The sequence below is a fragment of the Streptomyces sp. NPDC020490 genome, assembly GCF_044335305.1.
GTDB lineage: Bacteria > Actinomycetota > Actinomycetes > Streptomycetales > Streptomycetaceae > Streptomyces.
The window spans coordinates 1-55,257 of the sequence record NZ_JBIRUY010000004.1 but is presented as its reverse complement, the minus strand read 5'-3'; the positions used below and the strand labels follow the sequence as shown (position 1 = coordinate 55,257).

The 55,257-nt window shown below is 74.2% G+C and carries 52 protein-coding genes and 1 tRNA gene (1 of these 53 only partly in view); 16 read left to right on the top strand and 37 right to left on the bottom strand.

Annotation, left to right across the window (positions count from 1 at the left end; genetic code table 11):
- Both ACH4ZX_RS06690 and ACH4ZX_RS06685 read right to left on the bottom strand, forming a co-directional pair.
- Positions 1-150: the 5' portion of a Cof-type HAD-IIB family hydrolase gene (locus ACH4ZX_RS06690; RefSeq protein ID WP_398268549.1), read on the bottom strand. The gene continues 714 nt to the left of window position 1, outside the view; the window shows 150 of its 864 coding nt (coding positions 1-150); its start codon is at positions 148-150; the stop codon falls past the left edge of the window.
- A gap of 64 nt (positions 151-214) precedes the next feature.
- Positions 215-1,765, bottom strand: coding sequence for a cytochrome (locus ACH4ZX_RS06685; protein WP_398268546.1), 1,551 nt, complete (start codon positions 1,763-1,765; stop codon positions 215-217).
- A gap of 195 nt (positions 1,766-1,960) precedes the next feature.
- Between ACH4ZX_RS06685 and ACH4ZX_RS06680 the strand changes: the two genes are divergently transcribed.
- Positions 1,961-2,773 carry an SAM-dependent methyltransferase gene (locus ACH4ZX_RS06680; RefSeq protein ID WP_398268543.1) on the top strand — a complete coding sequence of 271 codons (813 nt, stop codon included), beginning with the start codon at positions 1,961-1,963 and terminating at the stop codon, positions 2,771-2,773.
- Positions 2,774-2,822: 49 nt separating this feature from the next.
- Here ACH4ZX_RS06680 and ACH4ZX_RS06675 read toward each other — a convergent pair whose 3' ends face one another.
- A complete protein-coding gene (locus tag ACH4ZX_RS06675; protein WP_398268540.1) occupies positions 2,823-4,052 on the bottom strand; it encodes an IS110 family transposase in 1,230 nt (409 codons plus the stop codon).
- Positions 4,053-4,237: 185 nt separating this feature from the next.
- Between ACH4ZX_RS06675 and ACH4ZX_RS06670 the strand changes: the two genes are divergently transcribed.
- From ACH4ZX_RS06670 to ACH4ZX_RS06660, 3 genes are read left to right on the top strand one after another with little or no spacing between them, the layout of a single operon-like run.
- Positions 4,238-5,641 carry a glutamine synthetase gene (locus ACH4ZX_RS06670; RefSeq protein ID WP_398268537.1) on the top strand — a complete coding sequence of 468 codons (1,404 nt, stop codon included), beginning with the start codon at positions 4,238-4,240 and terminating at the stop codon, positions 5,639-5,641.
- 1 nt (position 5,642) lies between these two features.
- On the top strand, positions 5,643-6,776 hold the full coding sequence (locus ACH4ZX_RS06665) for an amidohydrolase family protein (RefSeq protein ID WP_398268535.1): 1,134 nt from the start codon (positions 5,643-5,645) through the stop codon (positions 6,774-6,776).
- A 24-nt stretch (positions 6,777-6,800) separates the two neighbouring features.
- The gene (locus tag ACH4ZX_RS06660) at positions 6,801-7,328 is read left to right on the top strand and encodes an NUDIX hydrolase family protein (protein WP_398269102.1); all 528 of its coding nucleotides are present in this window, start codon (positions 6,801-6,803) and stop codon (positions 7,326-7,328) included.
- Between the two features lie 3 nt (positions 7,329-7,331).
- Here ACH4ZX_RS06660 and ACH4ZX_RS06655 read toward each other — a convergent pair whose 3' ends face one another.
- The 4 genes from ACH4ZX_RS06655 to ACH4ZX_RS06640 all read right to left on the bottom strand — a co-directional run bounded on the left by ACH4ZX_RS06655 (position 7,332) and on the right by ACH4ZX_RS06640 (position 10,317).
- Positions 7,332-7,664, bottom strand: coding sequence for a DUF2218 domain-containing protein (locus tag ACH4ZX_RS06655; protein WP_398268533.1), 333 nt, complete (start codon positions 7,662-7,664; stop codon positions 7,332-7,334).
- A 337-nt stretch (positions 7,665-8,001) separates the two neighbouring features.
- Positions 8,002-8,985: an aldo/keto reductase gene (locus tag ACH4ZX_RS06650; protein WP_398268531.1), complete on the bottom strand. Its 984-nt coding sequence runs from the start codon at positions 8,983-8,985 to the stop codon at positions 8,002-8,004.
- Between the two features lie 87 nt (positions 8,986-9,072).
- A complete protein-coding gene (locus tag ACH4ZX_RS06645; RefSeq protein ID WP_398268529.1) occupies positions 9,073-9,735 on the bottom strand; it encodes an NUDIX domain-containing protein in 663 nt (220 codons plus the stop codon).
- Positions 9,736-9,819: 84 nt separating this feature from the next.
- Positions 9,820-10,317: a PaaI family thioesterase gene (locus ACH4ZX_RS06640; protein ID WP_398268527.1), complete on the bottom strand. Its 498-nt coding sequence runs from the start codon at positions 10,315-10,317 to the stop codon at positions 9,820-9,822.
- A 101-nt stretch (positions 10,318-10,418) separates the two neighbouring features.
- Between ACH4ZX_RS06640 and ACH4ZX_RS06635 the strand changes: the two genes are divergently transcribed.
- Both ACH4ZX_RS06635 and ACH4ZX_RS06630 read left to right on the top strand, forming a co-directional pair.
- Complete coding sequence (locus ACH4ZX_RS06635) at positions 10,419-10,886, top strand: winged helix-turn-helix transcriptional regulator (protein ID WP_398268525.1); 468 nt, start codon at positions 10,419-10,421, stop codon at positions 10,884-10,886.
- A gap of 100 nt (positions 10,887-10,986) precedes the next feature.
- Positions 10,987-12,243, top strand: coding sequence for a hypothetical protein (locus tag ACH4ZX_RS06630; RefSeq protein WP_398268523.1), 1,257 nt, complete (start codon positions 10,987-10,989; stop codon positions 12,241-12,243).
- Between the two features lie 105 nt (positions 12,244-12,348).
- Here the strand turns inward: ACH4ZX_RS06630 and ACH4ZX_RS06625 are convergent, their stop codons facing one another.
- From ACH4ZX_RS06625 to ACH4ZX_RS06590, 8 genes are all read right to left on the bottom strand, one after another.
- Positions 12,349-12,810, bottom strand: coding sequence for a hypothetical protein (locus tag ACH4ZX_RS06625; RefSeq protein WP_398268520.1), 462 nt, complete (start codon positions 12,808-12,810; stop codon positions 12,349-12,351).
- Between the two features lies 1 nt (position 12,811).
- Positions 12,812-14,395 (bottom strand): long-chain fatty acid--CoA ligase, encoded by a 1,584-nt coding sequence (locus tag ACH4ZX_RS06620; protein WP_398268517.1) that lies wholly within the window; start codon positions 14,393-14,395, stop codon positions 12,812-12,814.
- A gap of 308 nt (positions 14,396-14,703) precedes the next feature.
- Complete coding sequence (hcaB, locus tag ACH4ZX_RS06615) at positions 14,704-15,540, bottom strand: 3-(cis-5,6-dihydroxycyclohexa-1,3-dien-1-yl)propanoate dehydrogenase (protein ID WP_398268514.1); 837 nt, start codon at positions 15,538-15,540, stop codon at positions 14,704-14,706.
- Positions 15,537-16,403, bottom strand: coding sequence for an alpha/beta fold hydrolase (locus ACH4ZX_RS06610; RefSeq protein ID WP_360747606.1), 867 nt, complete (start codon positions 16,401-16,403; stop codon positions 15,537-15,539). The genes hcaB and ACH4ZX_RS06610 overlap by 4 nt, the downstream gene beginning before the upstream one ends.
- 87 nt (positions 16,404-16,490) lie before the next feature.
- Positions 16,491-17,066, bottom strand: coding sequence for a 3-phenylpropionate/cinnamic acid dioxygenase subunit beta (locus ACH4ZX_RS06605; protein ID WP_398268510.1), 576 nt, complete (start codon positions 17,064-17,066; stop codon positions 16,491-16,493).
- 37 nt (positions 17,067-17,103) lie between these two features.
- Entirely contained in the window at positions 17,104-18,318 is a 1,215-nt protein-coding gene (locus ACH4ZX_RS06600) for an NAD(P)/FAD-dependent oxidoreductase (protein WP_398268507.1), read from the bottom strand.
- The gene (locus ACH4ZX_RS06595; protein WP_398268504.1) at positions 18,315-18,650 is read right to left on the bottom strand and encodes a non-heme iron oxygenase ferredoxin subunit; all 336 of its coding nucleotides are present in this window, start codon (positions 18,648-18,650) and stop codon (positions 18,315-18,317) included. The genes ACH4ZX_RS06600 and ACH4ZX_RS06595 overlap by 4 nt, the downstream gene beginning before the upstream one ends.
- On the bottom strand, positions 18,647-20,008 hold the full coding sequence (locus ACH4ZX_RS06590) for an SRPBCC family protein (RefSeq protein WP_398268501.1): 1,362 nt from the start codon (positions 20,006-20,008) through the stop codon (positions 18,647-18,649). The genes ACH4ZX_RS06595 and ACH4ZX_RS06590 overlap by 4 nt, the downstream gene beginning before the upstream one ends.
- Positions 20,009-20,110: 102 nt before the next feature.
- Here ACH4ZX_RS06590 and ACH4ZX_RS06585 point away from each other — a divergent pair, with 102 nt between their 5' ends.
- From ACH4ZX_RS06585 to ACH4ZX_RS06575, 3 genes are read left to right on the top strand one after another with little or no spacing between them, the layout of a single operon-like run.
- The gene (locus tag ACH4ZX_RS06585) at positions 20,111-21,094 is read left to right on the top strand and encodes a zinc-binding dehydrogenase (RefSeq protein WP_398268498.1); all 984 of its coding nucleotides are present in this window, start codon (positions 20,111-20,113) and stop codon (positions 21,092-21,094) included.
- Positions 21,095-21,105: 11 nt separating this feature from the next.
- A complete protein-coding gene (locus tag ACH4ZX_RS06580) occupies positions 21,106-22,056 on the top strand; it encodes a 3-carboxyethylcatechol 2,3-dioxygenase (protein WP_398268495.1) in 951 nt (316 codons plus the stop codon).
- On the top strand, positions 22,053-22,883 hold the full coding sequence (locus tag ACH4ZX_RS06575) for a 2-keto-4-pentenoate hydratase (RefSeq protein WP_398268492.1): 831 nt from the start codon (positions 22,053-22,055) through the stop codon (positions 22,881-22,883). Before ACH4ZX_RS06580 ends, ACH4ZX_RS06575 begins: the two co-directional genes overlap by 4 nt.
- Positions 22,884-23,709: 826 nt before the next feature.
- Here ACH4ZX_RS06575 and ACH4ZX_RS06570 read toward each other — a convergent pair.
- Complete coding sequence (locus tag ACH4ZX_RS06570; protein WP_398268489.1) at positions 23,710-24,540, bottom strand: IclR family transcriptional regulator; 831 nt, start codon at positions 24,538-24,540, stop codon at positions 23,710-23,712.
- A gap of 110 nt (positions 24,541-24,650) precedes the next feature.
- Between ACH4ZX_RS06570 and ACH4ZX_RS06565 the strand changes: the two genes are divergently transcribed.
- Positions 24,651-25,277, top strand: coding sequence for a helix-turn-helix domain-containing protein (locus tag ACH4ZX_RS06565; protein WP_398268486.1), 627 nt, complete (start codon positions 24,651-24,653; stop codon positions 25,275-25,277).
- Positions 25,278-25,292: 15 nt separating this feature from the next.
- Here the strand turns inward: ACH4ZX_RS06565 and ACH4ZX_RS06560 are convergent, their stop codons facing one another.
- Complete coding sequence (locus ACH4ZX_RS06560; protein WP_398268484.1) at positions 25,293-28,046, bottom strand: family 78 glycoside hydrolase catalytic domain; 2,754 nt, start codon at positions 28,044-28,046, stop codon at positions 25,293-25,295.
- Between the two features lie 25 nt (positions 28,047-28,071).
- Positions 28,072-29,616, bottom strand: coding sequence for an MFS transporter (locus ACH4ZX_RS06555; RefSeq protein WP_398268481.1), 1,545 nt, complete (start codon positions 29,614-29,616; stop codon positions 28,072-28,074).
- A gap of 170 nt (positions 29,617-29,786) precedes the next feature.
- Here ACH4ZX_RS06555 and ACH4ZX_RS06550 point away from each other — a divergent pair, with 170 nt between their 5' ends.
- The gene (locus ACH4ZX_RS06550; RefSeq protein ID WP_398268478.1) at positions 29,787-30,419 is read left to right on the top strand and encodes a TetR/AcrR family transcriptional regulator; all 633 of its coding nucleotides are present in this window, start codon (positions 29,787-29,789) and stop codon (positions 30,417-30,419) included.
- Between the two features lie 97 nt (positions 30,420-30,516).
- On the opposite strand, the gene ACH4ZX_RS06545 is transcribed toward ACH4ZX_RS06550, so the two are convergent.
- Positions 30,517-30,590, bottom strand: a tRNA-Pro gene (locus ACH4ZX_RS06545).
- Between the two features lie 251 nt (positions 30,591-30,841).
- On the opposite strand from ACH4ZX_RS06545, the gene ACH4ZX_RS06540 reads away from it, so the two are divergent.
- On the top strand, positions 30,842-31,549 hold the full coding sequence (locus ACH4ZX_RS06540; protein ID WP_398268475.1) for a transketolase: 708 nt from the start codon (positions 30,842-30,844) through the stop codon (positions 31,547-31,549).
- A gap of 20 nt (positions 31,550-31,569) precedes the next feature.
- Entirely contained in the window at positions 31,570-32,490 is a 921-nt protein-coding gene (locus tag ACH4ZX_RS06535) for a transketolase family protein (protein WP_398268472.1), read from the top strand.
- A 227-nt stretch (positions 32,491-32,717) separates the two neighbouring features.
- On the opposite strand, the gene ACH4ZX_RS06530 is transcribed toward ACH4ZX_RS06535, so the two are convergent.
- The 7 genes from ACH4ZX_RS06530 to tdh all read right to left on the bottom strand — a co-directional run bounded on the left by ACH4ZX_RS06530 (position 32,718) and on the right by tdh (position 38,966).
- On the bottom strand, positions 32,718-33,077 hold the full coding sequence (locus ACH4ZX_RS06530) for an MmcQ/YjbR family DNA-binding protein (RefSeq protein ID WP_398268469.1): 360 nt from the start codon (positions 33,075-33,077) through the stop codon (positions 32,718-32,720).
- A gap of 42 nt (positions 33,078-33,119) precedes the next feature.
- Positions 33,120-33,662 carry a GNAT family N-acetyltransferase gene (locus ACH4ZX_RS06525; protein ID WP_398268466.1) on the bottom strand — a complete coding sequence of 181 codons (543 nt, stop codon included), beginning with the start codon at positions 33,660-33,662 and terminating at the stop codon, positions 33,120-33,122.
- Positions 33,659-34,243 carry a helix-turn-helix domain-containing protein gene (locus tag ACH4ZX_RS06520; protein WP_398268463.1) on the bottom strand — a complete coding sequence of 195 codons (585 nt, stop codon included), beginning with the start codon at positions 34,241-34,243 and terminating at the stop codon, positions 33,659-33,661. Before ACH4ZX_RS06520 ends, ACH4ZX_RS06525 begins: the two co-directional genes overlap by 4 nt.
- A gap of 47 nt (positions 34,244-34,290) precedes the next feature.
- Entirely contained in the window at positions 34,291-35,664 is a 1,374-nt protein-coding gene (locus ACH4ZX_RS06515) for a B12-binding domain-containing radical SAM protein (RefSeq protein WP_398268460.1), read from the bottom strand.
- Positions 35,665-35,744: 80 nt separating this feature from the next.
- Entirely contained in the window at positions 35,745-36,647 is a 903-nt protein-coding gene (locus tag ACH4ZX_RS06510) for a LysR family transcriptional regulator (RefSeq protein WP_398268457.1), read from the bottom strand.
- Positions 36,648-36,690: 43 nt separating this feature from the next.
- Entirely contained in the window at positions 36,691-37,884 is a 1,194-nt protein-coding gene (locus tag ACH4ZX_RS06505) for a glycine C-acetyltransferase (RefSeq protein WP_398268454.1), read from the bottom strand.
- 53 nt (positions 37,885-37,937) lie between these two features.
- Positions 37,938-38,966, bottom strand: coding sequence for an L-threonine 3-dehydrogenase (gene tdh, locus ACH4ZX_RS06500; protein ID WP_398268451.1), 1,029 nt, complete (start codon positions 38,964-38,966; stop codon positions 37,938-37,940).
- A 720-nt stretch (positions 38,967-39,686) separates the two neighbouring features.
- Between tdh and ACH4ZX_RS06495 the strand changes: the two genes are divergently transcribed.
- Positions 39,687-40,391: a GPP34 family phosphoprotein gene (locus tag ACH4ZX_RS06495; RefSeq protein WP_398268448.1), complete on the top strand. Its 705-nt coding sequence runs from the start codon at positions 39,687-39,689 to the stop codon at positions 40,389-40,391.
- A 39-nt stretch (positions 40,392-40,430) separates the two neighbouring features.
- On the opposite strand, the gene ACH4ZX_RS06490 is transcribed toward ACH4ZX_RS06495, so the two are convergent.
- The 11 genes from ACH4ZX_RS06490 to ACH4ZX_RS06440 all read right to left on the bottom strand — a co-directional run bounded on the left by ACH4ZX_RS06490 (position 40,431) and on the right by ACH4ZX_RS06440 (position 53,718).
- Positions 40,431-41,009, bottom strand: coding sequence for a GAF domain-containing protein (locus ACH4ZX_RS06490; protein ID WP_398268445.1), 579 nt, complete (start codon positions 41,007-41,009; stop codon positions 40,431-40,433).
- Positions 41,006-41,620: a GTP-binding protein gene (locus tag ACH4ZX_RS06485; RefSeq protein WP_398268442.1), complete on the bottom strand. Its 615-nt coding sequence runs from the start codon at positions 41,618-41,620 to the stop codon at positions 41,006-41,008. Before ACH4ZX_RS06485 ends, ACH4ZX_RS06490 begins: the two co-directional genes overlap by 4 nt.
- On the bottom strand, positions 41,598-41,969 hold the full coding sequence (locus ACH4ZX_RS06480; RefSeq protein WP_398269099.1) for a DUF742 domain-containing protein: 372 nt from the start codon (positions 41,967-41,969) through the stop codon (positions 41,598-41,600). The genes ACH4ZX_RS06485 and ACH4ZX_RS06480 overlap by 23 nt, the downstream gene beginning before the upstream one ends.
- Positions 41,970-41,971: 2 nt before the next feature.
- Positions 41,972-42,406 (bottom strand): roadblock/LC7 domain-containing protein, encoded by a 435-nt coding sequence (locus ACH4ZX_RS06475; protein WP_398268439.1) that lies wholly within the window; start codon positions 42,404-42,406, stop codon positions 41,972-41,974.
- A gap of 83 nt (positions 42,407-42,489) precedes the next feature.
- Positions 42,490-44,604: an ATP-binding protein gene (locus ACH4ZX_RS06470; protein ID WP_398268436.1), complete on the bottom strand. Its 2,115-nt coding sequence runs from the start codon at positions 44,602-44,604 to the stop codon at positions 42,490-42,492.
- 478 nt (positions 44,605-45,082) lie between these two features.
- Complete coding sequence (locus ACH4ZX_RS06465; protein WP_398268433.1) at positions 45,083-45,907, bottom strand: DUF429 domain-containing protein; 825 nt, start codon at positions 45,905-45,907, stop codon at positions 45,083-45,085.
- Between the two features lie 104 nt (positions 45,908-46,011).
- On the bottom strand, positions 46,012-48,366 hold the full coding sequence (locus tag ACH4ZX_RS06460; RefSeq protein ID WP_398268430.1) for a lantibiotic dehydratase: 2,355 nt from the start codon (positions 48,364-48,366) through the stop codon (positions 46,012-46,014).
- 99 nt (positions 48,367-48,465) lie between these two features.
- Positions 48,466-48,726: an acyl carrier protein gene (locus ACH4ZX_RS06455; RefSeq protein ID WP_398268427.1), complete on the bottom strand. Its 261-nt coding sequence runs from the start codon at positions 48,724-48,726 to the stop codon at positions 48,466-48,468.
- Between the two features lie 32 nt (positions 48,727-48,758).
- Positions 48,759-49,910 carry a pyridoxal-phosphate dependent enzyme gene (locus ACH4ZX_RS06450; RefSeq protein WP_398268424.1) on the bottom strand — a complete coding sequence of 384 codons (1,152 nt, stop codon included), beginning with the start codon at positions 49,908-49,910 and terminating at the stop codon, positions 48,759-48,761.
- The gene (locus ACH4ZX_RS06445) at positions 49,907-51,394 is read right to left on the bottom strand and encodes an amino acid adenylation domain-containing protein (protein ID WP_398268421.1); all 1,488 of its coding nucleotides are present in this window, start codon (positions 51,392-51,394) and stop codon (positions 49,907-49,909) included. The genes ACH4ZX_RS06450 and ACH4ZX_RS06445 overlap by 4 nt, the downstream gene beginning before the upstream one ends.
- Positions 51,394-53,718, bottom strand: a complete 2,325-nt coding sequence (locus ACH4ZX_RS06440) for a lantibiotic dehydratase (protein WP_398268418.1) — start codon at positions 53,716-53,718, stop codon at positions 51,394-51,396. The genes ACH4ZX_RS06445 and ACH4ZX_RS06440 overlap by 1 nt, the downstream gene beginning before the upstream one ends.
- 331 nt (positions 53,719-54,049) lie before the next feature.
- Between ACH4ZX_RS06440 and ACH4ZX_RS06435 the strand changes: the two genes are divergently transcribed.
- Complete coding sequence (locus ACH4ZX_RS06435) at positions 54,050-54,301, top strand: MbtH family protein (RefSeq protein WP_398268415.1); 252 nt, start codon at positions 54,050-54,052, stop codon at positions 54,299-54,301.
- Positions 54,294-55,076, top strand: coding sequence for a 4'-phosphopantetheinyl transferase family protein (locus tag ACH4ZX_RS06430; protein WP_398268412.1), 783 nt, complete (start codon positions 54,294-54,296; stop codon positions 55,074-55,076). The genes ACH4ZX_RS06435 and ACH4ZX_RS06430 overlap by 8 nt, the downstream gene beginning before the upstream one ends.
- Positions 55,077-55,257: the final 181 nt, after the last annotated feature.

Genomic DNA, 55,257 nt, shown 5'->3' with positions numbered 1-55,257 from the left:
GCGCAGTTCGGTCAGGGTGTCCCACAGCCCGGGCGGGATCCGCTTGGCGTCGTCCAGGAGCGTGCCGTCCATGTCGGTGACGATCAGCCGGATGCCGGCGGCGGCGCACGGGCCGGGGGTGCCGAGGAGGGGCGCGGGGACGGAGGACATGACCTGCTTCCGGTAGGGAACGGCGTCGGTCTCCTCACCTTATGCGAGGGCTCCGGGGGCCAGGTCAGCCGCCCGAGCGGATCAGTCCGGCCAGGTACCGCCACAGCGACGAACGCCGTCCGGCCGCCTGACCGCCGGCCGCCGGCCCGGCGGGCCCGGAAGGCGCCGCGGGCCCGTCCGGCGCGGCCCCCTCCGCCACGCCCGACCCGGTCTCCCCGGTCCCGGCCGATACAGCACCGGCGCCCTCGTTCCCGGCCGGTACGACCCCGGCCCCCTCGGTTCCGGCCGGTACGCCCTCCTCGGGCTCCGGCGCACGGGCGGCGACGGCCGGCCCGGCGAGGACGTAGCGCACCGGCAGCGAGCGCAGTCCCCGCATGAACGGCGAGGAACGCCAGGGCAGTTGGTCCACGGGGAGAGCGAGCTCCAGGTGCGCGAACCGTTCGGTCAAGCGGCTCACGCCGACCGCCGCGACGGCCGACGCCAGCTCGCGGGCGGGGCACTGGCGCGGGCCCGCGCCCCAGGACAGGTGGGCCCGGCTGCTGATGCCGGCGCCCGGCGTCATCTGCGCGGCGAAGAGGGGGCCGGCGTGCGCGGCGGCGGAGACCCACACGGGGTCGCGCGCGCGGACGGTGTAGTCGCCGAGCCGGGTGTCCTCGGCGGCGAACCTCGGCACGAAGTTGACCAGCGGCGGCTTGCGCATGACCACGCGGTTCATGGTCTCCCGCACCATCCCGGCGGACAGCGTGGAGCGCACGCCGCCGTCGGCCTCGCCGGAGATCACCTCGACGACGGTGTTGGAGATCAGGATGCCGACGTGGTCGGAGGTCATGCCGAGCAGCATGAACAGCTCGCGGGCCAGCTCCTCGACGGTGAGGTCCGGGTGGGCGGCGAGGAGGTGGGAGGGGAAGTCGTCGCCCGGCTCGGCGGCCTTGGCGGCGGCCAGTTCGGTGAGGGTCACCAGCAGCCGCTCGAGTGCAGGTCCGGCGTCCGGGCCGGCGTCCAGCACCCGCCACATGTCGATCAGGGCGTCGTCGCCCTGCGGCCCGGGGAAGCCGAGCAGGTGGCTCGCCGCCATCAGCGGCAGCGGGCGGGAGAACTGGGCGGACAGGTCGGCCGTGCCCGTGCCGCCGCCCTGCGCGAGCAGGGTGATCAGCTCGTCGGCGTAACCGGTGACGGCCGCCTTCAGCCGCTTGGCCTGGGGCCGGCGCGGGTCCTGGAAGGGGCGCAGCGCGGCGTCCCGGGCGGTGCGCAGCGCGCGGTGGCCGCTGCCGCCCTGGATCAGCACGTGGTTGACCTCCAGGGAGGGGGCGAGCGGCCAGTCGGCCGGCACCCGGCCCTCGGTGCGGGCCCGCCAGTTCTCCAGGCCCTTCGGCCAGGCGGCGTCGTCCCGGAGCACCTGGAGCGACTCGCGGTAGCCCAGCACGAGCCAGGCGGGCACGCCCGGCAGGTCGACCGGGGCGACCGGGCCGTGGCGCCGCCGCAGCCGCTCGTGGACGAGCCCGGGCCGCGTCTCGTAGTCCCGGGTCAACAGGGGCTCGGCGGCCAGGTCCTCCAGCGGCGTGCCGTCCGGGCGCGCGGTCGTCTCGTCCCCGTCCTCGACCAGGTGGATGTCCATGTCCGTCCGCCGCCCCCTTCGACACCGACCCCGAATCGGGGGACCCTGTCCCAGCGCCCGGGCGGGCCGGACCGCGGGGTACTCACCGGTAGCAACGGGTGTGGGCGGGTGACCGTGGCGAATCCCGGGACAGGCTGATCATCGCCACGGCACAATGACGGCGACGGCCACAGCGTCGCGAGAAGGAGCGAGAACGTGACGGACAGCCACACCCCGTCGGGCAGGTCGGCCAGGCTGAACACCGGCGTGGCGCACAACGCGCGGGTGTGGAACTACTGGATCGGCGGCAAGGACAACTACGAGGTCGACCGGCAGGTGGGCGAGCAGGTCGCCGGGATGATCCCGGTCATCCGGGACATCGCCCGCGCGGACCGCTGGTTCCTGGGCCGGGCCGTGCGGTTCCTCGCCGAGGAGCGCGGGGTGCGGCAGTTCCTGGACATCGGCACCGGGCTGCCGACGGCCGACAACACCCACGAGATCGCCCAGCGGATCGCGCCGGAGTCCCGGATCGTCTACGTCGACAACGACCCCATCGTGCTCGCCCACGCCCGCACCCTGCTCACCGGCAGCCGGGAGGGCGGCACCGACTACATCGACGCCGACGTGCGCGACCCGGACGCCATCCTGGAACACGCCGCCGCCACCCTGGACTTCACCCGTCCCGTCGCGGTCATGATGCTCGGCATCCTCAACTTCGTGCTCGACGACGGCGCGGCGCGGGACATCGTGCGGCGGATCATGGCCGCCGTCCCCTCCGGCAGCTTCCTGGTCCTCACCCACCCCACCTCCGATCCCGAGGTCGGCGGCGAGGGCCAGGTCGCGGCCATGAACTTCTGGAACGAGAACGCCACTCCCCCGATCACCGCCCGCAGCGGCGCGGACATCGCCGCGTTCTTCGAGGGACTGCGGCTGCTCGACCCGGGGCTGGTGTCGTGCTCGCGGTGGCGCGCCGAGCCCGACTCTCCCGTGGTCGTACCGCAGTACGGAGCGGTGGCCGTGAAACCCTGACGCACGACGCCGGTCCGGCCGAGCCCGTCGAGGAGTCTCAATGACGAAGTCAAGCCGCCTGCGTGACCGGCGGGGCGGAGGTGAAGGCTCGGTTGTCACGCAGCAGCGCCCACAGCACCCCGGCTCGTCGGCGGGCCAGTGCGATGACTGCCTGGACGTGCTTGCACCCCTCGCTGCGCTTCTTGAGGGAGAAGTCCCGGTTCGGGCCCTCGCGGATGATGCTGGTCTGCGCGGACCTGTAGAACACCCTGCGCAGTCGGCGGCTGTAGCGCTTGGGCCGGTGCAGGCTGCCGGTGCGGCGGCCCGAGTCACGCGGGACCGGCACGAGTCCGGCCGCCGAGGCCAGGTGGCCGGCGTCCGCGTAGGCGGACAAGTCGCCGGCGGCGACGACGAACTCCGCCCCGAGTATCGGGCCCATGCCGGGCAGAGACTCGATGATCTCGGCCTGCGGGTGACTGCGGAACGTGTCGCGGATCTGCTTGCCGATCCGCTTCAACCGGTCGTCCAGGGCCAGGATCTGCGTGGCCAGGCCGGCGACGATCTGCGCGGCGACGTCCTCGCCGGGCAGTGCGGTCTGCTGGGCCTGAGCCGCCTCCAGGGCGGCCGCGGCGACCGCGTCGGCGCCGCGGACGCCGCGGTTGGTCAGCCAGGCCGTCAGCCGTGCCCGCCCGCGGCGGCGGATGGCGGCCGGGGTCTGGCAGCCCGTCGGCAGAACCAGCGCGCCCTTGCGGGAGGAGTAGTCGAAGGCCCGCTCCAAGACGGGAAAGATGCCGGTCAGCACATCGCGCAGACGGTTGATCATCCGCACCCGGTCGGCTACGAGGTCCGTGCGGTGGGCAGTCAGCAGGGCCAGATCGGCAACCAGCCGGGCGGGCACGCCGATGGCGGCGAAGTCCCGGCGGTGGCGGGCGGTCTCGGCGATCACGTAGGCGTCGCGGGCATCGGTCTTGGCCTCGCCCCGGTAGGCGCCGGACATGCGGTCGACCGTGCGGCCGGGCACGTAGACGGCTTGCCGGCCGTGCGCTGCAAGCAGGGCCGGCAGCAGCGCGGAGGACGTGCCGGAGATGTCCACCGCCCAGGACACCTCGTCGGCAAGGTCCAGGATCTCGCCGAGTGCGGTCAGGATCGCTGTCTCGTCATTTTCGATCTTCTTCGACCACAGGATCGCGCCGGTCTCGTCGACCACTGCCGCCCAGTGGTGCCCCTTGCCCGCGTCGATACCGGCCCAGCCCCGAGCTCGTCGCTCGCTCACTCGCCCCCTCCTCGCGTCCCACAGCATGCCGTCGGCCCGAGGAACACCCCGCTGTCATCTCCGTAATCAGCGACCGCACGAAGCGCGCACATCTCAATCAGCAGCCAGGGCGCCCCGGAGGACCGGGCGGCCACTCCTCGGAAGCCACTGAGGCAAGAACGCATGAGCCACACCCGGCCCTCCCGGGCCGCCTGACAACTTACGGAGGACGCATGACCACCCTTGCCGACCCCGTCCCCGGAGGGCGACCCGGTGACGTCGAGCGGGCCACCGCCCTGAGCGCCGAGCTGACCGGCCGGGGAGTGCACGGTGTGGTGCTGTCCTACGTCGACACCGCCGGGATCGGCCGGGTGAAGACGGTCCCCACGGCGAAGCTGGCCGCCGCCGCGGCCTGGGGCGTCGGCATGTCCCCGGTGTTCGACACCTTCCTGGCGGACGACTCCATCGTCACCACCGACGTCCTCGGCTCCCCGGACGGGGATCTGCGGCTGTACCCCGACCTCGACCGGCTCAGCGTCCTGGCGGGGCAGCCCGGCTGGGCGTGGGCGCCGGTCGACCGGATCACCCAGGAGGGCGAGCCGCATCCCGGGTGCGGCCGCACGGTGCTGCGCCGGATCGTCGCCGACGCCGCCGAGCGGCACGGCGTCACCTTCCGGGCCGCGATCGAGATCGAGTGGGCCGTCGGACGGGGAGCGCAGCCCGACGGCGCGTTCGTGCCGGCGGTCACGGGTCCGGCGTACGGCGCCGTGCGCCAGGTGGAGTCGAGCGACTACGCGGCCGACCTGCTGGCGGCGCTCGCGGCGCAGGGCGTGGACGTGGAGCAGTTGCACCCGGAGTACGCGCCCGGACAGTTCGAGGTCTCGGTGGGCGCGCTCGATCCGGTCGCGGCGGCCGACCGCAGCGTGCTGGTGCGGCAGACGATCCGGGCGGTGGCCCGCCGGCACGGTCTCGCCGTCTCCTTCTCCCCGGCCGTCCTCGGGCAGGGCGTCGGCAACGGCGGCCACATCCACCTCTCCGCCTGGCGCGACGGCGTCAACCTGCACAGCGGGGGCGGGCGCCGCTACGGCATGACGGCCGAGGCCGAGTCCTTCACGGCCGGAGTACTGGCCCGGCTGCCGGCCCTGCTCGCCGTCACCGCGCCCAGCCCCGCCGGCTATCTGCGGCTCAGGCCCTCGCAGTGGGCCGGGGTGTTCACCGTCTGGGGCCGCGAGACCCGCGAGGCGGCGGTGCGGATCGTCACCGGCACGACCGGGCAGCGCGAGCGGGCGGCGAACCTGGAGGTGAAGCCGGTCGACCTGGCCGCCAACCCCTACCTCGCGCTGGCCTGCGTGATCGCGGCCGGCCTGGACGGTCTGACGTCGTCCGCGGCCCTGCCCGACGAGGTCACCGGCGACCCGGTCCGGCTGGCCGCCGCGGAGGCGGCGGCCCGCGGTGTGCGCCGGCTGCCCGCCTCGCTCGCCGAGTCAGTCGCGGAGTTCCGCGCGGACGAAGTGGTGCGCGCCGCCCTGGGCCCGGTCCTCGCCGACGCCGTGATCGCCGTACGGGAGGGCGAGATCGCGGCGGCCGACGGGCTGGACGACGACGGGGTGGCGGCGGCCTACCGCTGGAAGTACTGACGTGGGCGCGGTACGGGAGGCGCTGGACGGGTGGCCGCTGACGGATCACCACTGCCACGGCGTGGTCGCCGCCGGCCTGCGCCGCGAGGAGTTCGAGCCGCTGCTCACCGAGGGCGGGGTGTGGCCCGGCGTCTCCCCGTTCGACAGCCCCGTGGGGGTGGCCGTCCGCCGCCACTGCGCCCCCCTGCTGGACCTGCCGCCGCACGCCCCGGCCGACGCGTACCTGGCCCGGCGCGGCGAACTGGGCGCGCACGAGGTCAACCGCCGTTTCCTGGCCGCCGCGCGGACGGACGTGTTCTGCGTGGACACCGGGTTCGCCCCGGACCGCAACCGCCTGACCACGCCCGGGCAGCTCGCGGCGGCCTGCGGCGGGAGGGCGTACGAGGTGGTGCGGCTGGAGAACGTCGCCGAGGCGGTGGCGGCGCGGGGCGTGGAGCCCGGCGCGTACGGCGCCGCGTTCGTCGCGGCCGCGTGGGAGGCGGTGCGGCGGCCGGGCGTGGTCGCGGTGAAGTCCGTGGCCGCCTACCGCACCGGGTTCGATCTGGACCCGGCCCGTCCGGCGGACGCGGAGGTCACGCGGGCGGCGGGGAGGTGGCTGGCGCGCGGCGGCCGGCTGGCCGATCCCGTCCTCATGCGGCACCTGCTGTGGACCGCGGTGGACCTCGGTCTGCCCCTGCAACTGCACACCGGCTTCGGCGACAACGACCTCCGCATGCACCGGGCCGACCCCACCCACCTCACCGACTGGCTGCACCTGACCGCCGGCACGGTCCCGGTGCTGCTGCTGCACTGCTGGCCCTACCAGCGCCAGGCCGCCTACCTCTCGGCGGTGTTCGAGCAGGTGTACCTGGACGTCGGCCTCACCCTGCACCACGTCGGCCCCGCCCGGGCCCGGGCCGTCCTGGAGGAGGCCCTGGAGATCACCCCGTTCCGCAAGCTGCTGTACAGCTCCGACGCCTGCGGTCTGGCCGAGTTCTACTGGCTGGGCGCGCTGGCCTTCCGCCAGGGCCTCGCCGGTCTGCTGCAGGACCGGGTGGACGCCGACGAGCTGAGCCTGCCCGACGCGCTGCGGATCGCCCGGTGGGCGGCAGCGGACAATGCCCGCCGGATCTACCGCCTGTCCGACCCGTCCTGAAAGTATGATCAAGCAATGTCTGATATGACCGACACCACGCCGGGCTGGCTGAGCCCCGACGAACTCGAGTCGGCGCGCGCCCGCATGCCGATCCTGTACGTCGAGGCCGTGCCCGTACGCGTCGACGACAGCGGCGAAGTCACCAGCGTCGGCCTCCTGCTGCGCATCGGACCGGACGGCACGGTCAGCCGGACCCTGGTCTCCGGCCGGGTACTGCACCACGAACGTGTCCGGGACGCCCTGCTGCGCCATCTGGAGAAGGACCTCGGTCCGGTGGCGCTGCCCCGCGTCCCGGCCTCGTTGCAGCCCTTCACGGTCGCGGAGTACTTCCCGACGCAGGGCGTCACGCCCTACCACGACCCGCGCCAGCACGCGGTGTCGCTGGCCTACGTCGTCCCGGTCACCGGCGACTGCCGCCCGCGCCAGGACGCTCTGGACCTGGTCTGGTTCAGCCCGCAGGAGGCCCTGTCGCCGGCGGTGCAGAGCGAGATGCCGGGCGGCCACGGGATGCTGCTGAAGCAGGCCCTGGCCCACGTGGGCTGCGCGCTCTGACGGTCAGGCGGTGTCCTCCGCCTTGCGCTGGGTGGTGCCGGGCTCGCCGGTGTCGCGGTGCCATTCGACGACCAGTTCGTCCTTGGCGCCGAAGCGGACGAGGTGACGGCCGACGACGTCCTCCAGCCGGGCCAGGTGCCCGGCGTCGGCCTCCACCGCCAGCAGCAGCGCCCCGTCGGCCGCGGTGAGGGAACCGGTCCCGTCCTGGAAGACCAGGCTGCCCACGCCCGTCTCCTCGTCCCAGCTCGTCGTGGAGCGCCGGCCCAGGTGGGAGGCGAGCTGTTTGGCGTAGCGGTGCGGGCGGTCGGTGCGGACGCGGGCTTCGGAACGGGCCATCGGGGACTCCCGGGTGAGGGTGGACGGTACGGGTCGATGGTGCCGGACGGCGGGGGCCGGGAGGCCCCGCCCCACCCGTCGCATGCCGCAACGTATGGATGCCCGCCGCGTCGCCGCCGGTGCGCCGCGCCGTGGTCCGCCTGCCGCGATGCGGTCGGTGCGCGTGGTGAGGTCGGGTCGGTGCGCGGTGGGGTCGGTGCGCGCGTCGCGGTCAGCATGCGTGGCGCGGTTCGTGCGCGCGGCGCGGTTCGTGCGCGCGGCGCGGTTCGTGCGCGCGGCGCGGTCGGTGCGCGCGGCGCGGTCGGTGCGCGCGGCGCGGTCGGTGCGCGCGGCGCGGTCAGTGGGCCGCGTCGAGCCTGGCTCGCTGGTCCGGGGTCAGCTCCAGGTCGACGGCGGCCAGGCTCTCCTCGATCTGGGCAACGGAGGACGCGCCGACCAGCGGGACGACCGGCAGGTCGCCGCCCAGCTGCCAGGCCAGTACGACCTGGTTGGGGGTCGCCCCGGTCTCCCGGGCCACCTCCCGCAGGGCCGCGAGGCGGGCCGGGGTGCCGGGGTGGTCGTACGGGGGCGGCAGCCGGTCCGGGCGGACGTAGCTGCCCTTGAGGAGGGGCGAGTAGGCGACCAGGGTCAGCGCGGGCTCGGCCCGCAGGTAGCTCAGCGTCTCCGGGCCCACCGCGCCGAGGCTGCCGTCGGGGAAGAGGTCGCCGGGCACGTCGGTGCGGGGCCGCAGGTAGCTGTGCTCGTACTGGAGCACCTCGTAGCCGGGCAGTGCGGCCGCGGCGGCGAGGGCGCGGGCCCGTTCCACGCGCCACACGGCGTGGTTGCTGACGCCGAGGAGGCCGACGGTGCCCTCGGCGACCAGTTCCGCGAAGCCCTCGACCGTCTCGCGCAGCGGGACGGTGGTGTCCTCGATGTGGGCGTAGAGGAGGTCCAGCCGGTCCACTCCGAGGCGTTCGCGGCTGCGCTCGGCGGCCTCGCGGATCACCTTGGCGGACAGGCCCTCCGGGTTGTCGACGTAGCCGGTGCCGGGGGCGAGGGGGCGGGCGCCGAGCTTGGTGGCGATGACGATCTCGTCGCCGGCGCCGCGGCTGCGCCGCCACCGGCCGAGGAGGTGCTCGCTGTGGCCGCCCTGGCTCCCGTCGGTCCAGAAGGCGTAGTTGTCGGACGTGTCGATGAAGTTCCCGCCGGCCTCGACGTACCGGTCGAGCACGGCGAAGGACGTCTCCTCGTCCGTCTGTGAGCCGAACAGCATGGCGCCGAGCGCGAGGACGCTCACCTCGCGGCGGGTGCGCGGGTCGGTTCCGATGGTGCGGTACCTCATGGTGTTCCCTCCCGTACGCGCCCGGGTCTCCGGGCACGCACGGGAGTCTTCAGCTTGAAGTGCACGCGAAGTCGAGCCGGTCGGCGGTCACTTGCTGAACGGGCCCTCCAGCGCGGCCCATTGGAGCAGCATGATGGTCTTGGCGTCGTTGATCTCGCCGGTGCGGATCATCTCCAGGGCCCGGCGGAAGGGCAGTTCGACGATCTCGATGTCCTCGCCCTCCTCGTCGAGGCCGCCGCCCCGGTGGGTGCGGGTGGCGGGGCCGTAGGCGGCGGCGTAGAAGCTGACGCGCTCGGTGACCGAGCCGGGGCTCATGTAGACGTCGAAGACGTGCCGGACCTCGCCGATGGTGTGCCCGGTCTCCTCCACCACCTCGCGGCGGACGGCGAGTTCGGGGTGCTCGTCCTCGTCGTCGAGGAGACCGCCCGGGGTCTCGATCAGCATGCCGTCGGGGTGTCCGTTGACGTACACCGGGAACCGGAACTGCCGGGTGAGCAGCACGGTTTCGCGTTCGGCGTCGTACAGCAGCATGGTGGCGCCGTTGCCGCGGTCGTGGGTCTCGCGTTCCTGGGTGATCCAGGTGCCGTCGGCGCGCCGGAGGTCGAAGGTGGTGGTGCGCTCCACGTACCAGTGGCTGGACAGCAGTTTCACGTCCCGCACCTTCACGCGCGGGTTGCCGGTCAGGTCGAGGCCGGTCCGGTGGAGGCCGGTGCGGCCGCGGCGGTCGGGGGTGTCGATGCCGGCGGTCATCGGACACCGGTCGTACGGGATGCGGGGCGGGAGTTGCTCATGCTCGCTTCTATCACGACCGGCCCGGCGGATCGCCGGACGACGTCAGGGCGTGGGCAGCGGGAAGATCATGCAGGTGCTGGTGGCGTGCGCGAGCAGGCGGTCCGATCCGTCGAGCAGGCGCGCCTCGGCGAGTGCCGTGCGCCGGCCGCCGCTGAGGACGCTGCCGACGGCGCGGACCTTGCCGGTGTCGACGGTGACCGGGCGCAGGAACTTCACGGCGATGTCGACCGAGGTGTACCCGGTGCCCGGCGGGAGGGTGGACTGGACGGCGCAGCCGGCCGCCGAGTCGAGCATGGTCGCGTACATCCCGCCGTGGACGCTGCCGATGGGGTTGTAGTGCTCCTCGCCCGGCACCAGGGAGAACACCGCGTGCCCGTGGTCGACCTCCTCCAGGTCCATGCCCAGGGTGGCGGCGACCGGCGGCGCGGGCAGCCGCCCGGCGAGGATGTCCCGCAGGAACTCCAGGCCCGAGGCCCGGCCCACGGCGGCCGCCGTGACCGCCGGGTCCTGCCAGTCGTACGTACGAGACCGACGTTCCATGTCTCCGCTCCATCCCTCATCTGGCTCTGTTCAATGAAGCTAGCTTCGGCGTGAGCTGACTGTCAATGACAAAGCCAGGGTGCCTGCCTACGATGGCTGCCATGGAGTGGCTGGAGATGAGCACGGAGAACTGCACGGTTCAGCGCACGCTCGACCTGATCGGCGAGAAGTGGACCCTGCTCCTCCTGCGTGACGCCTTCAACGGGGTCCGCCGCTTCGACGACTTCCGGCGCCATGTCGGGCTGTCCGACGCGGTCCTCGCCGCCCGGCTGCGCAAGCTGGTCGCGGCCGGGATCCTCAGGACGGCGCCGTACCAGGAGCAGGGCAGCCGGACCCGGCACGAGTACCGGCTGACCGCAAAGGGCCGCGACCTGTGGCCCGTCCTGGTGGCCCTGCGGCAGTGGGGCGAGACGCACGTGGCGAACCCGGAGGGGCCGGTGCTGGACATCAGGCACGACGGCTGCGGCGCCCCGGTGCGCGTGGTCGTGGAGTGCGCCGACGAGCGCACGGCGCTGTCCCCGGCCGATGTCACGGTCTCGCCGGGACCCGCCGCGCGGCCCCAACTCTGAGGCCCGCTACAACCGTTGGGGCCAAACGGAGGTCTCATGAACGGAACCGCCGTTCTCCCGCGGTTCCTCCGACCGCCGTCGACGCTTCACAGGGGACCTCATGTTCCGTTCCGCCCCCGGCCGCCGCACGCTCCGCCGGTGCACGGGAGCGATGGGGGCCGTCGCCCTCGTCGCGCTGGCCGCAGGACCCGCCGCCGCCGACGATCCCGAGCCCGGCCTGACGCTGGGCGGGATCGCCCCGATCGACGGGGTCCGGCCGGGCGGCAGCGTGCCGGTGCCCGCGAGTTTCACGAACACGGGCGCCGAGGCCCTGGAGAAGGTCTATCTGTCGTACTCCGTCACCCGCGGGCTGAGCCACACCGAGCTGCCCTCCAACTGCCTCCGCTACGAGGTCTCCTCCTTCGACGAGGAGCCGAGCAAGTCGGTCGCGGTCTGCGAGTTCGACCAGCGGGTGGAGCCCGGCACCGTCTACGCGCCGGAGAAGGCGCTGACCCTGAAGGCGCTCGACCACGCGCTGTACGACGACCTCCGCGTCGTCGTCGCCGACGACGACCCCGCTCCCGGGGACGGCGCCGCCGCGCCCGTGCGCGGGACCGGCCCCGCGCTGCGGCTGGCCGAGCTGCCCGACGCCACGCCCGCCCCGGGCGGCACCGCGGAACACCCCGGCTGGGACGCGGCCGACGTGCGGGTGACCTCGGTGAACACCGCCGACTTCCGGGTGACCGGGGCCGAACTGACGGGGCGGGTCGGGGACACGGTGGACTTGGAGGTGAAGTTCACCAACGACGGTCCGGGCTGGGTGCTGCGGGACCTGGGCACGCCCGCGACCGAGGTGCGCGTCACGATGCCCGCCGGCACGACGGTGACGAAGACCCCCGGCTTCTGCGACAAGGTGCGGACCGGCACGTACACCTGCGGCACCGCGCAGTCCTGGGTCGACGAGGGCGACGGCGAGACGTACGCCTTCAGGCTGCGGATCGACAAGGCGGTGCCGGGGGCCGCGGGCTCGGTGAAGCTCGCCGGTGCGGCCCGGCCGTTCGACGAGGACAAGGCCGACGACTCGGCCCGCATCGTGCTCGACGTCACCGGCGGCGGCACGGGCGGCTCCACGGGCGGTTCCACGGGCGGCTCGTCCGGCGGCTCCATCGGCGGCTCCACCGGCGGCGACAGCGGCTCGGGGTCCACCGGCTCCTCGGGCTCCTCGGGGTCCACCGGTGGCTCCGCCACGACCACGGACGGCAGTCTGGCGAGCACCGGTTCGGGTTCGGCGCTGCCCCTCGCGGGTGCGGCCGCGGGGGCCGTGGCGATCGGCGCGGGCGCCGTGTTCGCGGCGCGCCGACGCGCGAATCGACGGTGACGGCCGGTCAGCCAGACCGGCAGGGCGGGTGCGCGCGCTGCTGCCCCGTTGCACGGCGGAGGAGCCGGCCCGCGAGGCGGTGCCGGCTCCCCGCTCCGGCGCCGGTCAGGCGCCCGGTACCCGGTCCAGGTCGATGTCCGTGCCGGTGACCCAGTCCGGCTCGGTGACCAGGAGGCCGAGCTCCTGCCGTCCGAGGTCGACGTCGACGACGTACCGGAACCCCGCCGCCTCGGCCGCCGTGCGTGCGGCCGGGTCGCCCGCGGGCACGGCGTGCACGACGCGGCGGCACTCCGTGTCCGCACGCAACACGGCGTCCGCGAGGACGCGCAGCAGGCCGGGCAGCAGCGCGCGGGGGCAGTCGTCGCCGACCCGCACCTCCACGTCGTGCGCGCTGACGGGGTAGCTGTCGCGCAGCCGTCCCGCGGCGCAGCGCTCCAGCCGTACCTCGACGCGCACCCCGTCGCCGGCCACCAGCAGGTCGGCCGAGTGGCGTCTGCGGGACTCCCGCTCCACCTCCCAGCCCGCCCCGAGCGCCGGTCCTGCGGGAAGCGCGGGCACCGTGATCATGTCAGTTCTCCTCGGTCGCCAGACGTCGGATGACGGTCTTGTCGAGCTTGCCGGAGGCGTTCCTCGGCACCGCCGGAACGAGCTTGAGACGCCTGGGCAGCTTGTAGCGGGCCAGCTGGTCACCCGCGTAGGCGCGGATGTCCTCCAGGGTGATCACGGTGTCCCCGGTGACGGTGACCACGGCGGCGACCGCCTCGCCCCACTGCTCGTCGGCGACCCCGACCACGGCGACGTCCACGACGCCCGGCATGGACGACACGACGCGCTCCACCTCCGCCGGGTAGACGTTCTCGCCGCCGCTGATGATCATGTCCTTCAGCCGGTCGACGATGAAGAGGTAGCCGTCCTCGTCGAGGTAGCCGATGTCGCCGGAGTGGAACCAGCCCTCGTCGTCGAAGGCGGCGCGGGTGGCCTCGGGGTCGTTCCAGTAGCCGGCGGTGACGTTGGGGCCGCGGACCACGACCTCGCCGGGTTCGAAGGGCTTGACCGGCTCGTTGGTGACGCTGTCGACGACCCGCACCTCGGTGTAGGGCATGGGGATGCCCGCGGAGCCCAGCTTGTCCAGGGTGTGCTCGGCCGGCAGGTGGGTGGCGAAGGGCGCGGTCTCCGTCAGGCCCCAGGCCTGCTGGAGCAGGACGCCGTGATCGGCGTACCGCTGGACCAGCGAGGGGGGAACCGGCGCGCCCGCGACGACCACGGCCCGCAGCTCGCTGAGGTCCCGGTCGAACGCCCCGGGGACGCGGGCCAGCGCGGTGAACATCTGCGGCACGCCGAACATGGAGTTGACGCGGTGGGTGACCAGGTCGTCCAGGCACTGCTCCGGGTCGAAGGCGCGCCGCACGACGACGGTGCCGCCGCGCACCAGGGTGCGCAGCACGAAGCTGTTGAGGGCGCCGATGTGGAACAGCGGGGCGGCGGCGTAGGTGACGTCGCCGCGCCGGGTGTCCAACCGCATCTCGACGTTGACGGAGTTCCACCAGGCGTTGCCGTGGGTGAGGACGACGCCCTTGGGGGTTCCCGTGGTGCCGGAGGTGAACATCAGGATCGCCGGGTCGTCGGCGCCCTTCGGCACGAGGACCGGGCTCGGCGGCGCGGCCTCGATCAGCGGGGACCAGGGCTCCCAGCCCTCCGCCTGGCCGGCCGGGACCTCGGGGTCGTCGTCGATCAGCAGGAAACGCGTCAGCTCCGTCGCCGCGCGCACCGCTTCGACGCCGGCCCGGTGGCCCTCCTCGCAGACCACGACGCGGGCCCCGCTCTTGGCCAGGACGCGCTCCAGCTCCGGCTCGGCGAGCCGGAAGTTCACCGGGACGTACACGGCGCCGATCCGGAAGACGGCCAGCATCGTGACGAGGAACGCCGTGCTGTTGAGACCGAGGTAGGCGACGCGGTCGCCCTCCCCCACACCGTCGGAGGCCAGCACGCTCGCCAGGCGCGCCGACCGGTCGTCGAGTTCGGCGTAGGTGAGGTCTCCCCCCGCGTAGCGCACGACCACGCTGTCGCCCTGGTGGCGTGCGTTGCGGGCGACCGCGGCGGCCGGGTTGAGGTCGACCCGCAGGCCGGAGTTGCGGGGGTGGGGTCTTGTCACGGTCGGCTCCTCGTTGAGCATCGTCGAGTCGGAGGATCGTCGGGACCTCGACGGCATCGGGTCATCAGGGGATCGAGGGGTCAAGCTGGTCTGAGATCAGCAGATCAGCAGGTCAGCAGGTCAGCAGGTGAGGGATCGGCAGGTCAGCAGGTGAGGGATCGGCAGGTCTGGAGTCGGCGGGTCCGGGGTCGGCAGGTCTCGGGTCGGCAGGTCGTGTCGACGGGGATCTCGTCGACGGCGGGACACGTCGTGCGGGGACGCGTCCCCCGGGGTGGGCCGTCAGCCGCTCGTCCGCGCGGCCGCGGTCGTCACAGGTGGTCGCCGCCGGCCGCACTGCCGAATCCGCGGACGCCGATACCGCCGTCGACGGAGATCGCGTGGCCGGTGATGGGTCCGCTCTGGTCGCGTGCCGCGAGCAGCACGTACGGGCCGGTGAAGTCCCGCGGTTCCGTGCTGGAGTCGTGCAGCGGAATGGGCGGGGGCGGGGTGTCGGGGCCGCGCTTGGCGAAGGACGCGCCGATCGAACGCCCGTCCAGGGACAAGGACTCCGGGCCGCGCAGGTCGGTGTTCATGCCCCCGCAGGCGACGCCGTTGACGCGCACCTTGGGGGCCAGCTCGTAGGCGAGTTCCCGCATCAGGCCCAGGCACGCGTGCTTGCTGGCGGTGTACAGGGGCCCGCCGCCGTTGACGTAGAAGGAGGCGTTGGACAGCGTCATGACGATGCTGCCGCGGGTCTTGACCAGCTCCGGCCAGGCCGCCTCGGCGGCCAGCAGGTAGCCCTTGACGTTGATGGAGAAGATCTCGTCGAACGCCGTGTCGAGCTCCTTGGCGCCGAGCCGGGTCAGCTGGCGCTGGTAGTCCCACACGCCGGCGTTGGCGACGAGCGTGTCCAGCTTGCCGAACCGGTCGACCGTCTCGGCCACGGCCGCGTGCAGCGCGTCGGAGTCGCGCACGTCGGCGGTGACCGGGTGGACGCGGGAGGGGTCGGCGGCGCCGCGCACGACGTCGTCGAGCTGGTCGGCGTCCCGGCCGAGGACCGTGACGGACGCGCCCTCGGCGAGGAAGCGCTCGGCGACGGCGCGGCCGATACCGGAACCGCCGCCGGTGATCAGGACGGCGTACCCGTCCAGCCAGCCGCCGCTCATCGCTGCTCCGCCAGGAAGCCGGTGACCAGCTCCTCGAACTCGCGCTGCCGCTCCAGCTGCACCCAGTGGCCGCAGCGGCCGAACACGTGCAGCTGCACGTCGCGGATCTGCTTCAGCATGAGCTGGGCACCGTCCAGGGTGATGGTGCGGTCGTCGCGGCCCCACAGCAGCAGCGTCGGCGCCTTGATCTTGTGCAGGTCGCGCCAGAGCGGGTCCATGCCGCCGCGCTTGGCGAAGGCCGCGTTGTAGAGGTGGTAGAAGGCGATGTGGCTGTCGTCGAGGGACGCCTCGTAGCGGGCGCGCACCACGTCCTCGCCGAACTGCTTGTGGTCGAAGACCATGGTGCGGATGAACGCGGCCATCTTCTTCTCGCTGGGCCCGCCGCCGTTGTAGTAGCGGAACATCTCCTTCTGCCCCTCGGTGGGGGTGGGGCCGAAGGGCAGCCAGCCGCCGCCGGGGGCCATCAGCACCAGGCGCGTGACGCGGTCCGGGCGCTGCTGCGCCATGGCGATCGCGGCCGCGCCGCCGAGGCTGTTGCCGAGCAGGTGGAAGGTGTCGATGCCGAGCGAGTCGAGGGCCTGGTACAGGGCGTCGACCGTGATCTGCGTGATCGACCGCTCGGCCAGGTCCTCCTCGGTGGGGCGGTAGCTGGCGCCGAAGCCGGGCTGGTCGGGCAGGACGACGCGGAAGTGCCGGGCCAGCTCGGGGAGGTTCTGGTGGTAGTTGCTGACGCCGGACGCTCCCGGTCCGCCGCCGTGCAGCATCACCAGCACCGGGCCTTCACCGGTCTCGGCGACGGCGATCTCGCCCAGCGAGGTCGCCACCCGGTGGTGCTTGAGTTCGAGGTCGGTCACGTCGGTCACGGCATTTCCCATCGGAGGAATCAAGACGAAGGGCTCGGAAGAGGGGCCCGGACGAGGGGGCCCGGACGAGGGGCTCGGACGGCGGGCTCAGAAGAAGGTGGAGATGTTCTTCGCCTGCAGGATGTTCTGGTCGAGCAGGATCGTCCGGCGGGCCACGCGCAGGCCGTCCCCGACCCGGCGCAGCACATCGGTGCGGCTGCCGGCGAACACGTTCTCCTCGCGTTCGAGACGGTTGCGGTAGACCAGGAACGCGGAGCGCACCTGAAGGTCGTCCTCGGTGAAGTGGGGGTGCTCCGCCGGGTCCACGTGCTGGACCATCACGTTCGTCACCAGGTGGCGGGTGCGGGACGGCGGGTCCTCGGACCAGGCCATGCCCGAGTCGAACCGGCGGATGCGCCAGGCCAGGCTGTCCTTGGTCTCGTCGTAGAAGGCCGTGCCGCCGCGCGGGGACACCGACAGCGACTGCTGGCGCCGGAGCCGGTTGGTGCGGGTGGGCGCCCAGTACTCCAGGTCGTCGGCGAGCAGGCCGAGCCAGTCGGCGTAGCGGCCGTCGTCGAGGAGGGCGGCCTCCTCGTAGTAGAACTGCTCGACCTCGAAGTGGGTGTCGCGGTCGGCGCGCCTGCCGGCCCGCGACCGGGTCTGTTCGGGGGTTGCGGTGCTCACGGTGTCGTTCGGTCCCTTCTCCACTCGGTGCGGCGCGTCAGCCGCGCATCAGGCCGCGCAGGTTCACGGCGGGGTCGGCCAGCTTCCCGGCGTCCGCCGGCACGCGGCGGTCGATCATGCGGCGGGCGGCCCGGACGGCCGTGGAGTCGTCCACCGCGGCGGCCGCGACGACGAACCCGTCGCGCAGGCCGAAGACCGCGAAGGACGGGTCGTCGAAGCCGCCGCGGACGACGGTCAGCTCGGCCGCGTCCATGTGGCCGACCGCTTCGACGTGGCGGCCGTGCCGGTCCGTCCAGAACCAGGGGGCCGTCGGCGCGGGCGCCTCGGCGCCCAGCAGGGTGGCGGCGGCGCGGGCTCCGTCGTGCCGGGCGGCCTCCCAGTGCTCGGTGCGGGGCAGCAGGACGCCGTCGTGGCGGGTGCGGGCGGGGTCGCCGACCGCGAGCACGTGCGGGTGGGAGGTGACCTGTCCGGCGTCGACCACGATGCCGCGGTCGACCTCGAGGCCGGCCCGCTCGGCGAGTCCGGTGTGCGGGACCATGCCGACGCCGAGGACGACGGCGTCGTACGACCGTGCCGCGGACTCGCCCGCCAGCCGGGCCTCGATGCGCTCGCCGCGGTCGGCGAAGGCTTCGACGCCCGCCTGGACGGCGGTGATCCCGTGCCGGGCGTGCAGGCCGTGCAGCCAGGCGGCCAGGTCCGGGCCGAGCGCGGCGGTGAGCGGGACGGCCACCGGGTCGACCAGGGTGACCTCGCAGCCCAGGCGGAGGGCGGTGGAGGCGACCTCGGCGCCGATCAGGCCGGCGCCGACGACCAGGACGTCGGCGCCGGGCGCCAGCGCGGGGCGCAGCCGGTCGGCGTCCTCGGCGGTGCGCAGCACGTGGACGCGTTCGCTGCCGATGCCGGGGATGGGCGGGCGGGCGGCGGCGCCTCCGGTGGCGAGGACGACCCGGTCGGCCAGCAGCACGGTGCCGTCGGAGAGTTCGACCTTGCCCTCGGCCGGGTGCAGGGCGGTGACGGCGGTGCGGTTCACCAGGCGGACGCGCTGGTCGTCGTACCACCGCGGGGGCTGGAGGGCGATCTGCTCGCCGTTCTTGACGCCGAGCAGGAAGTCCTTCGACAGCGGCGGCCGGTCGTAGGGGAACTCGCCGGGGTCGACGATCGTGACGTCGCCGTCGAAGCCGCCGGCGCGCAGCGCGCCGGCCGTGCTGACGCCGGCGATGCCGCCGCCCACGATGACCACGCGTTCGGTCACGGGGTCTCTCCCGGGAAGAGATAGACCTCGCCGTCGCGGACCTCGACGCGGTGCGGGCAGGCGTTCCTCGTCGCGGGCAGCCCCTGCACCTCGCCGCTCTTGAGGCAGAACTTGCTGGAGTGCAGCGGGCACTCGACGTACCCGTCCTCCACCCAGCCCTCGGCGAGCGAGGCGGTCTCGTGGGTGCAGGTGTCGTCCAGCGCGTACACGCTGTCGTCGGTGTCGCGCAGCAGGGCGATGTTGTCGGCCGTGCCGGTCACGGACTTGTCGATCGCGATGCCTTCGCCCTGGGGGATGTCGTCCAGGGCCGCGACGCGGATGCCGTCGCTCATTTCTGCTCCTCGTGGCGGTTCTCGTGCCAGGCGGGGGTGTTCATCAGTTCGCGCCAGCGCCCGTAGAAGGCGCGGCCCGCCGCGTCGCTGTACAGCTCGCTGGTGGTGCCGGGGTAACGGCCGTCCTCACGCTCGGTGCCCATCCCCATCTGGTAGTTGAGGGCCACGTTGTTGGTGATGAAGCCGTGCGAGATCGCCTGGACCTCGCTCCAGTTCTCGCCGTCGTCCTGCTCGAAGATGCCGCTGGGTCCGAAGGTGCGCAGGTTGTACAGGCGCTGCGCCTCCCGCACCTCCTCGGGCATCGACTTGTCGACGATGGTCCAGGCCCAGACCTCCATCCTGTCGGGGCCCTTGGGGTGCCAGACGCGGATGGAGCCGTTGACCGGCAGGTAGGAGAAGTTGGGGAAGACCGTGGCGTGGCCGTTGGTCAGCGGGCCCTCGACCCGGGCGTCGCCGAGCCGCTCGCGCAGCGCGTCGTAGTCCATCCACTTGTGCACGGTCTGGGCGTCGAAACGGTTCTTCGGGTGCACGGGGAAGCCGGCGCCGTTGCCGTTGGCGTCCGAGTACTGGCGGCCGGTGCGGTGCACGACCTCGTCCTTGGGCTTCTTGCCGGCGGGCGCGAGGACCATGAGCGCGGAGGCGTGGCTCATGATCACGTGGTACCAGTCGGTGGCGAACTGCTCGGCCGCCAGCTTCCAGTTGCCCTCCAGGACCCACTTGTGGACCCCGCCGACGACGACCGTTCCCTGGTCGTCGTGGTCGAGCATGGCGTCCATGTACCAGGCCATGTCGCCGAGCGACTCGCGCAGCGGCACCGGTTCCGGGTTCCAGGTGCCGAAGATCAGGCCGTGGTACGTCTCCACGTGCGGGACCTCGACCAGACCCCACTTGCCGGAGTCGAAGGACTCCGGGTAGGCCTCCTGGTTGGGGACGCTCACCAGCGCGCCGTCCAGGTTGAAGGACCAGCCGTGGTAGGTGCAGGTGAAGTTGCGGGTGGTGCCGGCGTCGGCGCGGCAGACGCGGGCGCCGCGGTGGCGGCAGGAGTTCAGGTAGGCGCGGATCCTGCCTTCCCGGTCCAGGGTGACGATGACCGGGTCCTCGCCCATGTACGTGGTGAAGAAGTCGCCGGGCTTGTGGAACTGGTCGGTGTGCGCGAGGAACAGCCAGCTCGGGGCGAAGACGCGGCGCAGCTCCTGCCGGTACAGGTCCTGGTCGGTGAAGACGACGCGGTCCAGCAGTCCGCCCTCGTTGTCGACGAGGCCGGAGACGTCGATGTTCCGTGCCAGGTCTGCCGGGCGCCGCAGGGCGCCGCTCGGGGCCGTGGTGGCCGCGCCCCGGGGTTCGATCGTCGAGGTCATGGCCGCAAGGGAACAGCAGTCCCCGGGCGGCGAGCCACGCGTCGTTCCGCAGAGCGGCACACGCGCTTACGCGGGGTGGGTGACGCGGGAGAGCGTGGCCGCATGCTTGCCGCCACCGCTGTTTCCCAGAGCGCGACCGACCCGCTGGCCGGCCTCGTGCTCGGCGACGTTCCCCCGCCCGGGCCCCGGCCCGGCTGGTCGGTCGTCCGGGTCGCCGCCTCCTCGCTGAACATGCACGACCTGTGGACGCTGCGCGGCGTCGGTCACCCGCCGGACCGGCTGCCCATCATCCTCGGCTGCGACGCCGCCGGCTGGGACGAGGACGGCAACGAGGTGCTCGTGTATCCCGTCATCGCCGACCCGGACGCCGGGATGGGCGACGAGACCCTCGACCCGGGGCGGGCGCTGCTGTCGGAGCAGCACGACGGCGCCTTCGCGGAGTTCCTGTCCGTCCCCACCCGCAATCTGATCCCCAAGCCGTCCTGGCTGTCCTTCGACGAGGCCGCCTGCCTGCCCGTCGCCTGGGGCACCGCCTACCGGATGCTGTTCACCCAGGCGCGGATCCGGGCCGGCGACCGGGTGCTGGTGCAGGGCGCGGGCGGCGGTGTCGCGTCGGCCGCCATCAGGCTGGCCGTGGCCGCGGGCGCCGTCGTCTACGCCACCAGCCGCAGCGAGGAGAAGCGGGCCGAGGCGCTGTCGTGGGGCGCGCGGGCCGTCGTGCCGACCGGGGAGCGGCTGCCGGAGCGCGTGGACGTGGTGATCGAGACCGTCGGCGAGGCGACCTGGTCGCACTCGCTGAAGTCCCTGCGCCCCGGTGGCACCGTGGTGATCGCGGGCGCCACCAGCGGCATGAACCCGCCCGCCGACCTGGGCCGCGTCTTCTACCTCCAGCAGCGGATCCTCGGCTCCACCGGCTGCACGCGCAGTGAGCTGGTGGCCCTGCTGAAGATGCTGGACGCCACCGGCGTCCGTCCGGTCATCGACCGCACGCTGCCGCTGGCCGAGATCCACAAGGGCTTCCAGCTCATGATCGACGGCCGGCTCACCGGAAAACTCGTCGTCCACCCCTCCCCCTCGGCCTCCTGAGGAGCACCGTCATGACCGCCGCCGTTGTCGGCCTGTCCCACTCCCCCCTCATCGGCAAGAACGACCCGGCCCCCGACGTCGTCGCGGCCGTGGACGCCGCCGTCGACGAGGCCCGTGCCTTTGTCCGCGCGTTCGACCCGGAGCTGGTCGTGCTGTACGCGCCCGACCACTACAACGGCTTCTTCTACAAGGAGATGCCGCCCTTCTGCCTGGCCACCGAGGCGCACGCGGTCGGCGACTTCGGCTCGTCCGCGGGCCCGCTGTCCGTCGACGCCAAGGCCGCGCAGGCCCTGGCGCGCGGGGTGCTCGACCGGGGCGTCGACCTGACCGTGTCGGCACGGATGACCGTCGACCACGGCTTCACCCAGCCGCTGGAGGTGCTGTTCGACGGCATCGCCAACGTCCCCGTCGTGCCCGTCTTCGTCAACGGCGTGGCCACCCCGCTCGGCCCGGTCAGCCGCATCCGCGCGCTGGGCACGGCCGTCGGCGAGGCCGCGGCCGAGCTGGACCGGCGGGTGCTGTTCATCGCCTCCGGCGGTCTGTCCCACGACCCGCCGGTGCCCGTGCTGGAGGGCGCCCCGCCGCGGGTCGCCGACGCCCTCATCGAGGGGCACCCGCCCACGCCGGAGCAGCGGGCGCGCGGCGAGGAGCGCGTCATCCAGGCCGGCCGGGACTACGCGGCGGGCTCGACGCGGATGATCCCGCTCTCCCCGGAGTGGGACAACCTCGTCCTGGACACGCTGGCCGACCGCGGACGGCTGCCGGAGGTGGACTCCTGGACGGTGGACTGGATGGCCGCCGAGGGCGGCGGCTCCGCACACGAGGTGCGCACCTGGATCGCCGCGTTCGCCTCCCTCGCGGCCACCGGCGCCTACCGGATGACCTCCCGCTTCTACACTCCCGTCCCCGAGTGGATCGCGGGCTTCGCGGTGGCGACGGCGCAGCAGGAAGCGGGCCGGTGACCACGGACCCCCGGGTGATCGACGAGGCCGTGCGCCGGCTGGAGAGTGCGGCCGCCGAGCGCCGGCCCTGCGCGCCGGTGCGCGACCTCCTCGGGCGCGGGGACGTGGCGGCCGCCTACGCGGTGCAGCGCGAGCTGACCGCGCGCCGGCTGGCCGGCGGCGCGGTCGTGACGGGCCGCAAGATCGGGCTCACCTCGCCCGCGGTACAGCGCCAGCTCGGGGTGGACCAGCCGGACTTCGGCGTCCTGTTCGCCGACATGGACGTGTCCGGCGTCGCCGGGCGGGTGCCGGTGTCGCGTCTGCTGCAGCCGAAGGCGGAGGCGGAGATCGCCTTCGTCCTCGGCGCGGACCTCGACGCCGACGGCCTGGACGCGATGGCGGTCCGCTCGGCGGTCGCGTACGCGGCGCCCGCGCTGGAGATCGTCGACAGCCGTGTCGCGGACTGGGACATCACCATCACCGACACGGTCGCCGACAACGCCTCCAGCGGCCTGTACGTGCTGGGCGCCGAGCGGCTGCCGCTGAGCGCGTTCGAACCCCGCGCGACGACGATGCGGATGTACGCGGACGGCGTCCTCGTCTCGGAGGGCGACGGCGCCGCCTGCCTGGGCGACCCGCTGAACGCGCTGGCGTGGCTGGCCCGCACGGCGCGCGAGTACGGCGACCCGCTGCGGGCCGGCCAGGTCGTGCTCTCGGGGGCGCTCGGCCCGATGGCCGTCATCGCCCCAGGCGTCACCGTGCGCGCCGAGATCTCCGGACTCGGCACGGTGACCGCCGCCTTCACGGACTCCGCGGACCCGGCTCGGTCGGCGGCCACGACGACGTGATCGCCGGCACCGCCCCGGACCCGGTGGGCTGAAACCTGCCCGACGCCGTGGCGTCAACTTGGCCGGACGGTTTCCGCCGGTTGAACGGCACGCGGCGGCGTCGGGCCGATGAGAGAACGGTCACATCGGGCGGGCGGAGCACCGATCGGCGGGGTTCGGACGGAGGCCGTTCCGGGGTCGGTCCGGGGTCGGTCCGGGGCCGGTCCGGGGTCGGCCGGGCATGGAATTCCGTCAGCCCGGCTGGGCGGCACGCCGTCCGGACGGTACGGCAGGCGGGCGGAGGACCATGTGCCGGCTCGGCGGAACGGGGCGACGCACCGGCCGCCGGGCACGAAGCGGCCCGGCGGAGAGCTGGTCGACGGGCGGCGGCGCGAGAGCGCCGGGGGCGTGGGCCCCGATCAGGGCGGATCGACGAGGGACCGCCCCATCCGGCGTCAGGACCTCGTCGTGTCCGCCGCAAGCTACTCGCGGCTGGGGCGGAGTCTCGGCCCCGGCGGCGGGCGGAGCATCCGCGTCAGGCGACGGGCGGAGCATTCGCGCAGGTCGACGGCCGGGGCCGTTGCGTCAGGCGACGGCCGGGACCGTTGCGTCAGTCGGCAGCCGGGACCGTTGCGTCAGTCGGCAGCCGGGACCGTTGCGTCAGTCGGCAGCCGGGACCGTTGCGTCAGTCGGCAGCCGGGGCCGTCGCCCGGCGCGGAGCGTGGTCACGGCAGCCCGGTGGACGCCATCAGCCCCGTCGCGCACGGCAGGCCCCGTCGCGCACGGCAGGCCCCGTCGGCGGTGCGCGGCGCGATCGCGTCGGCCCTCGGAGTGCCGACGCGCGGTGTCACCCCGTCGGCAGGGCGGTGCGCAGGTCGGCCGGGTGGTGGGCGGCGCGGGGGCGGGGGGCGCGGACCGTCCAGGCGCGGGAGGCCGCCGCGGCGATGCGGCGCATGTCGGCGCTGAGGCGGCGGGGGTCGAACTCACCGCAGCGGCCGGCCACCGACAGTCCCGCGACCGCCCGGCCGCCGTGCCCCAGGACGGGGACGGCCACGCAGTTCAGGCCGCGCTGGCTCTCCTGGTCGTCGTAGCCGACGCCGGTGCGGCGGATCCGCTCCAGCTCGGCGGCGAGCGCGTCCGGGTCGGTGATCGTGTGCTCGGTGAAGCGCTGCAGGGGCGTGGAGGTCACCTGGGCCGCGGCGCGGGAGTCGTAGGCCAGCAGCACCTTGCCGACGGCGGTGGCGTGCGCGGGCAGCCGGCCGCCGATGCTGGAGGGGACCGGGGCCGGCCGGTGACCGTAGAGCTTGGCCAGGTAGACCACGTCGGTGCCGTGCAGCACGGAGAGGTGGACGGTCTGCCGGGTCAGTTCGTACAGGTCGGTCAGGAAGGGCAGGAGCACGTCGCGGATGCCCTCGTACCCCGGGGCGTACACCGCGCGCCCCAGGTCGTGCAGGCGTTCGCCGAGACGGTAGTCGGTGCCGACCCGCTCCACGACCCCGTTGCGCTCCAGCATGCCGAGCACCCGGTACGCGGTCGACTTGCTCAGCCGCGCCCGCCGGGCGAGCTCGCTCACGCCTACCCCGCTGCTCGCCCGGTCGCCGAAGGCGATGAGAAGACTGATCGCCTTGTCGACGGCGGCCCGGTCGTCCCGGGACGTGCTGGCGACGGGGGAGGTCATGGTTGGCTCACCTCAGTTTCGAGGGGTCCGCGTCAATTTGAGTACACGGTGTGGAAACATTTACGTGACACAGGATGCGAGCCGGGCGGCGGTTCGTCAACAATGACAACATGCACATTAAAAGTGACGCCCTGGCTCGCGAGAACGAGCTCGTGGCCCGCAACGTCCGGCGCTTCCGGCTGGAGCGGGCCATGTCCCTGGGCGACCTCGCCCGCCGCTCGGGCCTGTCGAAGCAGACCCTGTCGAAGATCGAGCAGGGCTCGGGCAACCCCACGGTGGAGACGCTCTCCCTGCTGGGCGCGGCCCTCGACATGCCCGCCCGGCGCCTGCTCACCGAGTGGGGCACCCCGGTCTACGTCCAGCGGCACGCCGAGGGCGAGTGGAGCGACGCCCGCGGCTGGTCGGAGCGCCTGCTCGACGAGACGTACGGCTCCGGCTACGTCCGCACGCTGTCCCTGCGCATGGAGCGCACGGCCGGCGAGCCCGCGGTCGTCGAGCCGCACTCGCCGGGCACCCTGCACCACGTCTACGTGATCACGGGCAAGGTCCGCACCGGGCCGGTCGTGGAGCCGGTGGACCTGGCGGCCGGGGACTTCGCCCGCTTCCCGGGCGACGTCCCGCATCACTTCTCCTGCCTGACCGACCGGGCCACCGTGCACATGGTCACCACGGTGCCGCAGATCCGCCGGGCGAGGCCGACCGTCGTGAAGGGCGGCGCGCCCGGGCAGGACGGCTAGGGCCGGCCTGCGCGGTCACAGGCGGGCCTCGTAGCGGTGGACGCCGGGGCCCGCGACGGTCCGCGTGCCGTCGGGCAGGCGGACCTCGGCGTCGGTGCCCGGCGGGACCTCCACCGTCAGCGCGAAGCGGTCAGCGTGCCGCTCCCAGGCGGAGCGGACGGTGCCGTGCTGGCAGTCGTGACGGGCCGACGCCGAGGTCAGGCCGCCGCCGGGCCGCGGGGCGACGACGAAGCGCCGGTATCCCGCGCCGGCCGCGCCGATGTCGTCGGGGTCGCCGGGCAGGCCGGGGTCGTCGGGGTCGCCGGGCAGGCCGGGCAGGCCGGGGTCGCCGGCGTCGCCGGGCAGGCCGGGGTCGCCGGGCAGGCGTATGCCGGCGACGTACTGGTGGAGGAAGGAGACGACGGCGCCCTTGCTGTAGTGGTTGTACGACATCTTGGGGCGGCCGTGTTCGTCGGTGCCCTCCCAGTCCTCCCAGATGGTGGTCGCCCCCCTGTCGATCATGGCGAGCCAGGAGGGCGGCGTGTCCCGCAGCAGGAGCTCGTAGGCGAGGTCGAGGTGGCCGTGGTCGGCGAGCACCGGCAGCAGCAGCGCGGTGCCGAGGAACCCGGTGGACAGCTGGGTCCCGGCGGCGCGGACCAGTTCCGCCAGCCGTCCGGCAGCGCGGGCCCGCTGATGGGGCGGGACCAGCCCGAAGGCGAGGGCGCGGACCAGGGTGGCCTGGGTGTCGGGGACGGTGCCGCCGTCGGCGCGGAGGTACTCGCGGCGCCAGGCGGCGCGGGCGCCGTCGGCGACGCGGCGGTAGCGGGCGGCGTCGCCGCGGTGGCCGAGCAGGGCGGCGACGCGGGCGAGCAGGCCCGCCGACCGGCACAGGTAGGCGGTGGCCACGTCGCCGCGGTCGCGGGCGGGGTCCAGGTCGGGGGCCACGCCGGGTTCGAGCCATTCGCCGAAGTGGAAGCCGGTGTCCCACAGGAACTCCTCGTGCGCCGCCGGGTGCGGGCGGGCGGCGGCCCGGTCCGGGTGGCGGCGGGTGCGGGCCTGCCCGGCGGCGTACTCGACCCAGGCGCGCATGGACGGGTACTGCTCGCGCAGCAGGTCCCGGTCGCCGTAGGCGCGGTAGATCTCCCAGGGCACGATGACGGCCGCGTCGCCCCAGCCCGCCGAGCCGTTCAGGCCGCACTCGGCGGACGCGCGGCGGCCGGCCTCACCGGCCGGGTCGGGCACGAAGTTGGGCACGACGCCGTCGGCCCACTGGTCGGCGGCCAGGTCGCGCAGCCACTTGGCGGTGAACCCGGCGACGTCGTAGAGGAAGGCGGCGGTCGGCACGAACACCTGCCAGTCGCCGGTCCAGGCGGCCCGCTCGCGCTGCGGGCAGTCGGTGGGCACGTCGCACGCGTTGCCGCGCAGGCTCCACACGGCGGCCTCGTGCAACCGGTCGACGCGTGCGTCGCTGCAGGTGAACCAGCCGGTACGGGTCAGGTCGGTGTGGACGACGACGCCGGTGACGTCGTCGGCGGTCAGCGGGCCGGGGTGGCCCTCGACGCGCACGTAGCGGAACCCGTGGGTGGTGTGGCGGGGTTCGAACACCTCGCCCGCGCGGCCCGCGGAGACGACCGTGTCGACCTGGCCGGCGGGCAGCGGGCGGCGGGTGGCCCAGTCGAAGGCCCGGATGTTGTCGGTGGTGACGTCGCCGTCCTCGTCCAGCGCCTCGCCGTGGACCAGGGTCAGGCGGGTGCCGGCCGGGCCGAGGCCGGCCAGCCGGACCCAGCCGTTGATGTTCTGCCCGAGGTCCACGACGTGGCGGCCCGGCCGCGGTTCGCTCACCCGTACCGGCCGGATCTCCGCCACCCGCCGTACGGGCGGCGCGGTGGGACCGGTCAGGCGGGTGAGGTCGGCGTACAGGCCGCCCTCGGCGGGGTGGGCCTCGTCCCAGCCGCTGTCGTCGAAGCCCGGGTCCGCCCAGCGCGGATCGTGCGCGCGCAGATCGGTGTGCTGACCGTCCATCAGGTCGGCGGCGAGGACGGCGCCGCGGGCGCTGCGCCAGTCGGTTCCGGTGCCGATCACGGTGCGGGTGCCGTCGGTGTGCGTCACCACGAGCTGGACGAGCAGGGCGGTGCGGGTGCCGAACCCGTCCGCCTCGCGGGCGAAGCCGTGCCGGCCCCGGAACCAGCCGTCGGAGAGCACCGCGCCGATCGCGTTGTCGCCGGTGGTGAGCAGGCCGGTGACGTCGTACGTCTGCACCTGGAGGCGGGAGCGGTAGGCGGTGAAGCCGGGGGTGAGTTCGGCGTCGCCGACGCGGCGGCCGTTGAGGAAGAGTTCGTACACACCGTGCGCGGTGGCGTACACGCGGGCGGTCCGTACGGGCCTGCCGAGGCCGAAGCCGTGGCGCAGGAGCCGGGCCGGGCGGTGGCCGGGTTGGGCGGGCGTGGTCTCCGCGGGTTCGATCCAGCGGGCCCGCCAGTCGTCGGGGCGCAGCAGGCCGGTCTCCCACCAGGACGGCTCCGACCAGTCGCTCTCGCCGAGGTCGGTCCACACCTTCACGCGCCACTCGGTGCGGGTGGCGGAGGCCGGGGCGGGACCGCCGTAGCGCACGTAGGTGTTGGCGGGTGAATCGACCCGCCCCGAGTCCCAGTCGCCCGCCCGGACGCGGTGGGCGAGCTGGCGTGCGGCGCCGCGCGGCAGTCGCCAGGACAGGCGGGGCCTGGGCTCGGACGTGCCGAGCGGGCGGTCGAGGTGGTCCACACGCAGGTGGGTGGGGCGGGTCGGGGACACGGGGTTCCTTCCGGTGTGCGGTGGCTCAGGCGGCGGGCGCGGCGGGCGTGGGAGCCGGTACGGCCTGGGCGTCGGGGGCGTCGGCCCGGGCGGTCTCCGAGGGGCGGCGCAGCCGCGGGATGGCGAGGGAGACGAGCAGGCCCACGGCGACGACGGCGGCCATCGCCAGGTAGCCGTGGGTGAACGCCCGGTCCTGGTAGAAGGCGGTGCCCTGCACCACGGTGGAGTCGGCCGCCAGCACGGTGAAGAGGAGCTGGCTGGTCAGGGTGAGGAAGACCTGGGTCAGCAGGGCGGACATGCCGTTGGCGGCGGCCTGCTCCTCGGGCGAGACGACCGACACGATCATGGCCTGCTGGCCGGACATCAGGATGCCGCCGCCGAGGCCCATCACCACGCCGGTGACGACGATCTGGGTGGCGTCGCGGTGGAGGTACGCGGCCAGCACCATGCCCGCCGTGAGGATCGCCAGGCCGAGGTACCAGACGGTGCGAGGGCTGACCCTGCGGACGGCGTTGCCCACGGCGACGCCCGCGGCGAAGGTGACCAGTCCCGCGGGAATGCCGACCACCGCGTTGTGGGTGGTGGTCCAGCCCAGGCCGTCGGAGACGTGCGGGATGGCGGGGAACAGGGCGAGGAAGATCAGGATCGTCTGCGACGCGAAGTAGGCGGCCTGCGGCACGGAGGATCCGATGAGGACCGTCGCCACCGGTCGGCGTCCGAGCATCCGCAGGTCGAGGATCGGGGCGGCGACCTTCAGTTCCAGGACGGCGAAGACGGCGAGCGCGGCCGCTCCCCCGGCCAGCGGGCCGGCGACCCCCGCGGAGGTCCAGCCCCAGTCGCGGCCCTGTCCGAGCGCGAAGACGACAAGGGCGAGGCCGCCGCCGAGCAGGCAGGCTCCCGGCCAGTCGAGCCTGCCGGCGGCGGCCCGGCGCGGCGTCTCCGGCACGCACAGCAGCATCGCGATGGCCACGACGGTCGAGCCGACGAGGAACCACAGCGCGCCACGCCAGCCGAAGGCGTCCAGCAGCCAGCCGGACAGCAGCGGGGTGAGCAGGGCGAGCACGCCCACCGAACCGGCCACGGTGCCCAGCGCGACGGCCACCTTCCGGGGCGGGAAGAGGTCACGGACCGCGGCGAGCACCAGGACGGCGACCGGTCCGTACAGGCCGCCGATCACCCGGCCGGCGACCATGGCGGGATAGCTCGGGGCGAGGACGGTGATCACGTCGCCCACCAGGCCGGCGGCCGCCAGTACGAGCATGACGCGGCGTTTGCCGCAGGTCTCGCCCAGCCGCACCGCGAACGGCGTCGCCACGATCGTGGCCAGGGTGAAGGCCAGGCTGAACCAGGCGATCTGCGTGGTGTGGAAGTGCTGGGCGATCTGCGGCTGCGCGTTGGCGGCGACGATGCCCGCCACCACCAGGAGCTGGCCGGGCCAGATCAGCGCGGTGAGCCTGTGCAGTTCGGCGGCGCTCCAGCGCTCGGTGCCGGTGGTGGCGGCCGTCGGGCCGGTGGCAGGCGCCTGCTGGGAGGCGGTCTGCGGCCGCGCCGGGTCGGGCGAAGTGTTCATGGTGGCTCCGGAGGGAGGTCGGCGCTTCGTCACGCCGAGGTTCCGGACGATGATGCGCACCGAAAACCGAGTGCACTAGGTTTTTGTGGAGTGATCCAGGTCACACAGCCGACGGGGGCGGATGCCACCCGGGCGCTCTCCGGCACCGCCGAGTGGTTACGGTGAACCCCATGACCAGCAGCACCCGGGGCCCGCGCGGCAGTTACTCGGTCGGCATCGCCAGACGCCGGAAGATCGTGCAGGCGGCGGCCGAGCGGTTCGCGCAGGAGGGGTACCACCGCACGGCGCTGAGCCGAATCGCCGAGGACGTCGGCATCACCGAGGGCGGTCTGCTGCACCACTTCCGCAGCAAGAAGCACCTGCTGCTGGCCGTCATGGAGCACCGTTTCGCCACCGAGGCGGAGTGGTGGGCAGGGGTGCCGGACGACGCCGACGGGACGGAGGTGCTGCGCGCCATGGTCGCGGCCACCGAACGCCACCTGGCCGAACCGGGGCTCATCGAACTGTTCGTGCTCACCTCGGCGGAGGCCGCCGACCCCACCAGCGCCGCGCACGCCCTCTTCGCCGACCGCTACCGGCGCGCGATCGACGAACTCGCCCACCTCTTCCGGCTGGCCGTGGAGCGCGGCACGCTGCGCGAGGACACCGACTGTGCGGCGGTCGCCCGGGAGTGCATCGCCGTCAGCGACGGCCTGCAACTGCAGTGGGTCATCTCCCAGGGCTCCCTCGACCTGGCCGACGCCGTGCGCCTGCACGCGGACCGCATCGCCCGCACGATCACGCCCGACGGCCGGGGCCTGTGATCCTGCCCGCGGGAGCGTCCCGGTCCCGCGGGAAGCCGGTGCGCGGGAACGCGAAAAGGGCCCCGCAGGCTTTCGCCTGCGCAGGCCCTCCGCACCGTCGGGACGACAGGATTTGAACCTGCGACCCCTTGACCCCCAGTCAAGTGCGCTACCAAGCTGCGCCACGTCCCGGTGCCCGTCTGACCTGGGGTTTCCCCTGGCCGAGCGCGCAGAAGAACAATACCGCACTCGGCTCGGTGATCGCGCACCGCTTTCCGTCCCCGGGCCGTCGCGAACTTCCGTCACCGGGCCGCCGCGACTTTCCGTCACCGGGCCGCCACGACTTCCGTCACCGGGCCGCCGCGACTTTCCGTCACCGGGCCGTCGCGACGTCACCTGCCGCAGTTGACCTCAAGTTTGGTCGAGGTTGCACGATCGACTGCATGACGATCACCCACACACACCGGCACATGTACACGTACGAGGACCTGCCCCGGCTGATGGGGCTGATGACGGGCGACGAGAAGCACGGCCCGGCGGCGACGTCCACGCTGGACGCGCTGTGGGTGCTGTACGACCGCGTGCTGCGGGTGACCCCGGAGCGCGCCGAGGATCCGGAGCGGGACCGGTTCCTGCTGTCCAAGGGCCACGGGCCGATGGCGTACTACGCGGTGCTGGCCGCCAAGGGCTTCGTGCCCGTGGAGTGGCTGCCGGGCTTCGGCTCCTACGACTCCCCGCTCGGGCACCACCCCGACCGGCTGCTCGTGCCGGGCGCCGAGATCGGCAGCGGGTCGCTCGGGCACGGGCTGCCGATCGCCGTCGGCACGGCGCTGGGGCTGCGCGCGCAGGGCCTGCACGAGCCGCGCGTCTGGGTGCTGATCGGGGACGCCGAGCTGGACGAGGGCAGCAATCACGAGGCGATCGCCTTCGCCGGACCGGCCGGCCTCGGGCAGCTGCACACGGTCGTCGTCGACAACGCCTCCGCCAGCCACGCCCGGCCGGGCGGCATCGCGGCCCGCTTCGAGGCCGCGGGCTGGTCCGCGGTCACCGTCGACGGCCGCGACCACCGGGCGCTGTACGACGCGTTCACCGCCCCGCATCCGGGCCGCCCGCACGTGGTGGTGGCCCGGGTGGAGCCGAAGCACTCCTGACAGAAGGGCTCTGATCTTCCATGGACACCATGCGTGACCGTTTCGCCGACGTCGCCACCAGGCTGCTGGACGAGGATCCGCGCGTCGCGGTCGTCATCGCCGAGGTCGGCAAGGACGGCTTCGCCGAGGCACTGCGCCGGCATCCGGACCGGGTCGTGAACGTCGGCATCCGCGAGCAGCTCCTGGTCGGGGCCGGCGCCGGGCTGGCGCTGACGGGTCTGCGGCCCGTGCTGCACACGTTCGCCTCCTTCCTCGTCGAGCGGCCCTTCGAGCAGGTCAAGCTGGACCTCGGGCACCAGGGCGTGGGCGCGGTGCTGGTGAGCGCGGCGGCGTCCTTCGACTGGCCGGCCGGTGGATACACACACATGGCGCCGGGCGACGTGGCACTGCTGGACACCCTGGACGGCTGGACCGTGCACGTGCCGGGGCATCCGGACGAGGCCGAGACCCTGCTGCGGCACGCGGTCGCCGCGGGCGACGACAAGGTGTACGTCCGGCTTTCCCTCCAGACGAACGACCGGCCGCGTGAGGTCGACGGGCGGCGCTTCCGCACGGTCCGCGAGGGCGGCCGCGGTGTGGTCGTCGCCGTCGGGCCGCTCCTGGACGAGGTGCTCACGGCCACGGAGGGGCTGGACGTGACCGTGCTGTACGCGACGACCGTGCGGCCCTTCGACTCGGCCGCGCTGCGCCGGGCCACCGAGGCGGCCGGGACGGACGTCGTCCTGGTCGAGCCGTACCTGGCGGGCACGTCGACGGCCGCCGCGAACGACGCGCTGGCCGATCTGCCGCACCGGGTGCTGGGCCTGGGCGTGGGCCGCCGCGAACTGCGCCGCTACGGCCGCATCGAGGAGCACGTCGCCGCCCACGGCCTGGACGCGGGGTCCCTGCGGGAACGGATCGCCGGCTTCGTCGCCGGCGGGCGGGTGACGGCGGGGGTGTGACGGCGTGAGCGTGAGCCGAGCCGCGGCCCCGGGCGTTCGCGCCCCCGAGGTCCGCGCGTTCGTGCCCCCGAGGTCCGCATGTTCGTCCCGCCGGGCGTGCGTCGCGGCGGCGGCGGCTCCGCGACCGGCTCGGGTACGTGCGCGGGTGGCAGCCGGAGCCCCCTCCGCACCGGCTGCCACACTCGCCCTCGGATCATCACACGCGGCACTGACAACGCCCCCGCGTCTCACTCCGCGGCCGGCAGCCCCAGTGCGGGGTGGGCGTCGAGCAGGCGCGGCGGGGCGGCCTGGCGCCAGGAGTCGGCCAGGATGTCGCGCAGCTCCGCCTCGTCCTCCAGCGCGGCCAGACGCACCCGCACCCAGGCGAACTGCGCCTCGTGGCCGGCGATCCAGAACTTCCCCGGCTCGGCCAGGACCAGTTCGTCGCGCTCCTCCTTGGGGCAGCGCACGGCGATGGAGGTCTCGTCCTCGGGCAGCGTGGCGAACATCTTCCCCGCCACCCGGAACGTGGGCATGTTCCAGGCGGTCTTCTCCGTCGTGTCCGGCAGGGACAGGGCGATACGGCGTACGTCTTCGGCGTCCGGCATGTCTCGCACCGTAGTCCCTGGCACTGACATCGAGTCACCTGGTCACAGCGGTGCCCCGGCCGGCTCGGCGGCGCCGAGCCGCTTGTAGTAGACCGAGGTCGGCCGCAGCGCGCCGTCGGGGGCGGCCGCGTAGTCCGGGATCGCGCCGACGCGGGTCCAGCCGGCCGAGCGGTAGAGGTGCTCGGCGAGGCTGTCGGTCTCGGTGTCCAGGTGCAGCAGGGTGATGCCCGCGGCGGCGGCCGCCTCCTCGGCGGTGGTCAGCAGCCGGCGGCCGAGGCCCCGGCCGCGGGCGTCGCGGTGCACCATCAGCTTGACCAGTTCGGCTCGGTGGCGGCTGTTGGGCTTGTCCGGGAAGACCAGGCTGACGGTGCCGAGCGTCCGGTCCCCCTCGCATGCCGCCCACACCGCCAGCCGTCCGCCGGCCGTCTCCGCGGCGCGCTCCGTCCACCAGTCGAGGGCCGCCGCCCGGTCGAGCGGCGCGAGGAAGCCGATCGAGGCGCCGCCGTGCACGGTGTCCACCAGCAGGTCGGCCAGTTCCTCGACGCGTGCCGCCAGCGCGGCCCGGTCCAGCCGTCGCACGATCACGGCAGCACCACCGCCAGCACGTACCGCACGCCCTCGGGACCGGGGCACCGGAACCGCGTCGGCCCCCACACCCGCAGCCGCAGGCAGTCGCCGGTGCCGAGACGGTGCTCGACGTCCTGCGCCGTCACCTCCAGCGCCCCTTCCAGCACCCAGATGTGCTGTTCCAGACCGGGTACGGGCGGCCGGTCGTAGGCGATGTCGGCGCCGGCGGCGAGCCGCCCCTCGACCAGTTCGCCGCGCAGCCCGGCGTGCGGCGGTGACACGGAACGCCGTACGAAGCCGGAGTCCCGGTCCCGCCACACCGGCTGGTCGGCGGCGGGCACCAGCAGCGCGTGCTCCGCCTCCACCTCGCTGAGCAGCTGCGACATGGTCCGCCCGTAGACGTTGCACAGGCGGTTGAGGAGGGCGGCGGTCGGGCTGATCTCCGCCCGCTCGGCCCGGGACAGGGTCGACCGGCTGACTCCGCTGCGCTCGGCCAGCTCCCCGAGCGACCAGCCCCGCTCGGCCCGCAGTTCGGCCAGCCGGGCGCCCAGGCGGGCGTCGACGGGGTCGGGCTCCGCGTCGAGAACATCTTGTTTCATATCCGGGATGATATCCCGGATATGAAACAAGGGTGTCTGTGGGCGCGTCACTCCCGTCCGCCGAACGCCGCGAGCGTGCGTTCCAGCGCCGGGAGCGCCCGTACCACCCGCTTCGACCGGATCAGCAGGTCCCACGCCGGCTCGAACTTCTTCCAGCCGCCGGCGTACGCCAGGTGCCGCAGCCGCTCGTGCCGGCCGGGCTGGGCGGCCGACCCGCGCCAGATGTTCGACCAGCGGTAGAACTCGCGGTACGCCCGCCAGTAGCCGTCCTCCAGCTGACGCGCCGTCATACCCTGCGGCCGGTAGACCACATGACGGGTGTCGTAGAGGTCCCAGTCGCGGTGGAGGATGCGCCCCTCGGAGTGGAGCTGCCGCCACAGGCCGGTCGAGGGGTACGGCGTCATGATGTGGAAGGTCGCCGTCTCGATGCCCTGCGCGACCGCCCAGTCCACCGTGCGGTCGAAGACGTCGGGGCCGTCCTGGTCCAGCCCGAACACGAAGCTGGCGTTGACCATGACCCCGGCGTCGTGCAGCCGCCGGACCACCGCCGCGTAGTCGGCGCCGATGTTCTGGTCCTTGCGGCGCTCGGCGAGATTCGCGTCGTTGACCGTCTCGAAACCGACGAACAGGCTGCGCAGCCCCGCCTCCACGGCCCGCTCCAACAGCCCCGGCTTGAGGATGGCGTTGACCGTGGCCGCCGCCTGCCACAGCCGGCCCGAACCGCGCATGCCGTCGAACAGGGCTTCGGCGAAACGGCGGTTGCCGAACAGGTGGTCGTCGAGGAAGTAGAGGTGCCGGCCGGGAAGGCGGTCGATCTCGGCGAGGGCGTCGTCGACGGCCTGCGTGTAGAAGGACTTGCCGCCCTCGAAGAAGGCGTCCTTGTAGCAGAAGTCGCAGTGGTGCGGGCAACCGCGCGATACGACGATCGAGTTGGGGACCAGATACAGGTGACGCTTGATCAGGTTTCGCCGCACCGGCGGCAGTCCGGCGAGAGTGCGCCGCGTGGAGTCGTAACGGCGGGCGGGGACGCCGTCGCGGAAGTCCTTCAGGAACAGCGGCCAGGTGTCCTCGCCGGGGCCGGTGAAGATCGTGTCGGCGTGCGCCGCCGCCTCGTCGGGGAGCGAGGTGACGTGCAGGCCCCCCATCGCGACGTGGACGCCCCGGGCCCGGAAGTGGTCGGCCATCTCGTAGCTGCGCCGGGCCGAGGTGATGTACGGCTGGATCACCAGCAGGTCGGGGGTGCCGAGGGCGTCGAGGTCGAGGCGCTCCACGTGTTCGTCGTGGAGCGTGACCTCGTCGCCGGGGTCCAGGTAGCCCGCGAGGGTCGCGAGGCCCAGGGGCGGGAACAGCGAGTACTTGACGGGCCGGAACAGCGGGCTGGTCGCCTCGGTCAGGGCCGGGAGGATCATCGTCACACGCATGACGTCCGAGACTGCGTTCGACCGGCCGCCGGTTCCCGCAGGCCCAGGAGGGCCCCGGCAGGGAAGTGCTCGGACAGGCCCTACGCCCGTGCCGCCGCCCGCAGCGCCTCGAGCACCGGCCGGATCAGCGGATGCTCCTCCGCCCCGCGCCGGACGGCCGCGAAGACCCGGCGGGTGGGCGCGACCCCGTCGACCGGGCGGACGACCACCCCGGTCAGGTCCGTGCCCCGCAGCGCCGAGCGCGGGACCAGGGCGACGCCCGCGTCGGCCGACGCCAGGGCGACGACGGCACGGAAGTCGTCCGAGGAGTGCTCCAGGCGGGGCTGGAACCCCGCGGTCTCACAGGCCAGGACCACCACGTCATGGCACGGGTTGCCGGGGTAGGGGCCGATCCACGGGTCCTTGGCCAGGTCGGCGAGGGGAATCTCGTCCGCGTCGGCCAGCCGGTGGCTCACCGGGACCACCGCGTCGAAGGGCTCGGCGTACAGCGGCATGTGGGTCAGCCGCGGATCGTCCGCCGCCGGCGCCCCGCGGTACTCGACGGCGACCGCGACGTCGACCTGCCGGTCGAGCACCATCGGCAGGCTGGCGTCGCCCTCGGCGTCCCGCACCCGGATGCGGATGCCGGGCACGGAGTCGGCGAGGCGGGCCACGGCGGGCGCGACGACCTGGGCGATGCCGGTCGCGAAGGCGGCGACGGTGACCGTGCCCGCCGCGCCCGAGCCGTACGCCGCCAGCTCGGCCTCCGCCCGCTCCAGCTGGGCGAGGACCGCGTTGGTGTGGCTGAGCAGGATCTCGCCGGCCGGGGTCAGCCGTACGCCCTTCGCGCCGCGCTCCACCAGGCGGTGGCCCGTCTCCTGTTCCAGGGCCGTGAGCTGCTGGGAGACCGCGGAGGGGGTGAGATACAGCGCGGCGGCAGCCGCCGTCACCGTGCGGTGGTCGGCCACCGCACGGAGGATGTGGAGCCGCCGCGCCTCGATCATGGATGCGATTATCGCAAGGTTCCGGCCGGTCAGCCGTCAGCCGTCAGCCGTCCAGTTCCGCCCGCGCCGCGACGAACGCGTCGACGGCGCGGTCGACGTCGTCGGCGGAGTGCGCGGCGGACAGCTGGACGCGGATGCGGGCCTGGCCCTGCGGAACGACCGGGTAGGAGAAGCCGATCACGTACACGCCGCGTTCCAGGAGGAGTTCCGCGAGGCGGGCCGCCTTCGACGCGTCGCCGATCATCACGGGCGCGATGGGGTGGTCGCCGGGGAGGATCTCGAAGCCCGCCTCGGTCATCCGGCGGCGGAACAGCGCAGTGTTCTCCGCCAGCCGCACCCGCAGGTCGTCCGCCGACTCCAGCAGGTCGAGCACCTTCAGGGAGGCTGCGGCGATCACCGGGGCGAGCGTGTTGGAGAACAGGTACGGGCGCGAGCGCTGCCGCAGCAGGGCGACGATCTCGGCGCGGGCGGCGACGTAGCCGCCGGAGGCGCCGCCGAGCGCCTTGCCCAGGGTGCCGGTGACGATGTCGACGCGGTCCATGACGCCGTGCAGCTCAGGTGTGCCGCGGCCGCCGGGGCCGACGAAGCCGACGGCGTGCGAGTCGTCGACCATGACCATGGCGTCGTAGCGGTCGGCGAGGTCGCAGATCTCGCGCAGCGGGGCGACGTAACCGTCCATGGAGAAGACGCCGTCGGTGACGACCAGGCGGCGGCGCGCGCCGGACGCCTCCTTCAGCCGCGTCTCCAGGTCCGCCAGATCACGGTTGGCGTAGCGGAAGCGGCGGGCCTTCGACAGGCGGATGCCGTCGATGATCGACGCGTGGTTGAGCGCGTCGGAGATGACCGCGTCCTCCGGACCGAGCAGCGTCTCGAAGACGCCGCCGTTGGCGTCGAAGCAGGAGGAGTACAGGATCGTGTCCTCCTGGCCGAGGAACGCCGACAGGCGTGCCTCCAGTTCCTTGTGCACCTCCTGGGTGCCGCAGATGAAGCGCACGGACGCCATGCCGTAGCCCCAGCGGTCCAGTGCCTCGTGCGCGGCGGCGATCACCTCGGGGTGGTCGGCCAGGCCCAGGTAGTTGTTGGCGCAGAAGTTGAGCACCTCGCCGGGCCGGCCGCCCGCGGTGACCTGCACGGTCGCGGACTGCGGGGTGCCGATCACCCGCTCGGGCTTGTGCAGCCCGGCGGTGCGGATCTCATCGAGGGTGGTACGCAGGTCGTCTCGGACGGAGTCGAACATGAGGGGGCTCCTGAAGGTGCCGACGGAGGAAGGGTGCCGACGGAGGAAGGGGATCAGACGGTCCAGTCGAGGATGATCTTGCCGCCGGTGCCGCTCGCCGCGTCGGCGAAGGCCGCCTCGAAGTCACGGTAGCCGTAGCGGCCGGTGATCACGGGGGCGAGGTCGAGGCCGCCTTCGAGCAGCACCGACATCGCGTACCAGGTCTCGAACATCTCACGGCCGTAGATGCCCTTGATGGTGATCATCGAGGTGACGATCCGGGCCCAGTCGACGGGGAACTCCTGCGCGGGCAGCCCGAGCACGGCGATCCGGCCGCCGTGCGTCATGTTGGCGATCATGTCCCGCATGGCCTCGGGCCGTCCGGACATCTCCAGGCCGATGTCGAAGCCCTCGCGCAGCCCCAGCTCCCGCTGCCCGTCGGCGATGTCCGCCTCCGACACGTTCAGCGCGAGGGTCACGCCGATCTTGCGCGCGAGGTCCAGCCGCTCCTCGCTGACATCGGTGATGACGACGTTGCGGGCGCCCGCGTGGCGGGCCACGGCCGCCGCCATCAGGCCGATCGGTCCGGCGCCGGTGATCAGGACGTCCTCGCCGACGAGCGGGAACGACAGGGCCGTGTGCACGGCGTTGCCGAACGGGTCGAAGATCGCGGCGACGTCGAGGTCGACGGGGACGCGGTGCACCCAGACGTTGCCGGCGGGCAGGGCCACGTACTGGGCGAAGGCGCCGTCGCGGCCGACGCCGAGCCCGACGGTGGCCCGGCACAGGTGACGGCGCCCGGCCAGGCAGTTGCGGCACTTGCCGCACACCAGGTGGCCCTCGCCGCTCACCCGGTCGCCGGCCTGGATGTCGGTGACGTCGCGTCCGGTCTCGACGACCTCGCCGACGAACTCGTGCCCGACCACCAGCGGGGTGCGGATCGCCTGCCGCGCCCAGCCGTCCCAGGCCCGGATGTGCAGGTCGGTGCCGCAGATACCGGTCCGCAGGACCTTGATCAGTACGTCGCCGGGTCCTACCGCGGGCTCGGGCACGTCCGCGAGCCACAGGCCGGGTTCCGCCTTCTGCTTGACCAGCGCCTTCAACGCTACGGCTCCTGTGGGTGAGGTCCGGGCGCGGGCATGCCGAGGCGGCCGCTTCCGGGCAGGCGAGTGGGATCGCCCCGCAATCTGCCGCACAGTGGCCCTCCGGGTCCATCGATCTTTTCTTAAGCCGCGCCGCAGCTTTCCTTCACACCCACCACCGCCACCGCTTGCCCGCGGCAGCCTCCGTCCACGCGGCAGGTCCCGCACGCCTGTACGGCAGGGGTCCCGCCCGCCCGCCGCCCGCGCGCAGGCCTTCCGCCTGCCCGCCGCCCGCGCGGCAGCGGTCTGCGGCCGGCCGTGCGGCAGCGCCCGGCCCGTCCATGCGGCAGCTTCGCCTGCGTCCACGGGGAAGTCTTCCGCCGCTTCGGCACCGTCCGAGCGGCAGGTTCCGCCCGCCGCCCGCGCGGGCGCCTTCCGCCCGTCCATCGCCCGCGCGGGGGCCTTCGCCCGCCGCCCGGGCGGCCGCTTCCCGTCCGTCCGCCCACCCCACGCGCCGGCGGGACGGCTTTCCGCCCTGCCGTCACGTGCGTCGCGTTCGGCCGGGACGCCTGCGTTCGGTGCGCCCCGGCCGGACGCGACGGACCGCGTTCGCGGCGCGCGTGTCCGTGTACGCGCGGCACCACGCCCGGCCGGCGGCGACAATCGACGCGGGAGGACCGGTCCGCGCGGGTCGGCCGCTCCCCCGCGCACCGCACCCGGCCGACCGACGTGGAGCCGCTCATGAACACCGCACGGGACCTCGCGATCCTCGCCCTGGACGTGACACCAAGCCACCCGGTGGAACAGGGCGACCTCTCGCTCGCACTCGCCGGCGCCGAGGTGCTCGACCTCGTCGACGCCCTGGCCCTCTTCGTGGACGGTGACCGTCTCGTGCCCGCCGCGCAGTCGGTGACGGGCGACCCCCTCCTGGACCGGGCCGCGTCCTCGCTCGTGCGGCAGGAGCCGTACGAGTCCGTCGAGGACTGGCTGTGGCGCCGGGGGCGCGGACTGTCCTCGGCCTATGCCGACGCCATGGAGCGCGAGGGGCTGACGACCCGGCCGCGCGGCCGCCGCATCCCGCTGCGCACCGGGCGGACGGTGCTGGTCGACTCGCCGGCCCGCAGCCGCGCCGAGGCGCGCCGCGCGGCGGGCGAACCCGTCCTCGCCGCGCTGGCTGAGGCCGCCGGCCTGCTGGACCGGCCGACCGGTCCGGCCGGTTCGACCGGTCCGGCTGGTCCGACCGGTCCGGCTGGTCCGACTGGTCCGGCTGGTCCGACCGGTCCGGCTGGTCCGACTGGTCCCCTTGCCGACGACGTCACCGATGCCGACGACGTGGTCACGACGGTGCTGGCGGCCGTCGGCGACGCGGTGATGGAACTGGAGGCGGTACGGCAGCGGCGGGCCGTCGAGGAGTCCGCCTACGCCAATATCTGGCGAGGCCAGTGACGGGCCGGCGGGCACCCCACCCCCTCAGCACCCGCGGCGTCACAGCGGAAGCCCGTCGGCCCGCCGTCGCTCCAGACGTGCGACGAGTTCCGCCGCCGCCGACTTGATGGTCTCCAGGCCGGGCTGCCCCCAGGCCCGCGGCCGCACGTCGGCGACGCACACCGTGCCGAGCACCATCCCCGTGCCGTCGACGAGTGGCGCGCCCAGGTAGGAGCGGACGCCGAACTCGTCGACGACCGGGTTGCCGGCGAACCGCGGGTAGTCGCGGACGTCCTCCAGGGCCAGTGCCTTGCGCCGGACCACCACATGGGGGCAGAACCCGTGGTCGCGGGGCAGCAGACGGCCCCATTCCGGCCTGCTGCCGTCGGCCCTCACCACCGGCGGCCCGCCCGCCGGGACGTGCAGGCCCGCGAAGAACTGCCGTTCCTCGTCGATGAAGTTGACCATGGAGTACGACGCGCCGCTGAGCTCGGCGAGACGGTCCGCGTAGGCGTCGAGCGCGGGATCCGGGTGCTCGCCCAGGCCGAGACGGCGCAGGTGCCGGGTCCGTGCCGGGGCCTCCTTGTCCTCCGGGGTGAGCAGCAGACGAGCGGCCGGGAGCGACGGGTCGTACCTCATGTGCGGGCTCCGTCCCTGTGCGCGCCCTGGCTCGGCAGGGGCGCCTTGGCCTGGGCGATGAGGTGCCGGACCAGGGTGAGCAGCGTCTGCACGCCGGAGCTGGAGATGCGGGCGTCACAGCGCACGACCGGTATCCCGGGGGCCAGGTCGATGGCGGCGCGCACCTCCTCGGGGTCGTAGCGGTGGGCGCCGTCGAAGTCGTTGATCGCGACGATGAAGCCGAGGCCGCGCTGCTCGAAGAAGTCGACGGCCGCGAAGCACTCCTCCAGGCGCCGGGTGTCGGCGAGGACGACCGCGCCGAGCGCGCCCTCGGACAACTCGTCCCACATGAACCAGAACCGCTTCTGCCCGGGCGTGCCGAACAGGTACAGGACGTGTTCCCGGTCGAGGGTGATGCGGCCGAAGTCCATGGCCACCGTCGTCTCGGCCTTGTTCTCGACCCCGTCGAGGCTGTCGGTCGCGGCGCTGACCGTGGTGAGCAGTTCCTCCGTGCTGAGCGGCGGGATCTCGCTGACCGCGCCGACGAAGGTGGTCTTGCCGACCCCGAACCCGCCCGCGACCAGGATCTTCAGCGCTTTCGGGAACGGGTCACAGCTGTCGTCGTAGTCCATCGAGCACTGCCTCCAGAAGGGCCCGGTCAGTGGGGTTGTCGTGGAACGCGGGTGGTTTGGCGGTCAGCGCCCCGCAGTCCACGAGGTCCGACAGCAGCACCTTGGTGACCGCGGCCGGCAGCCTGAGATGGGCGGCGACCTCGGCGACCGGAACGGGCGCGCGGCACAGGGCGAGGGCCTGCGCGTGTTCCGGCCCGAGATGGCCGAGGGGACCGGCTCCGGTGACCATCACCTGTGACATGAGATCCAGGGCGATGGTGGGCCGGGTGCGGCCGTTGCTGACCGTGAAGGGGCGCACGAGGCGTCCGGCCGCGTCGTCCAGCCACGGCCCGTCGCCGGCCGCCACCACGCTCAAGGCCTCATCGCCGTGGGTTCGACGGCGTGCCGCCTGGGCGCGGTGACCAGGTAGGGGCGGACGCTCTTGACCAGCATCGCCATCTCGTAGCCGAGCACCGCCGCGTCGGCCTCACGGCCGGCCAGCACGGCGAGGCAGGTGCCGGATCCGGCGGTGGTCACGAACAGCAGGGTCGAGTCGAGTTCGACGACGACCTGCCGGACGTCCCCGCCGTCGCCGAAGCGGATGCCGGCGCTGCGGCCGAGGGAGTGGAGGCCGGCGGCCAGTGCGGCCATGTGGTCGGCGCTGTCGGCATCGAGGCCGTGGACCGACTTCACGAGTCCGTCGCAGGACAGGAGTACCGCGCTGGTCGTGTGCGGTACGCGCTGCACGAGGCCGCTCATCAGCCAGTCGAGATCGGTTGCGTGGCTGGTCGGCGCGTCGGTCGCCATGGTGGATCGGCTCCTTGGGGTGCGAAGGTCCGCGGGAGCGCCGGGGGCGCTGGGGGCGGGGTCGGAAGCGGGAAGGGGGCTGTTCATCCGGCCGGCGCGCTCCCGTCGTGCCGGGTGAGGTGGTCGGTGCCGCTCGGCGCCTCCGTGGGCGCGGGCTCGCCGCTGAGCGGGTCGGCGGGGGCCGACGCTCTGTCCGGTGCGGCCATGTGCGGGGCGGCCGGGTGCGGGGCGGCCGGGTGCGGGGCTGCCATGTGCGGTGCGGCCGGGTGCGGGGCAGCCATGTGCGGTGCGGCCGTGTGCGGGGCTGCCATGTATGGCGGCCCCATGTCGGGCGCCTCCATGTCGAGCGGCGTGGGGTGTGGTGGCGTCGGATGTGGTGTCGTCAGGGGGTGTGAGGTCGGGTGAGCGGGCGTCAGGGAGTCGGCGTCCAGGTGCTGCTGGGCCTCGGCGAGGCCGACGCCGCGCTGGAACGCCGCCATCAGGCCCGGGTCGTGGCCGGCGACGTGCTCGGTGTTCTGGCGCGGCAGCGGGCCGTCGCGCAGTTGGGGGGCGAGGTGCTCCTGGGCGCGGCGCCGGGGCAGTCGCGGTTTGGCCATGGTGCCGCGGACGGTGCCGACACGGGGCCTGGGCGGGGTGCCCATGTGCTCGGCGAGGAGGTGCCGGACGTCGGGCCTGATGCCGGGCAGCGCGTCCGCAGGCGTGGGCCGCTCCTGGTCGGCGCTGCGCACCGGCAGCGGTGCGGGTGCGCCGCCGTCCGGCACGTGGGGCGCGGAACGCGCGGTCTCCCCGGAGCGCCGCGGTGCGGAGTGCGCGGGCGCGCCGCGCTGTCCCACGGCGCCGGAACCGGAACCGGTAGCGGCACCGGCACCGGCACCGGCACCAGGACCGGGACCGGGCGGCAGCGTCGGCGGCAGCGTGGCCACCTGCGGCACGGCCGCCTCCGGCTGTGCCTCGCCGGCCACCGGCTGCGCCCCGGCGCCAGGGACGCCCGGCGCCGTGCCCAGCAGGGCTTGCGGCACGACGAGCACGGCCTGTACGCCGCCGTAGATGTTGGTCTGCAGCCGGACGGTGATGCCGTGCCGCCGGGCCAGTTGCGAGACGACGAACAGCCCGATGCGGCCGTCCGCCAGCAGGCCGGCGACGTTCACCTGGTCGGGGTCGGCGAGCAGGGCGTTCATCTTGGCCTGCTCGCCGGCGGGCAGGCCGAGTCCGCGGTCCTCGACCTCGACGGCGAGCCCGGCGGTGACGAGGCCGGCCCGCAGCAGGACCTGGGTGTGCGGGGCGGAGAACACCGTGGCGTTCTCCACGAGTTCGGCCAGCAGGTGGATGATGTCGGCGACCGCGTGCCCGAGCAGTTCGCCTTCGATCGGGGGCACGAGCTTGACCCGGGAGTACTGCTCCACCTCGGCGATGGCGGAGCGCAGCACCTCGGTCATGGGGACCGGGTGGCTCCACTGCCGGCGCGAGACGGCGCCGCCGAGCACGGCCAGGTTCTCGGCGTGGCGGCGGACCCGGGTGGCCAGGTGGTCGACGTGGAAGAGGCCCCTGAGCAGGTCGGGGTCCTCGATCTCGCTCTCCAGCTCGTCGAGGATGGAGATCTCGCGGTGCACCAGTGACTGCAGGCGCCGGGCGAGGTTGAGGAACACCTCGAGCTTCTGCTCGCTGCCCGTCTGGCTGGAGAGCTGGGCGGCCTGGACGACGGCGGTGACGGCGCCGTCGTGGGCGCGGGCGAGGTCGGCGGCGAGCAGTTCGAAGTCGTCGGCGCCTTCGGGCGGTCCGCTGCGCGGCCTGCGCTCGAGCGGGCCGTCGCCGCGGCGCAGCGTCTCGACGACGGCGCGCAGGTCGGCCTCGCCGCGGGTGGTGCTGCGGCGCAGGGCGCGGACGCGGTCGCTGACGGAGCGGGCGGCGCGGTCGGCGGCCACGGCCGCGACCAGGATGCCGGCGACGGCGATGGAGGCGGCGCCGGCGAGCACGCCCCACAGGGCGGGTCCGGGCCGGGCGCCGGTGGAGCGGACGGTGAACAGGACGGCGGCGCCCGCGCCGAGCGCGACCGCGACGGGTGGCAGGACGGCGAGCCGCAGCAGCTGGGGCCGTATCCGGGTCTCGGGCGACGCGGGCACGGGTCGGGCGACCGGCCGTCCGTGCCGCCCGCCCTCGCGGCGGTCTGCGCGTGCGGCCGGTGCGCGAAGCTGAGACATCGGTGTCCTCGTACTGGTCCGTCGGTGCCGGGGCGCACGGTCTGCGCTGTCCGGGCATGCGCCATGGGTGTCGGCCGAGGGGCCGGCGATTCGGCCCCACGTCGCCCGACGGACACTCACAGTAGTTGCCCGGGGATCGTGCGCGGTGGGCAGTCGGCAAAGTCTCCCGGGAAGCGTCCCGCTCTGGTATGAGCTCTCGCACGACAGACCGAGGAGCCCTTCCGCGGCTCGCTCAGGAGACGCAATCGAACGATCAGACCTGTTCGGAAGCGGTCACGACGGAAAGGTGAGGGGCGGCAGCTCCCGCTCCCCACCCCTCACCGCCCCACCCCCACCCCCGCTCCCACCCGGCCGTCCGGTCATCCCGACGGACCGTCCGAGACGGCCGACGACACCCCGACCCCTCCCCTGAATATCACTGAGCGTGTTCATCGAGGGCCGCGGCGCTCGACGCTCCACGGCGCGGCTCCCGGCGCCGTCAACCCGTACTGCGGCGCAGCGCGCCGAGATCGGGTCCCGGCAGATGGATCCACCCCTCCCGCCGGGTGGCCGCGCGCTCCTCGGGGGAGCGCGGCCACCGGGTGTCCCCGGCCAGCACGGCGCGCGCCACCAGCGCGCAGACCAGGGCGTCGAGATGGTCGTGGCTGTCGGCGCACCGTGTGCGCAGCGGCTCGGGGAGCGTGCGGGCCAGGCCCGCCTCCAGCGAACGGACGACGTGCTCCCGGGCCGAGCGGGCCTCGGGAGCCGCGCTCTTGTAACTGCGGTCGAGGCGGATGCCCCACAGTCGCAGCGCGGCGGCGGGGTAGACCTCGGCGACGGCGCCCGACCCGTCCCGCGGCACGGGCGCTCCGGCCGCGGCCAGGGCGTCCAGGAGACGGGCGGCGCGCAGGGCCACGACTCCGAGGAGGTCGGTGGAGACGGACAGCGGAGGACGCGTCGCGGTCGCCTTCCACGTCAGGTCGTCCGTCAGCCGGTACCGCAGCGGGTCGAGGCCGGGCCTGCCGTCCGTCCGTTCCGCGAAGCGTGCCGCGGGCGGCGGCCGCAGGCCCTGGTGGTGGGCGACGACCGTGGCGACGAAGTCCGAGGGCCAGCCGAGCGGGCAGTCCAGGCCGGTCTTGTCGGCCTCCCGGACCATCGCCAGCAGGTCCTCGTCCCCGTCGGGCACGACGAACTCCGCCGTCGACAGGCCCTCCCTCGTCCAGACCGCCCGGCACACGGCGGTACGCCGCGCGCTCGCGGCGAGGTCGACGCCGAGCGTCACCGTCCGCGCCGCCGGACCGTCCGGGCTCTCAGCACTGTCCACGGGCCGCCGTCCGTTCTGTCCCCACGGTCTCTGTCCCCATGGTCTCTGTCCCCACGGTCTCTGTCCCCCACCGTCCGGCCTCGTGCCGTCGGGTGCGCGAGCGGTCAGTCCGTCGCTACCGGGTCGGGTTCCCCTCCGCCTCCCGTCTCGAACCGGTCCAGCGGATCACCCGAGGCGTCCGGCGCCGTGTCGTGGGCCACGAACCTCAACTCCGAGGTGTACCGGCGGCCCTGGCCGTCGCTGAGCCAGGTCTGCTCCGGCGTCGGCAGCATCTCGGTGATCGTGACGACGGCCTCCGGGTCCTTGCGGGCCAGGCGGCGCAGGGCCTTGGCGAGGATGGTGACGTAGACCGGGCTGTCGAAGTCGACGTAGAAGGGACGGGACTCGGTCGGGGAGACGACGAACACGTAGCGCGGCAGGCCCAGTTCGGTGCGCCAGCGGCGGGCCCCGACGAAGCGCCGGGCCTCGTCCTTCTCGTCGGCGAACCGCGCGCACGCCGCGGACGGCCGCCAGGTCTCCCGGGCGAACACCATGCGGTCGACGGTGACCCGGGGGGTGTGCTCCGCCTGGGGCAGGACCCGGACGAGGTCCATCGCCAGGGTGGTGAGCACGTGGGAGAGCACGTCGACCGCCGGGAACCGCGAGCCGTCGGGGAGCCGTACGACGAGGTCGCCGCCGTGTTCCTCGACCGTGGCGTCGGCGGAGCGCACGACCCGGGAGCGGGCCGGGTCGGCGGTGAGGTCGGCCAGGGCGACCTGGTGGTCCTGGGGGCGTACCAGTGTGTGGCGGACCCGCGCCGACAGGCGTGCCCGGTGCTCCTTGGGGATCAGGGGCATCAGGCGTGGGCCCGGATGGTCGCGGTCGGTCAGCCGGAACAGCTCGGACACGTCCGGGTGCTGATGGGTGAACAGGGAGGCGCCCAGTGTGTTGGAGGCGACGTGGAGTTCGCCGAGTACGACGGTGAAGTCGCCGCGTGCCACCGCCTCCGCCCCGTCGGCGGCGATCATCAGGTCCGGGCTCAGATAGCGGGCGGCCGTCCAGCCGCCGGCCGTGTCGCCGAACTCCGCGCGCACGGCCGCTTCGATGTCCGCCGACCGCACGGTCACCCGGCGGGCGTCCGCAGGCGCCGACAGGATGCGCTGCCAGCGCGTGGCGAACTCCCGCTGGAGTTCGTCGGCGGTGGCGCGCGCGGGGCCGTGCAGCACCGGCAGGCAGCCGAACCAGAACGACGCCAGATCGACCGGGCCCTCGGCGGCGAGGCGGTCGTACACCCGGCGGGTCTCGGCCGTGACCGCCGCGGCGAGCCGGGAGGTGAGCCAGCCGGCGCTGTCCATCAGCAGCCGCAGCGGGCGCAGCGCGTCGAGGACGGCCGGGCCGAGCCGGACGGTGGCGGAGCGGCGGGTGTCGGAGTAGACCAGCGCGCGGCAGGGCGCCGTCGACGCGGACTTCTCGCGCACGGCGGCCGTGGCGGTGAGCGCGGTGAACTCCCGCTCGAGCTCCGCCATGGCGTCGACCAGGCCGTCCACGTCACGGGCCGCCGCCACCCGTGCGCGGCCCCGCTCCAGCCGGTCCAGTGCCGCGAGGCCCCGCCGGCGCGGCTCGCTCGCGCCGACGCCTTCCAGCCACGCCCGCAGGTCGCGGTCCGGATGGGTGCCGGCGGGGACCTCCAGACGCCACACCACCCAGCGGCGGGCCACCAGGTCGGCCAGTACGGCGGGCACGTCGGTGCCGGGCAGTTCCTCCGCGATGTCGCGGGCGGGCCGGACGCCGTCGCAGCGGGCGAGGACGGCCGCCGCCTCGGCGGACACGGTCACCGGGCGCCGGCCCGGTATCCGGACCCGGTCCCCGTCGAGGGCGACGAACGGCACGCGGCGCGGGGCGATCCACTCCCGCAGGCCGGGGTCGGCGTCCAGGGTCCGCGCCAGCGCGTCGATGCCCCAGCTGGCCCAGTACACGGTCGACGCCTCGGTCAGCCCCTCGCCGGTGTCGACGACGAGACCCCGCGCGGCCGGGTCCCAGCGGCCCCAGCCGACCGGGCCGAAGAAGCCGATCGTGTCGTTCTTCACGCAGAACCGCTGCCAGTAGTGCGCGACCAGTTCCTCGCGCTGGCGGGGCATGCTGCTGCGGCTGTCCGTGCCCGGGGTCCAGCGCAGGAACGGCGCGATGCCGGAGCTGAGCACCGGCCGGTTCTGCCAGGCCACCGCCTCGCGGAAGGCCGGCGTGCGGGCGATGTCCTGGAGGGTGTGCGCGGTCTCCACGGCGGCGTCCGCGAAGAGCCGGGAGAAGTCCTCCCAGCGGTCGCCGTCGAGGGGGTCGTCGGCGGCGAACTTGTCGGCCGCCTGCGCCAGTCCGGCGGGAGCCAGCCGCAGCACGCCGTCGGCGGGGAAGCCGGGCCCGCGCAGGGCGAACTGCTCCCACAGCCGCCAGCGGCCGAGGGACGGCACGAGGTCTTCGGTCATGGCACGGCTCTCCTTGGGTGGCGCGGATGGACGGTACGGGCCGACGCGGCCGACGCGGGGAGGGGCGGTACGGGCGGTACGGTTCGGCGGGCCGGCCGGTCAGGCGGTGCCGTAGTCCGCGTCGACGACCTCGGCCAGTTCCCGGGGCGTGGGGTAGGCGAAGACCAGCGAGACGGGGACGTCCGCGCCGAGGATCTCCTGCAGCCGGCCGGTGATCTGGAAGGCGGTGAGCGAGTCGCCGCCCGCCTCGTAGAAGTCGGTGTCGGGCGTCAGCTCGGGCAGGCGCAGCACGTCCCGGAAGATGCCGACCAGGACGTCGACCGTGTTCTGGGCGGTGGCGGTGGCGGTGTTCGTGGTCATGTTCTCTTCTCCTTCGGTGAAATGACGCGGTGTCAGTCGGTGACGGCGACGGTGTCGCTGTCGGTGTGCGTGCGGGTGGGGTCGCGGTGGAGGGTGTGCAGACGGGCGGGGGTGTTGCCGCCCGAGACGATGGCCACGGCCCGTTCGCGGCGGCCGGCGCGCAGTGCTCCGGCCAGGGCGACCGCGCCGCTCGGTTCGGCATCGACGCCGTGCCGCGCCAACAGGGCGGCGGCGTCGAGGATTTCGGCGTCGTCGACGGCGATCAGCTCGTCGACGCGGTCGCGGACGATCGGATAGGGGACGGCACCGGGGCACTGGCCGCGCAGACCGTCGGCGACGGTCGTGCCGGGCGGCAGCTGGACGCGGCGGCCGGCGGCCAGGGAGCGGGCGTAGCGCGGGGTGCCGGACGGTTCCACGCCGACCACCCGGACCGGGCGGTGCAGGGCGGCGAGGCAGACCCCGGCGAGCAGCCCGCCGCCGCCCGTGGGCACGTAGACGGTCTCGGTGTCGGGTGCGTCGGCGAGCAGTTCGGTGCCGACCGTGCCCGCGCCGGCGACCACCAGCGGGTGGTCGGACGACGGGATCAGGACGGCGTTACGCTCGGCCGCCAGGGCGCGGGCGCGTTCCTCGCGCTCGGCCACCCCTCCGTCCACCTGGACGGTCTCGGCGCCGAGGGCGCGGACGGCGGCGGCCTTCGCCGGTGCCGCTCCCGCCGCGAGGACGACGGTGAGCCGGATGCCGAGCGTGCGCGCCAGCCGGGCCAGCGCCAGCGCGTGGTTGCCGGAGGAGCCGGTGACGATCCGGTCGGCGCCCAGGGCGAGGACCGCGTTGGCCGCACCCCGCATCTTGAAGGAGCCGCCGTGCTGGAGGTGTTCGGCCTTCAGCAGCAGGCCGGGCCCGAGGGCGGCGGCCGCCGGGCCGCGGAGCAGGGGCGTGCGGACGACGTAGGGGGCGATGCGGGCGGCGGCGTCACGCAGGTCGGCGACGCCGAGCCCATGGCCGGCGGCGACGCCCGGCTTCGGCTCCGTGGCGGACAGCTGAGAGGCCGCGGGGGACAACTGCGGGGCTGCGGGGGACAACTGCGAGGCTGCGGGGGACAACTGCGGGGCCGCAGGGGACAACTGCGGGGCAGCGGGGGACAGCTGCGGGGCCGTCGCGGCGCGACGCAGGTCGAGGGCGGTCATGCGGTGCTCCCCGTGGCCAGGAGCCGGCGGTCCGCCTTGCCGCCGCGGGTGGTGGGCAGGGTGTCGAGGCGCACGAACCGGCGCGGCATCAGGTGCGGCGGCAGGGACCGGGCGAGGTGGCCGCGCAGCTCGGCGTCGGTGGTGCCGGACAGGTCGCCGGTGAGGTGGGCGAGCAGGTGCACGCGCCCCCGGTCGTCGGTGTGCGCCGTCACCACCGCGCCGGTGACACCCGGGTGGGCCAGCAGGCAGCCCTCGACCTCCGCCGGGTCCACGCGGTAGCCGCGGATCTTGACCTGCCGGTCGGTGCGGCCGGCGTAGTGCAGTCCCCCGGGCCCCCACCAGCCGAGGTCGCCCGTGCGGTACAGGCGGGCGCCGGGCGGGCCGTAGGGGTCCGGTACGAAGCACTCGGCCGTGCGGGCCGGGCGTCCCCCGTAGCCGCGGGCCACGCCCACTCCCCCGATGTACACCTCGCCGACCGTGCCGTCGGGGACCTGGGCCAGGTCCGCGTCCAGCACCCGGACCACGGCGCCGGCGCGGGGCGTGCCCACCAGGTCGGCGGAGGGGTCCGGGGAGGCGGGGACGCTGTGCCGGGTGGTGGTCATCGTGCACTCGGTCGGGCCGTACTGGTTGACGAGCCGGCCGGGGACGAGTCCGCGTCCGCCGGCGGCGAGGAACGGCCGCAGCGACTCGCCGCTGGCGGCGACCAGGCTGACGCCGGCCAGCGGGTCGGTGAGCTGCGGCTGCGCCGCGAGGTGGGACAGGAAGAACGGGGTGACGCTGAGCAGGGCCGTGATCCGGTGTTCGCGGACGGTGTCGGCGAACTCCTCGGGGCGCAGCAGCCGGGCGCGGTCCACGATCACCAGGCGGGCCCCGGCCAGCAGCGGCGCGAAGGTGTCCCGGATCGAGGCGTCGTAGCCGAGCGGTGCCGTCTGGAGGGCCACCGTGTCCGGGCCGAGGCCGAACGCCTCGGCGGTGTCGCGCAGGTAGGCGTCGAGGGCGCGGTGTTCGACCAGGACGGCGTTGGGCCGGCCGGTGCTGCCGGAGGTGTGGCTGACGTAGGCGAGCGCCCGCGGGTCGACCGGCCCGGGCGGCGGGCCCTGGACGGCCTGGGGCCGGTCCAGGAGGACCGCCGGGACGCCCAGGTCGAGGGCCGGGGCGAGGGCCGCGCGGGTCAGCAGCAGGCGGGCGCCCGCGCTGCGGACGAAGTCGGTCAGCCGGTCGCGGGGCTGGCCGACGTCCAGGGTGAGGAAGGCGGCGCCGCAGCGCAGCACCGCGGCCATGGCCGCGACGGCGTCGGTGCCGTGCTCGACGGCCACGGCGCAGACCGTCTCCGGGCCGGTGCCGTGCGCCCGCAGCAGGCGGGCGATCTCCTCGATCCGGGCGGCGAGCCGGCCGTACGTCACCTCGCCCGCCGGGGTGCTCAGCGCGACGCGGTCGGGGTGCCGGGCGGCGTGTGCGGCGATGTCGTCGGCGATGGTGCGCATCACGCGTCCCCCTCACCGGTGACGGTCCGGTCGACGGCGACGAAACGGAGTTCGCTGGTGTAGCGGCGGCCCTCGGCGTCGGTGAGCCAGGCCTGCTCGGGGGTGGGCAGCATCTCGCTTACCTTGAGCCGGGCCTCCGGGTCCTTGCGGGCGAGCCGCCGGGCCGCCTTGGCGAGGATGGTGACGTACACGGGGCTGTCGAAGTCGACGTAGAACGGGCGCGGTTCGGTCGGCGAGACCACGAACACGAAGCGGGGCAGCTCGTGCCGGCGCTGCCAGTGCCGGGCGCGCACGAAGCGGGCGGCCTCCGCCTTCTCGTCGGCGAAGTCGACCTCGGCGACGGGCAGTTGCCAGGTCTCGCGGGCGACGATCATGCGGTCGACGGTGATCCGGGGGGTGTGGGCGCCTTCCGGGCGGAGGGTGAAGCGGTCCATGACCCGCTGGGTGAGGGTGTTGGCGTAGACGTCGAGCAGGTCGTACGCGGTGCCGTCGGGGAGCACCGCGGTCAGCCGGCCGGCCCGGTCCTCGACCGTGACGTCGGCGCCGAGCAGCGTGCGCGGGCGGTGCGGGTCGCCGGTCTGGTCGACCAGGGCCACGTAGTGGTCCTCGGGCCGGTCCAGCGAGGGCCTGCTGCGGGTGGACCACTTCAGCGGCAGCTCCTTGGGCAGCATGGGCAGCAGGCGCGGGCCGGGGAAGTCGCGGGTGGTCTCGGCGAGCAGCACGCCGCGGTCCGGATGCTGGTGCACGAACAGGGAGGCGCCCATCGTGTTCAGTGCGCAGTGCATCTCCCCGAGGACGAGTTGCACGTCGCCCCGGGCGAGGGCGGCCTCGTCGTCGGCGATGACCAGCACGTCCGGGCTGACGTACCGGGCCAGCGACCAGCCGTCGCCAGGCTCGTCGAACTCCTGGCGCACCCGTTCGGCCAGGTCGGCCGTGGCCAGCCGGACCCGGCGCACGCCGGCCGGAAGGTCCAGGACGCGGGCCCACTTGGCGCGCAGCTCGGCCTGGACGGCGTCGATCAGCCGGCCGGCGTCGGGGTGCGGCGAGGGCAGGGTGTGCAGCCAGAGCGTGCCCAGGTCCACCGGTTCGCCGGTGGCGCTCAGCCGGTCGTACACGGTGCGCAGGCGGACGCGTACGGCGTCGGCGAAGCGGTTGGTCATCCAGCGGGCGGCCGTCAGGCACAGCTGCAGCGGCTCCAGGTGGGCCAGCAGTCCGGCGCCGGCCGTGGCGGTCGCCGCCCGCCGGGCGTCGGAGTACACCAGTCCCCGGCACGGCGCGGTCCGTTCGCCCTTGGCCCGCTGCGCCTCGCTGTCGGTGAGGGCGGCGAAGTCGGCCTCCAGGGCGCCGATCGCGGCGGTCAGCGCGGCGGCATCAATACCGGCGGCGCGTACGGCGTCCCGGCCGCGTTCCAGTACGGCGAGCCGGTCCAGGGCCCGCGTGCGGGCGGGCTCGTCGGGGACGCGTTCGAGGATGCGGCGCAGGGCGCGGTCGGGGTGGGTGGCGGCCGGCACCTCCAGGCGCCACTGCACCCAGCGGCACTTCACCAACTCGCCCACGGTACGGGTCACTTCGTCCGTGTCCCGGCCCAGCTCGGCGGCGATGGCGGCCGGGTGCCGGGTGCCGTCGCACAGCTTCAGCACGGCCAGCTCGGCCGCGCCGATCGGCTGGGCGGGACGGCCGGGGACGTGGACCGTGCCGTCGGCACAGCGCACGAAGGACACCCGGCGCGGCGGGATCCAGCGCATCAGCTCGGGGTCCTCGGCGAGCACCTTCGCGAGGGCGTCGATCGCCCAGCCGGAGAAGTACACCTCGTGCGCGGCGAGGAAGTCCCGCCCGGGGTCCACGGCGACGGCTCCCGGCGCGGACAGGTCCCAGCGGCCCCAGCCGACCGGGCCGAAGAAGCCGATGGTGTCGTTCTTGACGCAGAACCGCTGCCAGTAGTGCGCGACCAGTTCCTCACGCTGGCGGGGCATGCTGCTGCGGCTGTCCGTGCCCGGGGTCCAGCGCAGGAACGGCGCGATGCCGGTGCGCAGGACGGCGGGGTTCTGCCAGGCGAGGGCCGCCTGGAAGCGGGGCTGGGCGGCGATCTCCTGAAGGTGCCGGGCGGTGCGGACGGCGGCCGTGGCGAGGTCGTCGGCGAAGGCCTGCCACTCGGGTCCGGACAGTTCGGCGCCGGGGCCGAACTTGTCGGCGGCCTCGGCGAGTCCGGGCGGGGCCAGGCGCAGCACGCCGTCGGCGGGGAAGCCGGGGCCGCGCAGCGCGAACTGCTCCCACAGCCGCCAGCCTCCGCCCGGCAGCAGGACAGGTGCGTGCTCGTCCGACATCGCGTGCTCCTTCCGAAACGGGGGGTGCGCGGGAATCGCGCGGCTCGGCCGGGCGGCGGGCGCCGCCGGGGTGCCGGGGGCAAGCGCCTCCGGGGTGCCGAGGGCGCTTGCCGCCGGGGTGCCGGGCGGCGGGTGCCGCCGGGGGTGCCGGGCGCCCCGCGACCGGACAGCACGGTCCCGCGCCGCGGCCGTCCGTCACCAGAGAAGATCCGGCAGCAACGCGTGCCTCGGGTTCGGCGTGTTCGTCCCTGACCGGCGCGGCCGGCGGCGGGCACGCTGACCCCGTCGGCCCTGACCCGCGGGCCGGCCCCATCACCTGCGGGAGGTCACCGTGACGCAAACCGATTCCGCGACCGGCACGAGCGGCGAGGAGGTCCGCCCCGGCGCCGAGGACGTGTACCTCGTGGTGCGCAACGACGAGGAGCAGTACTCGATCTGGCGGGCGGACCGTGAGCTGCCGGCCGGCTGGCATCCGGAGGGCCGGCGAGGCACCCGGCAGGAGTGCCTGGACCACATCGACGTCGTCTGGACGGACATGCGCCCGCTCAGCCTGCGCCGCCGGCTGGCCGGGGCCGATGTCTGAGTCCCGCCCGGGTCCGCCGCTCGCCCTGTCGGCGCACGCCCCGCCGGCGGAGCCGCCGCCCGGACGGCTGTGCCCGGATTTCGTCGATCTGTCCGGACTGAACTCCGGCGGTCACCTCCCGGGCCCGCGCACGCCGCGCCGGCCGGTGGAGCTGTACCTGGCCGAGGTGGGACGGCAGGACCGTCTCGCGCTGCGGCGGGCGCAGGAGCTGCTGGACGCCGACGAGCGGGCGCGGGCCGGCGCCTTCCACCGGCCCCGGGACCGCGACGCGTACGTGGTGGCGCACGCGACCCTGCGCGGCGTGCTGAGCCTGCTGCTGGGCGTCCCCGCCGACGCGCTGCCGCTGGTGCGCGAGCCGTGCGCGGGCTGCGGGGGGCCGCACGGCCGGCCCGCGCTGCGCACCCGCGGGGTGCACTTCTCGCTGTCGCACAGCGGGGACCTGGTGATGGTGGCGCTCGCCCCGACCCCGGTCGGCGTCGACGTGGAAGGGCTGGCCACCGCCCAGGCGGTGCTCGGCGCGCAGTCCGCGCTGCACGCGGCGGAGGCGGCGGAGCTGGCGCGGCTGCCCGCGCACGAGCGCCCGGCGGCGTTCACCCGCACCTGGGTCCGCAAGGAGGCCTATCTCAAGGGCCTGGGGACCGGGCTGGTGCGCGATCCGGCGCTGGACTACGTCGGCACCGGCCCTCGGCCGGCCGCTCCGGCGCCGGAGTGGACCCTGCGGGACGTCCTCGTCCCGGCGGGGTACGCGGCGGCGGTGGCCCTGCGGACGGAGTGAGAGCGCCCGACAGAAGAGAGCGGGGACCGGCCCGGTGGCCGGTCCCCGCTCTCTTCTCTGTGTGCACACCTCTGTGTGCCGAACTCGGCGAGTTCAACCGGTCGTTGCAACACCGGGCTGCTGTAGTGAGCGTAGCTGCTCCTCGAAGACCTCGGCCGGGGTCTTCCAGCCGAGGATCTTG

Bases quoted from the DNA above. Each gene is read 5' to 3' on its own strand.
- ACH4ZX_RS06685 (WP_398268546.1), bottom strand. From the start codon at position 1,765: ATGGACATCCACCTGGTCGAGGACGGGGACGAGACGACCGCGCGCCCG.
- ACH4ZX_RS06675 (WP_398268540.1), bottom strand. From the start codon at position 4,052: ATGCTGTGGGACGCGAGGAGGGGGCGAGTGAGCGAGCGACGAGCTCGG.
- ACH4ZX_RS06670 (WP_398268537.1), top strand. From the start codon at position 4,238: ATGACCACCCTTGCCGACCCCGTCCCCGGAGGGCGACCCGGTGACGTC.
- ACH4ZX_RS06660 (WP_398269102.1), top strand. From the start codon at position 6,801: ATGACCGACACCACGCCGGGCTGGCTGAGCCCCGACGAACTCGAGTCG.
- ACH4ZX_RS06655 (WP_398268533.1), bottom strand. From the start codon at position 7,664: ATGGCCCGTTCCGAAGCCCGCGTCCGCACCGACCGCCCGCACCGCTAC.
- ACH4ZX_RS06650 (WP_398268531.1), bottom strand. From the start codon at position 8,985: ATGAGGTACCGCACCATCGGAACCGACCCGCGCACCCGCCGCGAGGTG.
- ACH4ZX_RS06645 (WP_398268529.1), bottom strand. From the start codon at position 9,735: ATGACCGCCGGCATCGACACCCCCGACCGCCGCGGCCGCACCGGCCTC.
- ACH4ZX_RS06640 (WP_398268527.1), bottom strand. From the start codon at position 10,317: ATGGAACGTCGGTCTCGTACGTACGACTGGCAGGACCCGGCGGTCACG.
- ACH4ZX_RS06635 (WP_398268525.1), top strand. From the start codon at position 10,419: ATGGAGTGGCTGGAGATGAGCACGGAGAACTGCACGGTTCAGCGCACG.
- ACH4ZX_RS06630 (WP_398268523.1), top strand. From the start codon at position 10,987: ATGTTCCGTTCCGCCCCCGGCCGCCGCACGCTCCGCCGGTGCACGGGA.
- ACH4ZX_RS06625 (WP_398268520.1), bottom strand. From the start codon at position 12,810: ATGATCACGGTGCCCGCGCTTCCCGCAGGACCGGCGCTCGGGGCGGGC.
- hcaB (WP_398268514.1), bottom strand. From the start codon at position 15,540: ATGAGCGGCGGCTGGCTGGACGGGTACGCCGTCCTGATCACCGGCGGC.
- ACH4ZX_RS06595 (WP_398268504.1), bottom strand. From the start codon at position 18,650: ATGAGCGACGGCATCCGCGTCGCGGCCCTGGACGACATCCCCCAGGGC.
- ACH4ZX_RS06590 (WP_398268501.1), bottom strand. From the start codon at position 20,008: ATGACCTCGACGATCGAACCCCGGGGCGCGGCCACCACGGCCCCGAGC.
- ACH4ZX_RS06585 (WP_398268498.1), top strand. From the start codon at position 20,111: ATGCTTGCCGCCACCGCTGTTTCCCAGAGCGCGACCGACCCGCTGGCC.
- ACH4ZX_RS06580 (WP_398268495.1), top strand. From the start codon at position 21,106: ATGACCGCCGCCGTTGTCGGCCTGTCCCACTCCCCCCTCATCGGCAAG.
- ACH4ZX_RS06570 (WP_398268489.1), bottom strand. From the start codon at position 24,540: ATGACCTCCCCCGTCGCCAGCACGTCCCGGGACGACCGGGCCGCCGTC.
- ACH4ZX_RS06565 (WP_398268486.1), top strand. From the start codon at position 24,651: ATGCACATTAAAAGTGACGCCCTGGCTCGCGAGAACGAGCTCGTGGCC.
- ACH4ZX_RS06555 (WP_398268481.1), bottom strand. From the start codon at position 29,616: ATGAACACTTCGCCCGACCCGGCGCGGCCGCAGACCGCCTCCCAGCAG.
- ACH4ZX_RS06550 (WP_398268478.1), top strand. From the start codon at position 29,787: ATGACCAGCAGCACCCGGGGCCCGCGCGGCAGTTACTCGGTCGGCATC.
- ACH4ZX_RS06540 (WP_398268475.1), top strand. From the start codon at position 30,842: ATGACGATCACCCACACACACCGGCACATGTACACGTACGAGGACCTG.
- ACH4ZX_RS06535 (WP_398268472.1), top strand. From the start codon at position 31,570: ATGGACACCATGCGTGACCGTTTCGCCGACGTCGCCACCAGGCTGCTG.
- ACH4ZX_RS06530 (WP_398268469.1), bottom strand. From the start codon at position 33,077: ATGCCGGACGCCGAAGACGTACGCCGTATCGCCCTGTCCCTGCCGGAC.
- ACH4ZX_RS06520 (WP_398268463.1), bottom strand. From the start codon at position 34,243: ATGAAACAAGATGTTCTCGACGCGGAGCCCGACCCCGTCGACGCCCGC.
- ACH4ZX_RS06515 (WP_398268460.1), bottom strand. From the start codon at position 35,664: ATGCGTGTGACGATGATCCTCCCGGCCCTGACCGAGGCGACCAGCCCG.
- ACH4ZX_RS06510 (WP_398268457.1), bottom strand. From the start codon at position 36,647: ATGATCGAGGCGCGGCGGCTCCACATCCTCCGTGCGGTGGCCGACCAC.
- ACH4ZX_RS06505 (WP_398268454.1), bottom strand. From the start codon at position 37,884: ATGTTCGACTCCGTCCGAGACGACCTGCGTACCACCCTCGATGAGATC.
- ACH4ZX_RS06495 (WP_398268448.1), top strand. From the start codon at position 39,687: ATGAACACCGCACGGGACCTCGCGATCCTCGCCCTGGACGTGACACCA.
- ACH4ZX_RS06490 (WP_398268445.1), bottom strand. From the start codon at position 41,009: ATGAGGTACGACCCGTCGCTCCCGGCCGCTCGTCTGCTGCTCACCCCG.
- ACH4ZX_RS06485 (WP_398268442.1), bottom strand. From the start codon at position 41,620: ATGGACTACGACGACAGCTGTGACCCGTTCCCGAAAGCGCTGAAGATC.
- ACH4ZX_RS06475 (WP_398268439.1), bottom strand. From the start codon at position 42,406: ATGGCGACCGACGCGCCGACCAGCCACGCAACCGATCTCGACTGGCTG.
- ACH4ZX_RS06470 (WP_398268436.1), bottom strand. From the start codon at position 44,604: ATGTCTCAGCTTCGCGCACCGGCCGCACGCGCAGACCGCCGCGAGGGC.
- ACH4ZX_RS06460 (WP_398268430.1), bottom strand. From the start codon at position 48,366: ATGACCGAAGACCTCGTGCCGTCCCTCGGCCGCTGGCGGCTGTGGGAG.
- ACH4ZX_RS06455 (WP_398268427.1), bottom strand. From the start codon at position 48,726: ATGACCACGAACACCGCCACCGCCACCGCCCAGAACACGGTCGACGTC.
- ACH4ZX_RS06450 (WP_398268424.1), bottom strand. From the start codon at position 49,910: ATGACCGCCCTCGACCTGCGTCGCGCCGCGACGGCCCCGCAGCTGTCC.
- ACH4ZX_RS06445 (WP_398268421.1), bottom strand. From the start codon at position 51,394: ATGCGCACCATCGCCGACGACATCGCCGCACACGCCGCCCGGCACCCC.
- ACH4ZX_RS06440 (WP_398268418.1), bottom strand. From the start codon at position 53,718: ATGTCGGACGAGCACGCACCTGTCCTGCTGCCGGGCGGAGGCTGGCGG.
- ACH4ZX_RS06430 (WP_398268412.1), top strand. From the start codon at position 54,294: ATGTCTGAGTCCCGCCCGGGTCCGCCGCTCGCCCTGTCGGCGCACGCC.